60 protein-coding genes and 3 tRNA genes (2 of these 63 only partly in view) are annotated in these 55,649 nt (G+C 73.8%); 29 read left to right on the top strand and 34 right to left on the bottom strand.

Annotated features, from left to right (window positions below; translation table 11 throughout):
* From ABD994_RS02220 to ABD994_RS02200, 5 genes are all read right to left on the bottom strand, one after another.
* Positions 1-319: the 5' end (the start) of a hypothetical protein gene (locus ABD994_RS02220; RefSeq protein WP_345410727.1), read on the bottom strand. Its footprint begins 920 nt before the window's first position; only the first 319 of its 1,239 coding nucleotides appear in the window; it begins with the start codon at positions 317-319; the stop codon falls past the left edge of the window.
* A gap of 493 nt (positions 320-812) precedes the next feature.
* Complete coding sequence (locus ABD994_RS02215; RefSeq protein WP_345410726.1) at positions 813-1,343, bottom strand: hypothetical protein; 531 nt, start codon at positions 1,341-1,343, stop codon at positions 813-815.
* Between the two features lie 99 nt (positions 1,344-1,442).
* Positions 1,443-1,874, bottom strand: a complete 432-nt coding sequence (locus ABD994_RS02210) for an NUDIX domain-containing protein (protein WP_345410725.1) — start codon at positions 1,872-1,874, stop codon at positions 1,443-1,445.
* Complete coding sequence (locus tag ABD994_RS02205) at positions 1,871-2,677, bottom strand: PP2C family serine/threonine-protein phosphatase (RefSeq protein ID WP_345410724.1); 807 nt, start codon at positions 2,675-2,677, stop codon at positions 1,871-1,873. The genes ABD994_RS02210 and ABD994_RS02205 overlap by 4 nt, the downstream gene beginning before the upstream one ends.
* On the bottom strand, positions 2,674-3,471 hold the full coding sequence (locus tag ABD994_RS02200) for a GntR family transcriptional regulator (RefSeq protein ID WP_345410723.1): 798 nt from the start codon (positions 3,469-3,471) through the stop codon (positions 2,674-2,676). The genes ABD994_RS02205 and ABD994_RS02200 overlap by 4 nt, the downstream gene beginning before the upstream one ends.
* Positions 3,472-3,641: 170 nt before the next feature.
* Between ABD994_RS02200 and ABD994_RS02195 the strand changes: the two genes are divergently transcribed.
* The 8 genes from ABD994_RS02195 to ABD994_RS02160 are packed head-to-tail and all read left to right on the top strand — an operon-like array spanning position 3,642 to position 7,953.
* The gene (locus ABD994_RS02195; RefSeq protein ID WP_345410721.1) at positions 3,642-4,055 is read left to right on the top strand and encodes a hypothetical protein; all 414 of its coding nucleotides are present in this window, start codon (positions 3,642-3,644) and stop codon (positions 4,053-4,055) included.
* 19 nt (positions 4,056-4,074) lie between these two features.
* On the top strand, positions 4,075-4,488 hold the full coding sequence (locus ABD994_RS02190) for a hypothetical protein (protein WP_345410720.1): 414 nt from the start codon (positions 4,075-4,077) through the stop codon (positions 4,486-4,488).
* Positions 4,485-4,847 (top strand): WhiB family transcriptional regulator, encoded by a 363-nt coding sequence (locus tag ABD994_RS02185; RefSeq protein WP_345410719.1) that lies wholly within the window; start codon positions 4,485-4,487, stop codon positions 4,845-4,847. Before ABD994_RS02190 ends, ABD994_RS02185 begins: the two co-directional genes overlap by 4 nt.
* The gene (locus tag ABD994_RS02180) at positions 4,844-6,100 is read left to right on the top strand and encodes a hypothetical protein (RefSeq protein ID WP_345410717.1); all 1,257 of its coding nucleotides are present in this window, start codon (positions 4,844-4,846) and stop codon (positions 6,098-6,100) included. Before ABD994_RS02185 ends, ABD994_RS02180 begins: the two co-directional genes overlap by 4 nt.
* Positions 6,097-6,327, top strand: a complete 231-nt coding sequence (locus ABD994_RS02175) for a hypothetical protein (protein ID WP_345410716.1) — start codon at positions 6,097-6,099, stop codon at positions 6,325-6,327. Before ABD994_RS02180 ends, ABD994_RS02175 begins: the two co-directional genes overlap by 4 nt.
* Positions 6,324-6,530, top strand: coding sequence for a hypothetical protein (locus tag ABD994_RS02170; protein WP_345410714.1), 207 nt, complete (start codon positions 6,324-6,326; stop codon positions 6,528-6,530). The genes ABD994_RS02175 and ABD994_RS02170 overlap by 4 nt, the downstream gene beginning before the upstream one ends.
* A 5-nt stretch (positions 6,531-6,535) precedes the next feature.
* A complete protein-coding gene (locus tag ABD994_RS02165) occupies positions 6,536-6,721 on the top strand; it encodes a helix-turn-helix domain-containing protein (protein WP_345410713.1) in 186 nt (61 codons plus the stop codon).
* Complete coding sequence (locus ABD994_RS02160) at positions 6,721-7,953, top strand: tyrosine-type recombinase/integrase (protein ID WP_345410712.1); 1,233 nt, start codon at positions 6,721-6,723, stop codon at positions 7,951-7,953. Before ABD994_RS02165 ends, ABD994_RS02160 begins: the two co-directional genes overlap by 1 nt.
* 76 nt (positions 7,954-8,029) lie before the next feature.
* On the opposite strand, the gene ABD994_RS02155 is transcribed toward ABD994_RS02160, so the two are convergent.
* From ABD994_RS02155 to ABD994_RS02115, 9 genes are all read right to left on the bottom strand, one after another.
* Positions 8,030-8,106: transfer RNA gene (locus ABD994_RS02155), tRNA-Phe, on the bottom strand.
* Positions 8,107-8,137: 31 nt separating this feature from the next.
* Positions 8,138-8,211 (bottom strand) — tRNA-Asp (locus ABD994_RS02150).
* A gap of 19 nt (positions 8,212-8,230) precedes the next feature.
* A tRNA-Glu gene (locus tag ABD994_RS02145) sits at positions 8,231-8,303 on the bottom strand.
* A gap of 74 nt (positions 8,304-8,377) precedes the next feature.
* Positions 8,378-9,118 carry a TetR family transcriptional regulator gene (locus ABD994_RS02140; RefSeq protein ID WP_345410710.1) on the bottom strand — a complete coding sequence of 247 codons (741 nt, stop codon included), beginning with the start codon at positions 9,116-9,118 and terminating at the stop codon, positions 8,378-8,380.
* An 80-nt stretch (positions 9,119-9,198) separates the two neighbouring features.
* Positions 9,199-9,444: a hypothetical protein gene (locus ABD994_RS02135; RefSeq protein ID WP_345410708.1), complete on the bottom strand. Its 246-nt coding sequence runs from the start codon at positions 9,442-9,444 to the stop codon at positions 9,199-9,201.
* Between the two features lie 324 nt (positions 9,445-9,768).
* Entirely contained in the window at positions 9,769-11,013 is a 1,245-nt protein-coding gene (locus ABD994_RS02130; protein WP_345410706.1) for a serine hydrolase domain-containing protein, read from the bottom strand.
* 8 nt (positions 11,014-11,021) lie between these two features.
* Entirely contained in the window at positions 11,022-11,891 is an 870-nt protein-coding gene (locus ABD994_RS02125) for an alpha/beta fold hydrolase (RefSeq protein ID WP_345410705.1), read from the bottom strand.
* A gap of 47 nt (positions 11,892-11,938) precedes the next feature.
* Positions 11,939-13,189: an FAD-dependent monooxygenase gene (locus ABD994_RS02120; RefSeq protein ID WP_345410703.1), complete on the bottom strand. Its 1,251-nt coding sequence runs from the start codon at positions 13,187-13,189 to the stop codon at positions 11,939-11,941.
* Between the two features lie 111 nt (positions 13,190-13,300).
* Positions 13,301-14,095 carry a phosphatase PAP2 family protein gene (locus ABD994_RS02115; protein WP_345410702.1) on the bottom strand — a complete coding sequence of 265 codons (795 nt, stop codon included), beginning with the start codon at positions 14,093-14,095 and terminating at the stop codon, positions 13,301-13,303.
* A gap of 95 nt (positions 14,096-14,190) precedes the next feature.
* Here ABD994_RS02115 and ABD994_RS02110 point away from each other — a divergent pair, with 95 nt between their 5' ends.
* Positions 14,191-15,051, top strand: a complete 861-nt coding sequence (locus ABD994_RS02110; protein WP_345410701.1) for a hypothetical protein — start codon at positions 14,191-14,193, stop codon at positions 15,049-15,051.
* 72 nt (positions 15,052-15,123) lie between these two features.
* On the opposite strand, the gene ABD994_RS02105 is transcribed toward ABD994_RS02110, so the two are convergent.
* Both ABD994_RS02105 and ABD994_RS02100 read right to left on the bottom strand, forming a co-directional pair.
* Positions 15,124-15,297, bottom strand: coding sequence for a CsbD family protein (locus tag ABD994_RS02105; protein WP_345410700.1), 174 nt, complete (start codon positions 15,295-15,297; stop codon positions 15,124-15,126).
* Between the two features lie 70 nt (positions 15,298-15,367).
* Positions 15,368-17,149, bottom strand: coding sequence for an MFS transporter (locus tag ABD994_RS02100; RefSeq protein WP_345410698.1), 1,782 nt, complete (start codon positions 17,147-17,149; stop codon positions 15,368-15,370).
* A 59-nt stretch (positions 17,150-17,208) separates the two neighbouring features.
* Between ABD994_RS02100 and ABD994_RS02095 the strand changes: the two genes are divergently transcribed.
* Positions 17,209-17,583, top strand: coding sequence for a VOC family protein (locus ABD994_RS02095; protein ID WP_345410697.1), 375 nt, complete (start codon positions 17,209-17,211; stop codon positions 17,581-17,583).
* Between the two features lie 33 nt (positions 17,584-17,616).
* Here ABD994_RS02095 and ABD994_RS02090 read toward each other — a convergent pair whose 3' ends face one another.
* Positions 17,617-18,510: an LLM class F420-dependent oxidoreductase gene (locus tag ABD994_RS02090; protein ID WP_345410695.1), complete on the bottom strand. Its 894-nt coding sequence runs from the start codon at positions 18,508-18,510 to the stop codon at positions 17,617-17,619.
* A gap of 10 nt (positions 18,511-18,520) precedes the next feature.
* On the bottom strand, positions 18,521-19,174 hold the full coding sequence (locus ABD994_RS02085; RefSeq protein WP_345410694.1) for a MerR family transcriptional regulator: 654 nt from the start codon (positions 19,172-19,174) through the stop codon (positions 18,521-18,523).
* 48 nt (positions 19,175-19,222) lie between these two features.
* On the opposite strand from ABD994_RS02085, the gene ABD994_RS02080 reads away from it, so the two are divergent.
* Positions 19,223-20,200 (top strand): hypothetical protein, encoded by a 978-nt coding sequence (locus ABD994_RS02080; RefSeq protein ID WP_345410692.1) that lies wholly within the window; start codon positions 19,223-19,225, stop codon positions 20,198-20,200.
* Entirely contained in the window at positions 20,197-20,541 is a 345-nt protein-coding gene (locus ABD994_RS02075) for a DUF2834 domain-containing protein (RefSeq protein ID WP_345410691.1), read from the top strand. The genes ABD994_RS02080 and ABD994_RS02075 overlap by 4 nt, the downstream gene beginning before the upstream one ends.
* A gap of 4 nt (positions 20,542-20,545) precedes the next feature.
* Here the strand turns inward: ABD994_RS02075 and ABD994_RS02070 are convergent, their stop codons facing one another.
* From ABD994_RS02070 to ABD994_RS02060, 3 genes are read right to left on the bottom strand one after another with little or no spacing between them, the layout of a single operon-like run.
* Positions 20,546-21,688, bottom strand: coding sequence for an acyl-CoA dehydrogenase family protein (locus tag ABD994_RS02070; protein ID WP_345410690.1), 1,143 nt, complete (start codon positions 21,686-21,688; stop codon positions 20,546-20,548).
* 2 nt (positions 21,689-21,690) lie between these two features.
* Entirely contained in the window at positions 21,691-23,694 is a 2,004-nt protein-coding gene (locus ABD994_RS02065) for an ATP-binding protein (RefSeq protein WP_345410688.1), read from the bottom strand.
* A gap of 5 nt (positions 23,695-23,699) precedes the next feature.
* Positions 23,700-25,295, bottom strand: a complete 1,596-nt coding sequence (locus tag ABD994_RS02060; RefSeq protein WP_425550001.1) for an acyl-CoA carboxylase subunit beta — start codon at positions 25,293-25,295, stop codon at positions 23,700-23,702.
* 52 nt (positions 25,296-25,347) lie between these two features.
* Here ABD994_RS02060 and ABD994_RS02055 point away from each other — a divergent pair, with 52 nt between their 5' ends.
* Both ABD994_RS02055 and ABD994_RS02050 read left to right on the top strand, forming a co-directional pair.
* Entirely contained in the window at positions 25,348-25,923 is a 576-nt protein-coding gene (locus ABD994_RS02055; protein ID WP_345410686.1) for an SACE_7040 family transcriptional regulator, read from the top strand.
* Positions 25,920-26,336: a YbjQ family protein gene (locus tag ABD994_RS02050; protein WP_345410684.1), complete on the top strand. Its 417-nt coding sequence runs from the start codon at positions 25,920-25,922 to the stop codon at positions 26,334-26,336. Before ABD994_RS02055 ends, ABD994_RS02050 begins: the two co-directional genes overlap by 4 nt.
* A gap of 17 nt (positions 26,337-26,353) precedes the next feature.
* Here the strand turns inward: ABD994_RS02050 and ABD994_RS02045 are convergent, their stop codons facing one another.
* From ABD994_RS02045 to ABD994_RS02025, 5 genes are all read right to left on the bottom strand, one after another.
* On the bottom strand, positions 26,354-26,773 hold the full coding sequence (locus tag ABD994_RS02045; RefSeq protein WP_345410683.1) for a hypothetical protein: 420 nt from the start codon (positions 26,771-26,773) through the stop codon (positions 26,354-26,356).
* Positions 26,774-26,871: 98 nt separating this feature from the next.
* Positions 26,872-28,818 carry a prolyl oligopeptidase family serine peptidase gene (locus tag ABD994_RS02040; RefSeq protein WP_345410681.1) on the bottom strand — a complete coding sequence of 649 codons (1,947 nt, stop codon included), beginning with the start codon at positions 28,816-28,818 and terminating at the stop codon, positions 26,872-26,874.
* Between the two features lie 25 nt (positions 28,819-28,843).
* The gene (locus ABD994_RS02035) at positions 28,844-30,421 is read right to left on the bottom strand and encodes an acyl--CoA ligase family protein (RefSeq protein ID WP_345410679.1); all 1,578 of its coding nucleotides are present in this window, start codon (positions 30,419-30,421) and stop codon (positions 28,844-28,846) included.
* Between the two features lie 22 nt (positions 30,422-30,443).
* Positions 30,444-31,778, bottom strand: a complete 1,335-nt coding sequence (gene gdhA, locus ABD994_RS02030) for an NADP-specific glutamate dehydrogenase (protein ID WP_425550005.1) — start codon at positions 31,776-31,778, stop codon at positions 30,444-30,446.
* 97 nt (positions 31,779-31,875) lie between these two features.
* Positions 31,876-32,715 carry an Fpg/Nei family DNA glycosylase gene (locus ABD994_RS02025; RefSeq protein WP_345410676.1) on the bottom strand — a complete coding sequence of 280 codons (840 nt, stop codon included), beginning with the start codon at positions 32,713-32,715 and terminating at the stop codon, positions 31,876-31,878.
* Between the two features lie 110 nt (positions 32,716-32,825).
* On the opposite strand from ABD994_RS02025, the gene ABD994_RS02020 reads away from it, so the two are divergent.
* From ABD994_RS02020 to ABD994_RS02010, 3 genes are read left to right on the top strand one after another with little or no spacing between them, the layout of a single operon-like run.
* Positions 32,826-33,257 carry a nucleoside deaminase gene (locus ABD994_RS02020; RefSeq protein WP_345410741.1) on the top strand — a complete coding sequence of 144 codons (432 nt, stop codon included), beginning with the start codon at positions 32,826-32,828 and terminating at the stop codon, positions 33,255-33,257.
* A complete protein-coding gene (locus ABD994_RS02015; protein WP_345410674.1) occupies positions 33,254-34,219 on the top strand; it encodes an isopenicillin N synthase family dioxygenase in 966 nt (321 codons plus the stop codon). The genes ABD994_RS02020 and ABD994_RS02015 overlap by 4 nt, the downstream gene beginning before the upstream one ends.
* A gap of 21 nt (positions 34,220-34,240) precedes the next feature.
* Positions 34,241-35,638, top strand: a complete 1,398-nt coding sequence (locus ABD994_RS02010; RefSeq protein WP_345410673.1) for a purine-cytosine permease family protein — start codon at positions 34,241-34,243, stop codon at positions 35,636-35,638.
* Here the strand turns inward: ABD994_RS02010 and ABD994_RS02005 are convergent.
* Positions 35,589-36,308: a TetR/AcrR family transcriptional regulator gene (locus ABD994_RS02005; protein WP_345410671.1), complete on the bottom strand. Its 720-nt coding sequence runs from the start codon at positions 36,306-36,308 to the stop codon at positions 35,589-35,591. The genes ABD994_RS02010 and ABD994_RS02005 overlap by 50 nt on opposite strands.
* An 80-nt stretch (positions 36,309-36,388) precedes the next feature.
* On the opposite strand from ABD994_RS02005, the gene ABD994_RS02000 reads away from it, so the two are divergent.
* From ABD994_RS02000 to ABD994_RS01945, 12 genes are all read left to right on the top strand, one after another.
* Positions 36,389-37,870 (top strand): acyl-CoA synthetase, encoded by a 1,482-nt coding sequence (locus ABD994_RS02000; protein WP_345410670.1) that lies wholly within the window; start codon positions 36,389-36,391, stop codon positions 37,868-37,870.
* Between the two features lie 74 nt (positions 37,871-37,944).
* On the top strand, positions 37,945-39,102 hold the full coding sequence (locus ABD994_RS01995) for an acyl-CoA dehydrogenase family protein (protein WP_345410669.1): 1,158 nt from the start codon (positions 37,945-37,947) through the stop codon (positions 39,100-39,102).
* Positions 39,103-39,188: 86 nt separating this feature from the next.
* Positions 39,189-40,727: an acyl-CoA carboxylase subunit beta gene (locus ABD994_RS01990; protein WP_345410740.1), complete on the top strand. Its 1,539-nt coding sequence runs from the start codon at positions 39,189-39,191 to the stop codon at positions 40,725-40,727.
* A gap of 5 nt (positions 40,728-40,732) precedes the next feature.
* Positions 40,733-42,676, top strand: coding sequence for an ATP-binding protein (locus ABD994_RS01985; RefSeq protein ID WP_345410667.1), 1,944 nt, complete (start codon positions 40,733-40,735; stop codon positions 42,674-42,676).
* Entirely contained in the window at positions 42,673-44,403 is a 1,731-nt protein-coding gene (locus ABD994_RS01980; RefSeq protein ID WP_345410666.1) for an acyclic terpene utilization AtuA family protein, read from the top strand. Before ABD994_RS01985 ends, ABD994_RS01980 begins: the two co-directional genes overlap by 4 nt.
* Complete coding sequence (locus ABD994_RS01975) at positions 44,400-45,416, top strand: TIGR03617 family F420-dependent LLM class oxidoreductase (RefSeq protein ID WP_345410665.1); 1,017 nt, start codon at positions 44,400-44,402, stop codon at positions 45,414-45,416. The genes ABD994_RS01980 and ABD994_RS01975 overlap by 4 nt, the downstream gene beginning before the upstream one ends.
* A complete protein-coding gene (locus ABD994_RS01970) occupies positions 45,416-46,558 on the top strand; it encodes an acyl-CoA dehydrogenase family protein (RefSeq protein WP_345410664.1) in 1,143 nt (380 codons plus the stop codon). The genes ABD994_RS01975 and ABD994_RS01970 overlap by 1 nt, the downstream gene beginning before the upstream one ends.
* Before the next feature lie 36 nt (positions 46,559-46,594).
* Positions 46,595-47,077, top strand: coding sequence for a GNAT family N-acetyltransferase (locus ABD994_RS01965; RefSeq protein WP_345410662.1), 483 nt, complete (start codon positions 46,595-46,597; stop codon positions 47,075-47,077).
* Positions 47,078-47,082: 5 nt separating this feature from the next.
* Positions 47,083-47,469 carry a hypothetical protein gene (locus ABD994_RS01960; protein ID WP_345410660.1) on the top strand — a complete coding sequence of 129 codons (387 nt, stop codon included), beginning with the start codon at positions 47,083-47,085 and terminating at the stop codon, positions 47,467-47,469.
* A gap of 76 nt (positions 47,470-47,545) precedes the next feature.
* Positions 47,546-48,268, top strand: coding sequence for a hypothetical protein (locus ABD994_RS01955; protein WP_345410659.1), 723 nt, complete (start codon positions 47,546-47,548; stop codon positions 48,266-48,268).
* Between the two features lie 55 nt (positions 48,269-48,323).
* The gene (locus tag ABD994_RS01950) at positions 48,324-49,670 is read left to right on the top strand and encodes an O-acetylhomoserine aminocarboxypropyltransferase/cysteine synthase family protein (RefSeq protein WP_345410657.1); all 1,347 of its coding nucleotides are present in this window, start codon (positions 48,324-48,326) and stop codon (positions 49,668-49,670) included.
* Positions 49,667-50,146, top strand: a complete 480-nt coding sequence (locus ABD994_RS01945; RefSeq protein ID WP_345410656.1) for a CoA-binding protein — start codon at positions 49,667-49,669, stop codon at positions 50,144-50,146. The genes ABD994_RS01950 and ABD994_RS01945 overlap by 4 nt, the downstream gene beginning before the upstream one ends.
* On the opposite strand, the gene ABD994_RS01940 is transcribed toward ABD994_RS01945, so the two are convergent.
* The 7 genes from ABD994_RS01940 to ABD994_RS01910 all read right to left on the bottom strand — a co-directional run.
* Positions 50,143-50,547, bottom strand: coding sequence for a hypothetical protein (locus ABD994_RS01940; protein ID WP_345410655.1), 405 nt, complete (start codon positions 50,545-50,547; stop codon positions 50,143-50,145). The genes ABD994_RS01945 and ABD994_RS01940 overlap by 4 nt on opposite strands.
* A 61-nt stretch (positions 50,548-50,608) precedes the next feature.
* Positions 50,609-52,207: an Hsp70 family protein gene (locus tag ABD994_RS01935; protein WP_345410653.1), complete on the bottom strand. Its 1,599-nt coding sequence runs from the start codon at positions 52,205-52,207 to the stop codon at positions 50,609-50,611.
* Complete coding sequence (locus ABD994_RS01930; protein ID WP_345410651.1) at positions 52,204-52,617, bottom strand: hypothetical protein; 414 nt, start codon at positions 52,615-52,617, stop codon at positions 52,204-52,206. Before ABD994_RS01930 ends, ABD994_RS01935 begins: the two co-directional genes overlap by 4 nt.
* Positions 52,614-54,500 carry a dynamin family protein gene (locus tag ABD994_RS01925; RefSeq protein ID WP_345410650.1) on the bottom strand — a complete coding sequence of 629 codons (1,887 nt, stop codon included), beginning with the start codon at positions 54,498-54,500 and terminating at the stop codon, positions 52,614-52,616. The genes ABD994_RS01930 and ABD994_RS01925 overlap by 4 nt, the downstream gene beginning before the upstream one ends.
* The gene (gene grpE / locus ABD994_RS01920) at positions 54,497-54,802 is read right to left on the bottom strand and encodes a nucleotide exchange factor GrpE (protein ID WP_345410649.1); all 306 of its coding nucleotides are present in this window, start codon (positions 54,800-54,802) and stop codon (positions 54,497-54,499) included. The genes ABD994_RS01925 and grpE overlap by 4 nt, the downstream gene beginning before the upstream one ends.
* Before the next feature lie 5 nt (positions 54,803-54,807).
* Positions 54,808-55,185, bottom strand: coding sequence for a hypothetical protein (locus tag ABD994_RS01915; RefSeq protein ID WP_345410648.1), 378 nt, complete (start codon positions 55,183-55,185; stop codon positions 54,808-54,810).
* A gap of 67 nt (positions 55,186-55,252) precedes the next feature.
* A protein-coding gene (locus tag ABD994_RS01910; RefSeq protein ID WP_345410647.1) for a serine/threonine-protein kinase crosses the window boundary here: on the bottom strand, positions 55,253-55,649 show its end. Its footprint extends 407 nt past the window's final position; 397 of the gene's 804 nt are visible here — the last part of the coding sequence; its start codon lies beyond the right edge, outside the window; the stop codon is at positions 55,253-55,255.

Below are 55,649 nucleotides of genomic sequence, written 5' to 3'. Positions count from 1 at the left end.
GAAGCGTCGCCTTGACCTGATCGAGAATGGCGCCCAAATCGACCACTTGTTTGATACGGCAGAGCGCGAAAGAATAGTGGATGATGGCGTCGGGCAGCATCGCGAGTTGCAGCGTTTGGCCGTGCCCGGACTGCCATTCCGTATAACTACGGACGGAATACCAACCGAGGTCGTCATCGGCAGCTGGAGCGTCAAAGCCGGGAAAGAGCTTCCTGAGGTCTTCGTCCTCAAGAGCTGCGCGGTAGAAGTCCCTGCTTGCCACAAACGATCCCGTATGAAACTTCATTAAATCGGGAAACTGAGTCGGCTCCCACTGCATGAGAGTCGAAGGGTACGCCTCAAGGCAAAGTTTTAGGATCGCCTCACCGACTCGGTCATCCGATTGCGCATTCGGGAAGGTCCCCCCAAGCTCTGCCCGAGCCGTCGTAGTCGGTCCGGTAGTAAGGAGTCCTGAGCTCATAGTCGGCGTGATGATCTGAGCACGAGCGAAGTTTCTGGCATCGCTAGAGGGCTGTTGTAGTACCGATGACGTCCACGGGTGGAGTGACATTAGTATCGCCTGCCGATCCTCGCTAACGTCGTCCGGAGAGTAGGGCAGCTCGTCCAGATTCAACGCCCATCGCGCAAGGGGCTCGCCAAACGCCCTCACGAAGTCGTCGAGGTACGTCGCAGATTCGGGAGTCGGAATTGACAATTGGTTGCACCCGTTCGAATTCTGGCCGCCACCGGGCTCGGCCGAATCAATACTTGCCTTGTAGTTCCTGCGCTTGAAGGTAGCGCCCAGCGGTTCGCGCCCAACGCCGACTTTTCTCCTAGTTCGATACGTCGTCAGCAGGTTGCACCACCGGCGAGGCAGCCTCGAATTGATGGATTTTCTCAATCAGGTCGGAAGATTGATGCATCCAACTACTCACGAGCGTGTCGCTTGGGTCGACGGGCCCGCCGCCGGAGATGTCGTTGTAGGCGTTGTCGACACTGTTGAAAAGAGAGTGTGCCGCTTCTCGAACCGACTTGCTCGGGTGTCTCTGAGCGATGCCCCTGAGACGGGCCAGAACTTGCGCGGGAGTTAGAGACTCTTCGGGGCGACTGCGTTGAATCGCCATGAAGTCATAGTCTAGCCCGTGCTCATCGATGAAGAGTTCCTCAAACCAGTCGTTGACAGCGATAGCGGCAGGCAAGGTCTCCTCTCGTGCGTCTGAATGCGCTTCTTCGGCCCGAAGTAGACCTTGATGCTCTCTTTCATTTGCTTGAAGTTCAAGCTTGTGACGCTCTTCGGCTTCGCGCTGCAGCGACTTGAACCTCCGCTCGCGACTGTCGCGAAGGAGAGTCAATAGCTGATTCACGACGCCGGCCGTGGCGCCAGAGCCTAGTGCGGCAAGCAGAATTTGACCCCAAGTGACCACTTGGCCCCCCAGCTATCTTGGCAGAGTTGACGTCGGCTGTCACAATAGTGTGTGGCCGTCGTGCGCTCGACTGCCTGGCGGCACTACATTCTCGTTGAGCGCATCTGTGACCCGCACCGCGAACGCCGGACTCATCCGGTTGAGAGCGTCTTCAACGGTGAGCCACGCGACTTCGACACTCTCATCGGTGGGCTGGGCCGTTCCGCCGATAGGATGACACCGATACACGAGGGCGACCACCCCCTTCGACAAGTTCTTGTAAACACCACTAAGGCGTTCCACCTCGACGCGAACGCCGGTCTCCTCAAGGACCTCGCGCACCACTCCGCCTTCGAATCTCTCCTCTAGCTCGAGGACGCCGCCCGGGGCTTGCCATTGACCGTTGTCCCGGCGACGGACGAGGAGAACACGGCCTTGGTCGTCAACTGTGACGCCGGCGACGGAAACCGAGTGAAGTGGGCTTGAATTCACCTGAAGGTCACCACGGCGGCAGTCTTGTCGTCATGAGGCTTGAAGCGCGGGAGTTCGAGCGCGGCGGGGTCTTTGTTGTCTTCCCACTCGTGCAAGTCGTGAAGCAAGTCCTGCAGTTCGTCGTGGTCGCGTCGCGCGACATCGTCAACCGGGATACCAAGGTGGCATAGCGGCTTGTCGACGCCATCGGTGAGCATCACGAGCCAGGGCAGGTTCGCAGGCACAATGTGGGTAACGGCCTCGTGGCCCGCCTCCGGCCTAGCCTCGGCAATCCAGTAGCCGCCGGGCGCGTTGAGCAGGGGCAGCTGCTCGGCGCGGACAGCGCGAACTATCTCGCGATGTTTCTCGTCGTAGCCAGCGCCCTGACGTAGCCGCTCGTAGGCCTTCGTCCTGCTCGGAAGGTCGAGCCGGGCCAACCGGTCGTCGGTGAGCAGCTCGCCATCGGGGCCGAGGTAGATGGGGCTGTCGCCCAGGACAAGAAGGTCAACCTCCTCGTCCCTCCGGCGGGCGATGCTGACGGTTGAGGACGGCGATTCCCCTGGCATCAGGCGGAGGATTGCGACGGTCGAGCGGATGGCGTCGGCGAGCGCGTGCGGTAACGGGATGTCCGGCTCGGCGTCCAGGACCTCGATGAGAGCCGCGGCCAGGTGGTCGACGTAGTCGGCGACGGTGACCCGGGTGTCGCTGCCTGACGCCCCATCGAGCACGACAACCGCGTTCTGACCAACGCGGACTCGGTCCTCGTTGGGAGCGTCGCCCGCGGGGAGCTCGGCGCTGACGACGTGGAGGGCAGCCGGGCTCATTGCTGGGCCTCCTGGTCGGCGGTGTCGTTCTCGGCGTTCCACTCGAAGTGCATGATCCATTGGTAGGTCGGCAGGACGTCCTCGCGGTACTCGACGGCTGTGCCGTCTTCGAGGTAGGCGATGTGGACGATCTCGTATACCTGCTGGGTCTCCGACAGCGCGAAGAAGCGCTCCTCGGCGGCTGAGGGGGTCCGGACCCGCACGTCCTCGGTGAACTTCACGGGGCCCTTGCCGATCTCGGCGAGGCGTGAGTAGGTCCCGCCCGGGCCGGTGTCAACGTCGGTGACGCCGGCCTGCTCGGCGAGGTCCCACGGGAAGTACGAGGTGGCGAGCAGGACCGGCTCGTCGGAGGCGAACATCTCGCGCTTGCGAATGAGCACCATCTCGCCGACCTCGAGCCCGAGGACGCCGCGCGCGGTCTCCGGGGGTGCGACCTGCGCGAGCTGGGCCAGCTTGGTCGACGGCTTGAGACCGAGGCGCCTGATCTCGAAGTCGAACGCGCCGCGGCTGCCGTCCTCCTCGCGCGAGCTGCGGGCGTATCGCCGGCTGCTGTTGCGCCGAATCGGCGGGATGGCGCGGACCACGGTGCCCCGGCCCCGGAGCACGCGGACCAGCCCCTCGCCACGGAGCAGCTGCACGGCTCGGTTGATGGTCACGCGGGAGACGCCGTACTCCGCGGCGAGCTCGGACTCGGCCGGCAGCGTCGAGCCCGGGGCGTAGTCCTGGCGCTCGATGCCTTCGCGCAGCAGGTCGGCGACCTGTCGGTACTGCGATTTCGCCGCCTCGAGCGCCACCGCCAGTCCCTCCTCGTGCTCACCAGTGCCGGTCAGTGCCTATCAGTGGCCGTCAGTCCGCCACCCTAGTGACAGGACGTCCTACGTCCTACTTGCGATGCCCTCGTCGAGTGCTACCTTCCACACACAGGACGTCGGACGTCCGACGTCGTATGTGTAAGGAGGTCGCCGTGCAGGTGAGTGAGGACCCCGGGGCCGGCCGCCGACAGGTGCCCGGCCCGGAAGCAGCAAGAAGGACCGACCTATTGCTCGCCGCCCTAAACGACGGCGCCGAGGCGGTGAGGCTGGCCAACCACGCGGCTCGGGACGGGCTCGTCGAGGTGGTCGGTCTCTACGGGGCGCTCGGCACCGTCGTGACGCTGGTCGACCGGCTCCCGCAGGTCGTGCTGTTCGCGCAGCGCTGCGCCCTGGCGAACGGCACGGCGGGACTCGTCGACGACATCGGGCGCGACCCCGGCGAGCGCCTCGTCGAGTTCATCGCCTGGCTAGGCGAAGGCCATGCCGGGCTGCTCGGCGCCGGACGAGCGCTCGGCCGCGGCCACGCCGCGCTCTCACACCTCGGCCACCGACCCGTGCACGCCTGACCCAACCCCAGGAGGAGACATGATCCAGAACTTCGCCATCGACCAGGCCGCGACCTTCGAGTCGCTGCTGTTCCTGTCCTGCGAGCCCAAGACCGCGTTCGGGGACGCCTTCCGGCAGGAGACCACCAAGGATGGCCTGCCCAAGTGGGAGGCCCAGCTCGTCGCCCGGTTCCGCCAGTTCGGGCGGGCCACCAACGAGATCATCAAGGTCGGGCTCGTGGCCGAGCGGCAGCCCGCCGAGGACCTCACCCCCGCCACGCCGGTCGAGCTGGTCGGGTTCGAGATCGGCGTGATGGACAAGAAGGACCGCGAAGGCAACGCCACCGGAGCGCAGGTCTGGTACCGCTGCCAGGAGGTCCGTCCCCTTACCTCCACCGCGCCGCGTACTCGGCGAGGCGAGGCTCCGACGCAGACCGAGGCGGTCGCGTCATGAGCTGGCAGACCCGTGCGGCGTGCCGCGATGCCGACCCGGAGCTGTTCTTCCCGGCCTCGGATGACTGGACGACCTCGGCGAACGCTCGAGCGTTGCTCGAGGCGGGGCGGGTGTGCGCCGGCTGCCCAGTGCGGCGGGAGTGCCTGACCTACGCCGTGGAGTCGGGCCAGGCGTTCGGCATCTGGGCCGGGCGCTCCCCGCTCGAGCTCCGCGCGATCCGCCGTGCCCGAGCCACCGGTGTCCCGGACCCCGACGTCGATCGCGACGCGATGTGCCCGGCCTGCTCGCTGCTGTTCGCGGTGCCCGCGGTCGACGGGTCGGTGTGCTGGCTGTGCGAGGAGAAGGGGCTCGCACCGTGACCGCCCTCGAGCGCGTCGAGCGCGCCCACACCGGCTACCGCTCGGGCGCCTCCCGTGGGCCCGGGCTGCTGTCTCGGATGCGGGAGCGTCGGGCTCAGCGCGACTACGAGGCCTCCGTGGTCGCGTTCGCGAATGCGCTGCGCGGGGAGTTCCGCGAGGCCTGCACCGGGCTGGGCATCTGCCACTACGTCCAGGTCGCCGCAGGCATCACCGTCCGCACCCCCCGCGTCGGCGAAGTCCGCCCCGGCCCGCCGCTGCGGTTCACCGTCGAGCTGTTGCCCGGCCAGGAACCCTCCGACTTCACCCGCAAGGAGAACGGGCCGCGGCTCGCCCACACCCTCGGCGGCCACGGACTGCGCGTTGAGCCCCTCACCGGGCGCTGGGTCAGGCTCGTGGTGCTCGGGCACGACCCGCTGACCGACGGGTTCGGGCTGCCCTCCCTCGCCGTCGCCTCGGGGACCGACGCGGTGGTCCTCGGGCGGACCGAGGACGGCATCACCCTCGGCCACGCGGTCACCGACCCTGCGCATCTCGGGCTGCAGGGCCAGAACGGGTCCGGGAAGTCCGCGTTCTGCTACGGCCTCCTCTCCCAGCTCGCCGCCGCACCCGACGTCCTCGTGACCGGCTCCGACATCACCGGGCTCCTGCTCGGCCGTCCCTGGGACGACACCGCTCACCGGCCACACCAAGTCGTCGGTACCGCCGACATCGCCGCCCACGCCGTGCTGCTCGAGGACCTCGTGGCCGAGATGGACCGCCGGCTGACGACGATCCCGCCACGCCGGGACAAGGTCGACGCGTCGCCAGAGTGCCCGACAGTCCTGGTGGTGCTCGAGGAGTTCCCCGGGCTACTGCGCGCCGCAGACGGGCTGGCGAAGCCCAAGCGCGGCGAGGGCGTCCCGGTCGGCGACCGCATCCGCTCCGCGGTGCTCCGGCTGCTCTCCGAGGGCCGTAAGGCCGCGTTCCGAGTGCTGATGCTCGCCCAGCGCTTCGAGGCCACCGCGGTCGGCGGCGGTTACGCCCGCGACCAGTTCGCCCTGAGGCTGAGCTTCAGGGTTCCGGCGGACTCGCTGGAGATGCTCCACGGCACCGACGCCCGCCGCTTTGGGCAGGAGCACGCCAACGCCGCCCCCGGCGTCGCCTACCTCTCCGGGCTCGGACGGGACTGCGAACGCATCCGCGTCCCGTACCTCGGCGACTACGGCGAGTACTGCGACCGCCTCGCCACGCACGGAAGGCCGGCGCACCGATGAACCTGACAGCAATGGTCATCATCGCCGCCCTCGTCACGGCGCTGCTGGTCAAGAGCCACAAGGCCGCACCCGCGCTGGTCTCCGGCGTCGTCGCCCTCGTCCTGCTCTTCGCTGCCTTCCCGACCCTCGGGCCCGCGGTGAGCAGCTCAGCGGGCGAGTTCGCCGCCCAGCTCGGCGGCGCCGCCGACCGCGCCGCCGACGTTCCGGACGACGGGCAGCAGCCATGAGCGGCCACGAGGACGTCCGGGCGTTCCAGTGCCGCATCAGGGTCCTCCTCCGGCCTCTCGCCGGCCTCGACCTCACCGACGCCGACCACCGCGCCCTGGTGGCCATCGCCGAGCTGGACCACGCCACCGCCACCGCTGTTGCCGGACTCCTGCGCCGAGCCCGGCAGGCCTGCCCACTCCGCACCACCGACCCGAGGAGCTGACATCGATGGACGCGCTGCTCTACACCGCCGAGGAAGCCGCCGAGATTCTCAAGATCAGCCGCTGCAAGGTCTACGACCTGCTCCGCAACCGTGACCTCCGCTCGGTCAAGATCGGTGGCTCCCGGCGCATCCCACGCACGTCGCTCGAGGAGTACGTCGCCGCGCTGCTCGAGGCGGAGGCCGTCGCCTGATGCCCGGCAGGGAGCGCAAGCGGGGCAAGAAGGTCAACGGCGAGGGGAGCATCTACCAGCGCGCGAGCGACGGCCTGTGGCTTGGCTCCGCGTACGTCTACACGGCGTCCGGCCGCATCGAGCGCAAGTACGTCTCCGCCAAGTCGTTCGACGACGTGAAGGACAAGCTGCTGCGGCTGCAGTCGAACAACGAGCAGGGCATCCCGGTGCCGGACCGCTCGATGACGGTCGCCGAGTACATGGAGCACTGGCTCTCGATCGTCAAGGTCGAGCGCCGGCTCACGACGTACCACGGCTACGAGTCGGTGGTCCGGCTGCACATCGTCCCGATCCTCGGCAAGAAGCGCCTCGACCGGCTCATGGGCGCCGACGTCCGGCAGTTCATCAACACGGTCCGAGGCAAGTGCCTGTGCTGCACCAACGGCCGTCACGCGCGCCGGAAGCCGAAGCAGCCGGCGTGCTGCCGCCCCGGTCTGCCGTGCTGCGAGCGCCGACCGACGCCGCGGCAGGTCCAGTACGTCCACGCCGTGCTGCGGAACGCGCTGGGCAACGCCGAGCGCGAGGAGCTGGTGATGCGCAACGTCGCCAAGCTCGTGAAGGTCCCGACACCGAAGTACAAGGTCGGCAAGGGCCTCACGGTCAGGCAGGCCAAGACGCTGCTCGAGGCGGCCAAGGGGACGCGCTGGTACGCGCTCTACGTCACCGCCGCCACGCTCGGGCTGCGTCACGGCGAGCTGCTGGGGCTGCGCTGGCAGGACATCGACTTCGAGCGCGCCACGCTGACGGTGGCCCAGACGGTCGCCCGTGCCGCCGGCGAGCTGTACATCGGACCGGCCAAGTCGGATGCCTCGGAGAGCACCATCCCGCTGCCCAAGGTGACCCGTCGCGTCCTCGAGGAGCACCGCCGGCATCAGGACGACGAACGGACGTCAGCCAGCCGCTGGGAGGACCACGACCTCGTGTTCCCCTCGACCATCGGCACGCCGAGGGAGCCGCGGAATCTCAACCGGCACTTCGCCGAGCTCCGGGAGCGCGTCGGGATGCCCGACGTCCGGCTCCACGATCTGCGCCACACCGTCGTGAGCCTGCTGCTCGACCTCGGGACGCCGCCGCACGTGGTGCAGGCCATCGCCCGGCATGCGCACATCGACGTGACGATGGCGATCTACGCCCACACCAACCTCGACGCCATGCGCCAGGCCCTCGACGCCATTGAGTGGGAGGACCTGTGAGGGCGGTTGCTGAAGTCGTTGCTGAAGTAGCCCCGACAACGACGAACGCCCACCGGTCGTTTCCGCTGGTGGGCGCTGGTGGCCAGGGGCGGGGTCGAACCGCCGACCTATCGCTTTTCAGGCGATCGCTCGTACCAACTGAGCTACCTGGCCGGACGGCCGAGGAACCCCTCGACCGGAAGAGCGACCCAGACGGGACTCGAACCCGCGACCTTCGCCGTGACAGGGCGACGCGCTAACCAACTGCGCCACTGGGCCTTGATCGTGCAAACCAGCGTACCCCCAACGGGATTCGAACCCGCGTTGCCGCCTTGAAAGGGCGGAGTCCTAGGCCGCTGAACGATGGGGGCGCGACCCTCTGGCTGAGGACCTTACCCGCCAACGGCGTACCCGTTGGGAGCGACGCAAGCATAGGAGACGGGCCTCAGGGCTCCGGCACCCACCCCCTGGAGCCATCCGACGCGCGGCCGACGTGCGGGCCCAGCACGGCGGTCATGCCGCCCTCGCGGCGCCAGCCGTCGAGCCAGGCGGGGTCGGCCACGCAGCCGAGCACCAGCTCCCAGTTCTCGCAGACGCGGCGGGCCAGGTCGTCCAGGCCGGTGATGGCGAGCGAGGCGACGAAGGCGCCGCCGGACACGTCGGTGAAGGTCCGGGCCAGCGACGCGGGGTCCACCGTCGGCACCAGCAGGCCGTCGGCCGCGGCCCGGGCGAACAGGTCCTCGAACACGTCCTGCCAGAAGCGGTAGGGCCAGCCCGGACGGTGCGGGCCGGAGAAGCCCTCCGAGCACAGCCGCTGGCCGGCGCGCAGCACCGGCCCGTCGAGCTCGTCCTGCACGGCGCGGGCGACCTGCGCCGCCGTGCGGAGCGGGTCGAGCCCGAGCGCCCCGCAGCGCTCCACCATGGCGCGGCAGATGCCCTCCATCTCGTCGACGACGGCGAGCGCGATGCTCTCCTTCGAGACGAAGTGGAAGTACAGGGCACCCTTGGTGACCCCGCTGCGCTCGAGGATCCGCGACAGCGAGGCCTCGTGGTACGACGCGGCGGCGAACTCCTCCGCCGCCGCCCCGAGGATCGTCCCCCGGGTCGCCACCGCCCGCGCCTGGCGCGGCGCCTCGCCGCGCGCCCCGGGGGACGCGCGTGGCGGGTCATCGGCGAGCTCGACCATCGGTCGTCACGGTAGCGGCACGGCGCCGGAACGGTCGGCGCCCACGCGCAGAGATCGTCCAGGGTCGGACGGTCCGGGCGTCAGCGCCGCACGGGAGGCGGGTCGCCGCCCTCACCGATCAGCCCGAGCATGTCGAGCAGCTCGCGGCAGTCGTGCGAGTCCAGCGAGTTGCGGGCGACCGCGATGCGCGCGCGGTGGACCTGGTCATCGCTGACCCCGTACACGTCCGCCGCCGTGCGCTGCGCGGGGACCGACGGCTCCTCGGGCGCCGAGCGCTCGGGGTGGGGCCCCGTCGGTCGTCGACGAGGTCCTGACGTGGCGTTCATGCTGGCTCCCGGTGGCCGCCTGGTCCCGACCCACAGCAACACCTGACACGGCGGGACACCCGGACGATGTCGACGCCGGTCACTCCGCGTGCCCGTCGCCGTCCCTCGTCCGAGTCGCGACGACGCTACCCAGCCGCCCGTCGGGATGCAGCCCCCTTCCCGAGTGACGGCACGAGCGATTTCCGAGCGCCCGCTTCGCCCCGGTTCGGTGACGCAGAGCGACCGCGCAGGGCCGGGACGGTCACACCGCGGCGCGACGACTCCCGACCGCGCACGCGGCCGTACGGGCGGTGGCTGAGAGGCTCTCAGCGATCACGCGGCGACTCAGTCGATCAGCGCCTGGTAGACGAGCCCGCGCAGCTGGCTGCGGATCGGGTGGGCGCTCGAGGGCAGCAGCTGGGTGAAGAACATCGCAGTGACGCGCTCGACGGGGTCGACCCAGAACGCGGTGCTGGCCGCGCCGCCCCACGCCATCTCGCCCGCGCTGACGGGGACCTTGTAGGCGACGGGGTCGAGCACCACCGAGAAGCCGAGCCCGAACCCCACGCCGTGGAACGGCATCTCGGCGAACAGCGGCCGGCCGACCTGCTCGAGGTCGAGCCCACCCGGCAGGTGGTTGCGGCCCATGTAGTCCACCGTCCGGCTGCCGAGCACGCGGACGCCGTCGACCTCACCGCGACCGAGCAGCATGCGGGTGAAGCGGTGGTAGTCGGCCGCGGTCGACACCAGGCCCCCGCCGCCACCGAGCCAGGTGGGCTCGATCGCCTCGCGGGCCATGGCGCCCATGCCCGCCGCCTCGGCCGACAGGTAGCGGCCCGTCGCGGGGTTCGCGAGGTAGAGCGTCGCCAGCCGGTCGGGGTCGTCGACGGCGAACCCGGTGGCGGTCATCCCCAGCGGGCCGAGCACGTTCTCGTCGAGGAACGCGTCGAGCGTCTGCCCCGACACGACCTCGATGAGCCGCCCGAGGACGTCGGTGGCCTGGCTGTAGTTCCACTCGGTGCCCGGCTGGAACACCAGCGGCATCCGCGCCCAGGCCCGGACGCAGCCGGCGAGGTCGAGGTCGGCCGGCGCGGACCACTCGAAGCCCGCGGCCCGGTAGAGCTCGTCGACGGGGTGGGCGTGGTGGAAGCCGTAGGTCAGGCCGGCGGTGTGGGTGAGCAGGTGCCAGACACGGATCGGCTCGGTGGCGGCCTCGAGCAGCGGCTTGCTCGACGACCCCTTGACGTAGACCTGCGGCTCGGCGAACTCGGGGAGCCACCGGCTGATCGGGTCGGTGAGCTCGAAGGCGCCGCGCTCCCACAGGACCATCGCCGCCACCGACGTGATCGGCTTGGACATCGAGTAGATGCGCCAGCGGGTGTCGTCGGTGACCGGGAGCCCCGCGTCCACGTCGCGGTGGCCCGCGCTCGCGGAGTGCACGATCCGCCCGTCGCGGGCGACCACGGCGTGGTAGCCCGCCAGGCGGCCGTCGTCGACGTAGCGGGCGAAGTGGTCGTCGATGCGGGCGAGTCGCGCCGGGTCGAAGCCCAGCTCCTCGGGATCGGCCTCGATCTTCAAGCTGCTCGTCACTTTCGCCACTATGCCTCCGCGAGGAACCTCCGCAACTCGTCGAGCACCTCGTCGGGCCGCTCCTCGGGCACGAAGTGGGCGCAGCGCTCGATCGCCCGCCCGCGGACGTCGTCGGCGTACTCGCGCCACAGGTCGAGCAGCGGCAGCGTCTGGCCCATGACGCCCTCGGCGCCCCACAGCGCGAGCAGCGGCTGCGTGACGCGGCGGCCGGCGCCGACGTCCTCCTCGTCGTGTCGGGAGTCGACGGAGGCGGCGCGGTAGTCGTCGAAGCCGGAGCGCAGGGCCCCGGGCTGGGAGAACGCGCGGACGTACTCGGCGATCGCGGAGGGCTCGAGGCCCTCGCGGGCGTAGGTCCACTTCTCCAGGAAGTAGCGCAGGTAGCCCTCGACGTCGGCGCCGGCGAGACGCTCGGGCAGGTCGGGCTGGAGGTGGAAGAGCCAGTGCCAGTACTTCGCGCCGAGCTCGGCGTCCATGAGCGCCCACGTGGCGCGGGTGGGCGCGATGTCGAGTACGGCGAGGCGGGTGACCTCGTCGGGTCGGTCCAGCGCCCAGCGGTGGGCGACGCGCCCGCCGCGGTCGTGGCCGACCACCGCGACGCGGTCGAGGCCGAGGTGGCGCACCAGCGCCGAGACGTCGGCGGCCATCGTGCGCTTGTCGAAGCCGCTCGTCGGCTTGTCGCTGGCGCCGTAGCCGCGCAGGTCGGGGACGACGACGGTGTGGTCGGCGGCCAGGCGCGGCGCGACGTGGCGCCAGCAGTGCCCGGTCTGCGGCCAGCCGTGCAGCAGGACGACCGGCGGGCCGGTGCCGCCGGCGCGGTAGTGCAGCCGCACGCCGTTGACGAGCGCGGTGTCGGGCGTGAGGGACGCGGGGGAGGTCACGCGGCCGCATCCTGCCCGCGATCCGGGGCGTGCGGCCATCGCGGCGCTCAGCCCACCATCGGTCCCCCCGGACCGCCGGGGCCGGGCTCGGGGGTGGCGCCGGGCAGCGGCGCGAGCGCGGTGGGCCGGTACCGATCGCCGTCGCGGCGTCCCGGCCACGACCCCGCCCCCGGGCCGTCGACGACGGCCGCCGTCGCGTCCACCGCCCCGGTGCGCCAGAGCCGGTCGCGCATCCGCCGCACCAGGCCCTCGGCGTGGCACAGCGACGCGAAGTCCTGGGCGCGCGCCGCCGTCACCGCGCGCGGGGTCGTGCGGACGTGCGCGAACTCCTCCAACGCCGGCACGATCCGGCCGTCGGCGTGGTCGAAGGCGCGCCCGAGCGCCGCGGCGTCGACGATGTCGACCGCCAGGCCCTGCGCCGTGTGGGGCAGCATCGGCTGGGCGGCCCCGCCGACGACGGTCATCCGGTGCCGGGCGCCGCGCTCGAGCGGGGCGTGGTGGCGGTGCACCCGCGGCGACGCGTGGGCGACGGCGTCGCCGGCGGCGGCCCGCACCTCGGGCGCCGTGCTGGCGAGCAGCCGGGTGACGACGGCCGCGACGCCCTCGCGGCGCATGTCGTCGAGGGCGTCGACCCGCACCGTCACCGACACCTCCCCGCCGCCGGGGACCGCGCACTGCGTGACGTGCAGCGACGGCGACGACCACAGCCGCAGCACGTCGTCCGGCGGCGCCGGGCCCGGCGCGCGGTGGACGAGGAAGGGGCTGGAGAGCGCGTGCCCGCCCCCCAGGTGCGGACGGACGCGGCTGCCGGGCCCGTCGGCGCCGACGACGGCCTCGGCGCGGTAGCTCACGCCGGCGTCGTCGGTGACGAGCGCGGCGTCGCCCAGGTCCTCGATCGCCGCGGCGCTGCGCCCGTAGGACACGGTGACCATCTCGTCGGCGGCGCAGGCAGCCACGAGCTGGGCGCGCAGCGCGGCCTGCGGGGCCAGGAGGTACGGGCGCCCGAACCGTGCGCGCACGACCGGCCCGAGCTCGGCGACCCGCAGCAGCGCCCCGCTCTCCGCGTCGGCGTGCGCGAGCCGCCGCGGCTCCCACGCCCGGGCGGCCACGGCCTCGGCGAGGCCCAGCACCGCCAGCTCGCGCAGCGCCGCCGGGGTGAGGACGGCCGGTCCGCCGTCGCCGTCGTCGGGCTGGTCGCGCTCGAGGACGTGCACCGGGAAGCCCTGGTGGGCCAGGAACAGGGCCGTCGCGAGCCCGGCGAGACGGGAGCCGAGCACGAGCAGCGGTACGGCAACCACGGCTCACCTCGTTCACCCGCGCGGACGACACCAGCGTAGGCACGTCGTCTCAGACGGAGCAATCGGGCGGCGTTCCGTAGGTGTATGTGCAGCGAGCACCCCGGACGGGTGTCACTCGGCGGGTGGCGGTCCCCCGACCGGGGTGGCGTCGGGGGCGTCGCCGATCCGGGCGCGGGCGTCGAGGACGCGCGCGAGCGTCACGCAGGTCGTCGCGAGGGCGGCCCCGAGCAGCCAGCCGGCGACGACGTCGGTGGTCCAGTGCACTCCGAGGTAGACGCGGCTGGCCCCGATCACCCCGGCGAGCACGACCGCGACCACGACCGCGACCAGGCGCACCGCACGCTCGTGCCGGGAGCCGACGGCGAGCGCCCCGACCGCGGCCGCGGTGAGCCCGAGCCCCAGGGCCGCCATCAGCGAGTGGCCCGACGGCAGCGAGGCCGACGTCTCGACCGCCAGGCGGGTGCCCACCGGCGGGCGGGGGCGTTCGACCGCGAGCTTCACCAGCCGGATCGTCAGCGACCCGGCCGCGACCCCCGCCACCCAGATGACCGCCGTGCGGCGGTGGCCGCGGGCGAACAGCACGACGGCCGCGACCACGGCGAGCCCGCCCGTGCCGACCGTGCCGCCGATCAGCGAGACCAGCTCGGCCGTGGTGGTCAGGCCCGGCGTGCGGTGCGCGACGGCCCAGGCCAGCACCGGGGAGTCGGCCGCGGCCAGGGCCTCGTCGGCGGCGACCAGGGCGAACACCACCCCGGCGGCGAGCACGAGGACACCGACGACGGTCGTGTCGCGCAATGCCCCGGGCACGGCGGCGAGGGCGCCCCCGGCGAGGCGGTCGGCCAGCGCCGCCAGCGCGATGAGCACGCCGAGGACCATCAGGGCGACGGCGGTGGCGTCGAGGGCCACGGGACCTCCTCGTGCTCGGGGTCTGCCCCTGGAACGGGGGCCGACACGCTGCGTGCGCGCGGGCCGCCACCGATCATCCTTGGCAGACTGGCCGCGTGCTCCTCCTGGGGCTCCTGTTCGCCCTCGCGGCCACGGGGGCCAACTCCGGCGCCGCGCTGCTCCAGGCGATGGGCGCCCGGCGGGCGAGCCGCCCGGCGACCGCGGTGCTGCACCCGGTCTACCTCCTGGGCCTGACGCTCGACATCGGCGGCTGGGTACTGACGGTGCTGGCCCTGCGCTTCATGCCGATCGTGGCCGTGCAGGCGATCGTCGCCGCCCAGGTGGTGATCACGGTGGTGGCCTCGCACTGGGTGTTCGACACCCCGCTGCGCCGTCTCGACGTCGCCGCGGCGGCCGTCAACGTCGTGGGTCTCGCGCTGCTGGTGGCCAGCGCCAGCACCGACGACTCCGAGGTGGTCGCCTCCACGGCGGGCGTCGTCGCCCTCGTCATCGTGCTCGTGGTCCTCGGGGTGGTGGGGGTGGTCGTCGCGGTCCGCAGCCGCCGCGCGCTGCCGATGGCGTTCCTCGCCGGCCTGGCGTTCGGCGGCACGGCGGTGGCGGTGCGGCTGGTCCGGCTCGACGGGCCGTTCGACGTCGTGGCCCGCCAGGTCGTCACCGACCCGGTGGTCTACTGCCTGCTCGGCTACGCCGCGCTCGGGCTCGGCTTCTACACGGTGGCGCTGGCGCGGGGGGCGGTCGGACCGGTGGTGGGGGTGCTCGCCGTGACCGAGACGCTCGCGCCGGGCCTGCTCGGCCTGCTGTTCCTCGGCGACGGGGTGCGTCCGGGGTGGATCCCGGCGTTCGTGCTGGGGCTGGTGCTCGCGATGGGCGGCGTCGTGGTGCTCGCCCGCTCGCCCGCCCAGGCCTCGCTGTCCGGGGACGACGGCGTCGCGCCACCGCCGCTCAAGCGGCTCTGACCGCTCCGGGGTCCTGACGCGGGCGGGCAGGGCCGGCGCGGTGCCGCGGCCGGCCCCGCCGCCACGCGGCGGTCAGTCCTTGAAGGCGTCCTTGACCTTCTCGCCGGCGTTCTTGAGGCTGCCGACGGTCTGGTCCTTCTTGCCCTCGGCCTCGAGCTTCTCGTTGCCGACGGCCTTGCCGACCGTCTCCTTGACCTTGCCCTTGAGCTCCTGGGCCTTGTTGTCGGCCTTGTCCTCGCTCGCCATTGGGGACCTCCTCCCGGGCGCGCCGCTGCTGGGCGCCTCGCGCCCTGCAGATACCCCTGCTCCGGACGGCTCAACCCGCCGGCGACCGCTCCGCGGCGTGGAGTACGACGTCGCGCGCCGCCCCGCCCGCGGCGGGCACCTCGACCCAGGTGACCTCCGGGCGGTGCCGCCCGGCGTGGGCGACCAGCTGGAACGTGCCGCCGTCGCCGGGGTGCAGCCGGAAGCTGCCGTCGCCGGACGACGTGGCGATCGCCGCCTCCCGCCCGTCGCGGCCGACGAGGGTCAGCGTCGCCCCGCACACGGCCGTGCCCGCGCCGTCGGTGACCCGGCCGTGCAGGCCCGCGCCGTCGTGGTCCGCGCCGTGCCCGTCCGCCGGCTCGGGGGCGTGCGCGGCGGGCGCCTCGGCGATCGCGGGCGGCGGCTCGGTGCCGGCCGCCCGCTTCGCCCGCCGCCGTCCCAACAGCAGGTCGACGACGCCGAGCACGAGCGCGAGCGCCACGAACGCCACGGCGCCGACGAGCCCGCGGCTGATCGCGAGGGCCCAGTCGCCGCCGGTGGCGGTGAGCTGGCCGAAGAAGACCGCGCCGACCGCGGAGATGCCGATCGCGGACCCCACGCGCTGCCCGGTCTGCAGGACGCCTGCGGCCGTCCCGCCCTCGCGGGGCGGCACCTCCTCGAGCGCCAGGGTCTGGTTGGGGGCGATGACGAGCCCGCTGCCGATGCCGGCGACCAGCAGCGGGCCGGCGATCGCCCAGCCGACCTGGGCGGGGTCGAGGCGCAGCACCAGGTCGACCGCGACCAGCCCGATCCCGACGGCGAGCAGCCCACCGACGACCATCGGCTTGCCCAGCCGCGACACCAGCCGGCCCCCGATCGCCGACGACACCGCCGACCCGAGCGCGAACGGCGTCAGCGCGAGCCCGGCCTCCAGCGGCGTGTAGCCGCGACCGTTCTGCAGGAAGAGCGTGACGACGAAGAAGATCGCCGTGAAGCCGGCGAAGTAGAGCAGGCCCAGCGAGGTGCCGAGGGCGTAGCTGCGGGTGCGCAGCAGCCCGAAGTTCACCAGCGGGTGCCCGTGGCTGCGCCGGGCGCGGCGCTCCCAGAGCACGAAGGCGACGAGCAGCACCACGGCGACGGCGACGAGCCACCAGGGCGCGCCCGAGCGCTCCTGCTCGGAGAGCACGAGCGGGATCATCAGCGACACGACCGCGCCGCCGAGCAGGACCGCCCCGACGATGTCGAGCGGGCGCCGCTCCCCGGCGGCGACGTCGTCCGCGGGCAGCAGCCGCGTTCCGAGCACGAGTGCGACGACACCGATCGGCACGTTGACGTAGAAGACCCAGCGCCATCCGTCGGTCTCGCCGCCCCACTGCAGGAGCAGGCCGCCGAGCAGCGGGCCGATGGCGGTCGAGATGCCGATGGCGGCACCGAACAGACCGAACGCCCGGCCGCGCTCGCGGCCCTGGAACAGCTGCTGGATGAAGCCGATGACCTGCGGGTTCAGCATCCCGCCGGCGGCGCCCTGCAGCAGCCGGAACACGACGAGCCAGCCCGCGTCCGGCGAGAGCCCGGCGGCCGCGCTGGTCAGCGTGAACAGCGCCAGCGCGATGAGGAACATCTTCTTGCGGCCGCGGTCGTCACCGAGGCGCCCGGACGCGACGAGCACGAGACCGAAGGTCAGCGCGTAGCCGGAGACCACCCAGGACAGCTCGGCGGCCGTCGCGCCGATGCCCCGCTGCATCGACGGGAGGGCGACGTTGACGATGCTGACGTCGAGCAGCGTCATGAAGCCCGCGATGAGGCAGACCGCGAGCGCGCGCCAGCGCCGGGGGTCGGGTTCGGGGGACGTCACGCCGATGAGTTTCCCTGGTGGCCGTACGGCAATCGTGACGCGAGACGGAGGGACGACCCGTGGAGATCCTCTCGAGCCGCATCCTCGTGCGTCCGCGCGACTGGGAGGTCTCGCGCGTGTTCTACGCCGAGGCCCTCGGGCTCGCGGTGGCGCGCGAGTTCCCCGGCGGCGTCGTGTTCTTCCTCGGCACCGGGCTGCTCGAGTTGTCGAAGGCCGGCGCGGTCGCCATCGGTGACGACGCCCTGTGGCTGCAGGTGCGGTCGCTGCCGTCCGCGGTCGAGGAGCTGCGCGCCCGCGGCGTCACGATCACCCGGGAGCCGCAGCGGGAGTTCTGGGGCCTCGACGAGTGCTGGATCGCCGACCCCGACGGCCGCGCGATCGTCCTCGTCGAGATCCCCCCGGGCCACCCGATCCGCACCGACACCCGTACGTGAGCAGTTTGCGGCCCCTATAGGGGCCGCAACTGCTCACATGCCGAGGGCCTTCGCGAGCTCGCGGAGGGACGGGCGGGGGTCGGCCATCGGGTTGTCGCCGAGGGCCTGGACCAGCACGTGGTCGGCCCCCGCGTCGAGGTGGGCGGTCACCGAGGCGGCGACCGTGTCGAGGTCACCCATCCCCACCAGCGCCTTCTTCAGCCGGTCGGAGCCGCCGCGCGGCATGTCGGACTCGTCGAAGCCCTGGCGCAGCCAGGAGTTCCGGTAGTTGGGCAGGCCCGAGTAGACCTCGAGGTGGTTGTGGGCCCGCCGCATGGCGTCGTCCTCGTCGCCGCCGACCGCCACCGCCTGCTCGGACACGACCCACTTGTCGGGCCCGAGGGCCTCCCGCGTGGCGCGCGTCTGGTCCGGCGTCACGAGGTAGGGGTGCACGCCGTCGGTCTCGGCGCCCGCCAGCTCGATCATCTTCGGACCCAGGGCGGCGATCAGGCGGGCGGGGCGGCCGACGCCCGGCTCGATCTGCTCGGGCACCGCGGCCATCCGCGCCAGGTAGTCGCGCATCGTCGCGAGCGGCTTCTGGTAGGTCCCCCCGCGCCCGCGCTCGACGAGCGGGGCGTGGCTGACGCCCAGGCCCAGCACGAAGCGCCCCGGGTGCAGCGCGGTGAGCGTGCGCCCGCCGCTCTCCGCGGCGATCGGATCGCGGGCGTGGATGTTGGCGATGCCGGTGCCGACGACGAGGCGGTCGGTCGCCGCCAGGAACGCGCCCGCCTGCGTCAGCGTCTCCTTGCCGTAGGCCTCGCCGTAGAACAGCGAGCCGTAGCCCATCGCCTCGATGTCGCGGGCGGCCTGCTGGGCGTCGCCGATCGACCAGGTGTCGCTGGTCCACCAGACACCGATGCGGGACGGGAACTCGATCCGGGCAGCCATGGCGCGGACGCTAGCCCGATCCGGTACCCGGCGCGGGCCCGGACCCGTACCGCCGCGCCGACACCGACTGCTCGGCCATCCCGCGCAGCGCCGTGATCAGTGCGGCGCCGAGCACGATGCCGGTGACCATGCGCTCGACCGACCGCTCGCGGTCCCCGCTGTCGACGACCGCCGTGACCTCGTGCGGCGCGACGGCCTCCATCGCCTCGGCGTAGACGTCCAGCAGGCCGGCGACGCGCTCGCCGCCGAGCCGCTCGAGGGCCGCGAGCACGTCGACGGCGGTCCGCCAGCCCGGGTTGCGCTCGGAGGTGATCCAGCCCCGCCGCTCGACCATCTCGGCCAGGGCCTCCCCGGCCCGCTCGGTGGCGTCGTCGTCGACGGGCTCGGTCCGCGTCATCACCGCGGCCTGGGCCCGGCCCAGCGCGTCGTAGAGCGACACCCCCTCGTCGTCGACGGCGGCCAGCACGTCGCGGGCACCCGCGATCGACAGGCCACCCACGTCGACGAGCGCGCGGATCAGGCGCAGGCGCCGGACGTGCGCGTCGCCGTAGCGCGCCTGGTTCGGGCTGGTCAGCTCGCCGGCCGGCAGCAGTCCCTCCCGCAGGTAGTACTTGATCGACGCGACGCTCACGCCGGTCTCCCGGCTCAGCTCCCCGATCCGCATCCCGCTCCCCTCTGGACGAACCCTGACGGATAGTTCTACTCTCCATACATGGACAGCGTCACTATCCGCTCGGTGGCCCGGGGTTCGCGGGCCCTCACCGTCTTCACCGTCGCGATGGCCGCCCTCGCGGTCGTCTGCGTCGCGGGGCTCGTGCTCGACCCCCGCCTGCTGGGTGGCCAGCCCATCTGGGCCAAGCCGTTCAAGTTCTCGGTCAGCTTCGTCCTCTACGCCGCCACCCTGGCGTGGATGATCTCGCTGGTGTCGGTGCCGCGGACGCGCCGGTGGGCGGGCCGGGCGGGGGTGGTCGTGGCGGCGGCCGGGACGATCGAGATGGTGGCGATCGTCGGGCAGGTCGTCCGGGGCCGCGCGAGCCACTTCAACGTCGCGACACCGCTGGACACGGTGGTCTGGTCGGTCATGGGCAGCACCATCGTCGTGCTCTGGCTCGCCACGGCCGCGATCGCCGTCCTGCTCCTGCGCGAGCGCACCCTCGCGGCCGACACGGCCTGGTCCGTCCGGCTCGGCCTCGCGATCACGCTGCTCGGCATGGCCGCCGCCTTCCTCATGACGAGCCCCACGGGCGCGCAGATCGAGTCCGCGCGGGCCACCGGCACCATGACCACCGCCGGGGCGCACGCCGTCGGCGTCCCGGACGGGGGCGCGGGGCTGCCCCTGCTCGGCTGGAGCACCACGGGCGGCGACCTGCGCATCGGTCACTTCGTCGGCCTGCACGCCCTGCAGGGCCTCCCGCTGCTGGCGCTCGCCCTCCTCACCCTCGCCGGCCGGGTCCCGGGCCTGCGCGACGTGCGCGTCCGGGCGCGTCTCGTCGGGATCTCCGGGGCCGCCTGGGCCGGCCTGACCGTCCTGCTCGTCTGGCAGGCCCTGCGCGGCCAGCCTCTCGTCGCGCCCGACGCGGCGACCCTCGCCGTCGCCGGGGCGCTCCTCGTGGCGACCGCCCTCGCCGTCCTCGCCGCCCTGCGCGGGGGCCGCCGCGCCACCCCCGACCCCGTCCTGGAGACCCGATGACCGCCATCCACCGCACCCGCGGCTCCGCGCTCGCCGCCGTCTACCTCGTGCTCGCGCTCGCCGGGCTGGTGGGCACCTGGTGGTTCAACATCGCGTTCGTCGCCGCCGGCGGCACCGACTACCTGGGCGGCTGGTTCGCCAACGCGGCGAGCAGCTCCGCGGCCGTCGACATCATCGTCATGGCGGTCGCGGCGTGCCTCGTCATCGTCGTCGAGGGCCGCCGGCTGGGGTTCCGCCCGGTCGTCCTGGTGCTGCTCGTGGTGCTGAGCTTCGCCGTGGCCGTGTCGTTCACGTTCCCGCTGTTCCTGGCGCTGCGGGAGAGGCGCCTCCGGCGTCCGTGAGCCATCACAGCCCGAGGTGCCGCGCGATGAGGATCTTCTGGACCTCGCTGGTGCCCTCGCCGATCTCGAGGATCTTGGAGTCGCGGTAGTGCCGGGCCACCGGGTACTCGTTCATGAAGCCGTAGCCACCGAAGATCTGGGTGGCGTCGCGGGCGTTGTCCATCGCCGCGTTGGAGCCCACGAGCTTCGCGACCGCGGCCTCCTTCTTGAACGGCTGCCCGGCGGCCATCTTCGCCGCGGCGTCGCGCCAGGCCAGGCGGGCGCAGACGGTGCGGGCCTCCATCTCGGCGATCTTGAACTGGATGCCCTGGTACGCCCCGATCGGCGACCCGAACGCCTCCCGCTCGCGGGCGTAGCGCAGCGACTCGTCGACGCAGCCCTGCGCGGCCCCGGTCGAGAGCGCGGCGATCGCGACGCGGCCCTCGTCGAGGATCGAGAGGAACTGCGCGTAGCCCCGGCCCCGCTGCCCGACGAGGTTCTCGGCGGGCACGCGGCAGTCGTCGAAGGCGAGCTCGTGGGTGTCCGAGGCGTTCCAGCCGACCTTCGAGTAGCTCGGCGCGACGGTGAAGCCGTCGGTGCCGGCGGGCACGAGGATCGCCGAGATCTCCTTCTTGCCGTCCTCGCCGCGGTCGGTGACGGCCGTGACGGTGACGAGCGAGGTGATGTCGGTGCCGGAGTTGGTGATGAACGACTTCGACCCGTTGATCACCCAACCGTCGTCGTCGAGCTTGCCGGTGGTGCGGGTGGCGCCCGCGTCCGAGCCGCCGCCGGCCTCGGTGAGCCCGAACGCGCCGAGCGTGCGACCCGCGGCGAGGTCGGGCAGCCAGCGGTCCTTCTGCTCCTCGGACCCGAACCGCAGGATCGGCATGATCCCCAGCGACACCCCGGCCTCGAGGGTGATCGCCACCGACTGGTCGACCCGCCCGAGCTCCTCGAGCGCGACGCACAGCGCGACGTAGTCGCCGCCCATGCCGCCGTGGGACTCCGGGACGGGCAGGCCGAACAGGCCCATCTCGCCCATCGACGCGACGATGTCGTACGGGAACTGCTCCTTGATGTACAGCTCGCCGATGACCGGCGCGATCTCCTTCTGTGCGAACTCCTCGACGGTCGCGCGGAGGGCCTCGTGCTCCTCGGACAGCTGCATGGTCACTCTCCCGGGTCCGGCACGACGGTGACGAGCGGCGCGTCGAGGGCGACGGCGGCCCCGGCCTTCGCGGCCAGGTCCTTCACGACGCCGTCGGCCGGCGCGGACACGACGTGCTCCATCTTCATGGCCTCGACGACGACGAGGCGCTGTCCTGCGGTGACGTGGTCGCCCTCGGCGACCTCGACGGACGTGACCGTGCCGGGCATCGGCGCGGTGAGCGGGCCGTCGCCGGGGCCGCCGGCGGTGCGGGCAGCGCGCAGCCGCTCCTGCTCGCGCAGCGCCCAGGCGGCGCCGTCGCGCGCGAGCCAGCGCACGCCGTCGCCCGAGGCGGTGCGGTAGGTGCGGGACGCGCCGTCGAGGACGACGGCGAGCTCGGGGCCCGCACGGTGCGCCGATGCCGACGCCGTGGTCTCCCCGACGGTGACGGTCGCACCCGCGGGCGGTCCCGCGACGGCGACGTCGACCGGGTCGCCGGTCGCGCCGGCCGCGGGCACGAGGCGCCAGCGGGCCGGGGCCGGGTCGGCGCCGAGACGCCAGCCACCGACGCGGTCGAAGGGGGCGTCCCCGGACGGCAGGTCGAGCAGCCCAGCGAGGGCCGCGGCGGCGAGGACGTCGTCGGGCACGGTGTCCGCCGGCACCGGGAGCCGCCCGATCAGCCCGGTGTCGAGGCGGCCGGCGCGGACGTCGGGCTGGGTGACGAGCGTGCGCAGCCACGCGAGGTTGGTGCGCACGCCGAGCACGGTCGTCGCGGCCAGCGCGGCGTCGAGACGGTCGAGCGCGGCGGTGCGGGTCGGTCCGGAGGCGATGATCTTGGCGAGCATCGGGTCGTAGCGGGACCCGACCTCGGTGCCGACGGCCACCCCCGCGTCGACCCGCGCGCCCCCGTCGATGGTCGAGCTCCGCTGCGCTTCGTCTCCCCCGGGCCACTCCAGGTCCAGCACGGTGCCGCCCGTCGGCAGGAAACCCCGCGCCGGGTCCTCGGCGTAGAGCCGGACCTCGACGGCGTGGCCCTCCATCCGCACGTCGCCCTGGTCGTAGCCCAGGGGCTCGCCGGCGGCGACGCGCAGCTGCTCGGCGACGAGGTCGAGCCGCGCCCCGCGGATGCGCACGACCTCCTCGGTGACCGGGTGCTCCACCTGCAGGCGGGTGTTCATCTCGAGGAAGAAGAACTCGCTCGCGTCGGCGTTCGTGACGAACTCGACGGTCCCGGCGCCGACATACCCGCAGGCCCGCGCGGCCTCGACCGCGGCCTCGCCCATGGCGTGGCGCTGCGTCGCATCGAGCACCGCCGACGGCGCCTCCTCGACGACCTTCTGGTGCCGGCGCTGCAGCGAGCACTCGCGTTCGCCGAGGTGCACGACACCGCCGTGGGCGTCCGCGAGCACCTGGATCTCGACGTGACGCGGGTCGGTGACGTAGCGCTCGACGAGCAGGGTGTCGTCGCCGAAGCTGCTGCGGGCCTCGCGCCGGGCGGCGGCGATGGCGTCGTCGAGGTCGGCGTCGCGTTCGACGACGTGCATGCCCTTGCCGCCCCCGCCCGCGCTGGGCTTGAGCAGCACCGGGAAGCCGATCTCGCGGGCGGCCGCGGCCACCTCGGCGTCGTCCAGGCCGGAGCCGTCGGACCCGGGCACCAGCGGCACCCCGGCCGGCCCGACCGTCGCCTTCGCGCGGATCTTGTCGCCCATCGCTTCGATGGCCTCGGCGGGCGGGCCGATCCACGTCAGCCCCGCGGCCTCGACCTGCCGCGCGAACGCCGCGTTCTCGGCGAGGAAGCCGTAGCCGGGGTGGACCGCTCGCGCACCGACCGAGAGCCCGGCCTCGACGATGGCGACGCCGTCGAGGTAGTCCGGCACGCGGACGGCGACGTCGGCGGCGCGCACGTGCGGGGCGCCCGCGTCGGGGTCGGTGTAGACGGCCACCGCCCGCAGGCCCCGCGCGTGCAGGGTGCGGGTGACGCGCACGGCGATCTCGCCCCGGTTGGCGATGAGGACGCTGCTGAACATGCCTCTCACATCCGGAAGACGCCGAAGTGCGGCGCGTCGAGGGGGGCGTTGGCGCAGGCCGAGAGGGCCAGGCCGAGCACGGTGCGCGTCTCGGCGGGGTCGATGACGCCGTCGTCCCAGAGCCGCGCGGTCGAGTAGTACGGGTGGCCCTGGTGCTCGTACTGCTCGCGCACCCCGTCCGCCTCGGACGACCCGACCGTCCCCAGCACCGTCGCGGCCTGCTCGGCGCCCATGACGCTGATGCGCGCGTTGGGCCACATCCACAGGAACCGCGGCGAGTAGGCCCGCCCGCTCATCGCGTAGTTGCCGGCGCCGTAGGAGCCGCCGATGACGACGGTCAGCTTGGGCACGCGCGTGGTGGCGACCGCCGTCACCATCTTCGCGCCGTCCTTCGCGATGCCGCCCGCCTCGTACTCGCGGCCGACCATGAAGCCGGTGATGTTCTGCAGGAACACGAGCGGGATGCCGCGCTGGTCGCAGAGCTCGACGAAGTGCGCGCCCTTGAGCGCCGACTCGCGGAAGAGCACCCCGTTGTTGGCGACGATGCCGACGGGGTGGCCCTCGAGCCGCGCGAAGCCGGTGACGAGGGTGGTGCCGTAGTCGGGCTTGAACGGCGTGAACGTGGCGCCGTCGACGAGCCGGGTGATCACCTCGTGCACGTCGTAGGCCGTGCGGCCGTCGACGGGGACGACGTCGTACAGCTCGGTGGGGTCGTGCTCGGGGGCCACGGTCGGCCGCCGCTCCCAGGGCGGCGGCACGCGCGGGCCGAGGGTGTCGACGATGTCGCGCACCATCGACAGCGCGTGCGCGTCGTCCTCGGCGAGGTGGTCGACGACGCCGGAGGTGCGGGCGTGCAGCACGCCGCCGCCGAGCTCCTCGGCGGTGACCTCCTCGCCCGTCGCCGCCTTCACCAGCGGCGGACCGCCCAGGAAGATCGTGCCCTGGTCGCGCACGATGATCGCTTCGTCGCTCATCGCCGGGACGTAGGCGCCGCCGGCCGTGCACGAGCCCATGACGGCCGCGATCTGCGGGATGCCGAGCCCGGACATCGTCGCCTGGTTGTAGAAGATGCGTCCGAAGTGCTCGCGGTCGGGGAACACCTGGTCCTGCTGCGGCAGGAACGCGCCGCCGGAGTCGACGAGGTAGACGCAGGGCAGGCGGTTGTGCAGCGCGACCTCCTGGGCGCGCAGGTGCTTCTTCACCGTCATCGGGTAGTACGTGCCGCCCTTGACGGTGGCGTCGTTGGCGACGACTACGCACTCGCGCCCGGCGATGCGCCCGACGCCGGTGATGATCCCGGCGCCCGGCGCGTCGTCGCCGTACATGCCGGTGGCGGCCAGCGGCGAGAGCTCCAGGAACGGGCTCGACGGGTCGAGCAGGGCGTCGACGCGGTCGCGCGGCAGCATCTTGCCGCGCTCGACGTGCCGGGCGCGCGAGCGCTCGGGCCCGCCGAGCCGCGCGGTCGCCAGCCGCTCGCGCAGGTCGGCGACCAGCTCGCGGTGTCCGGTCGCGGGCGCCGTCGCGGTGTCCGTCGCCGGCTCGTCGGTGGGCGCAGTGGTGGGCGCAGCCACGCTCGACCTCCTCGTCACGTTAACGCTCATTCACGTTAGCGAGCGTTCACACACCCTGGCAAGGGGCGTTAGTGTGCCGAGGGTGCCCGTCACCACGTCGCGCCGCGAGCAGATCCTCAGCGAGGCCGCGCGGCTGTTCGCCCGCCACGGGTTCCACGGCGTCTCCATCGACGGCATCGGCGCGGCGGTCGGGGTCAGCGGGCCGGCGCTCTACCGGCACTTCCCGTCCAAGGAGGGCCTGCTCGCCGAGATGCTCGTGGGCATCAGCGAGCACCTGCTCGCGGGCGGGCAGGAGCGCGCCGCCGAGCACGCCGATCCCGCCGCGCTGCTCGAGGCGCTGATCGCCTTCCACACCGACTTCGCGCTGCGCCAGCCCGAGCTCATCACCGTGCAGGACCGCGACCTCGCCAACCTCCCCGACGTGGCCCGCCGCCGCGTGCGCGGGCTGCAGCGGGCCTACGTCGAGATCTGGGTCGACGCGCTGGTCCGGGCCGGTCTGGCGCCGGGCGAGGAGACGGCGCGGGTCGGCGCCCACGCGGCGTTCGGGCTGATGAACTCCACCCCGCGCAGCGCCGGGCACACCCGCGCGGACGTCGCCGCCCCGGTGCTCGTCGCGATGACCCGCGACGCCCTGCACGCCCTACGCTCCGCCACGTGAACCAACCACAGCAGGGCCAGCAGTACCCGCCCCAGCAGCAACTGCCGCAGCAGCCGGGCCAGCAGCCCGGGCAGCAGTACCCGATCCTGCTCTCGACGATGAACGACCTGCCCGGCTACCAGGTGGTCCGCGTGTTCGGCGAGGTCTTCGGCCTGACCGTCCGGAGCCGGAACATGTTCTCCAACCTCGGCGCGGGCTTCAAGGCGATGGCCGGCGGCGAGCTGAAGGGCCTGTCGAAGCTGCTGTCGGACTCCCGCCACGAGGCGCTCGGGCGCCTGTCGCAGGAGGCCATGGCGCACGGCGCGAACGCGGTGCTCGCGCTGCGCTTCGACTGCAACGAGATCGCGCAGTCGGCCAGCGAGATCGCGGCGTACGGGACCGCGGTCTACGTCGTGCCCGCCGCCCAGCGCTGAGGGCCGGCGCCGAGGATCTACCGCGGCGGGCGGGGCAGGCTCGCCCCGGCCTCGTCCTCGGCGGCGACCAGCCGGTTGCGCCGCAGCTCGGCCTCCTCGAGCCGCGAGCGCACGGAGCGCTGGCGGGAGAGCAGCTCGCGCACGTACTCGTGGCGCTCCGCCTGCTGCGCCGCGTGGATCTGCGCGGTGAGCTTGGCGTCGAAGCGCTCGAACTCGGCCACCTGGTGGTCGGCCGCCTTCCGCTGGCGCACCGCCTCCTCGTACGGCGTGCGCATCGGCGTCACGCCGTAACCGGCGGTGCCGTGCCCGGGCGCGCCGGTGGGCGCCTCGTAGGCGCGGGGCGCCCCGATGCCGGTGTAGGCCGGCGGCGCGGTGTCGGCCGTCCGGTCGTCGTCGCGGCCGCGTCCGAAGAACCGGCCCCATCGTGAGGTCGCCATGGCACTCCTCCTCACCGTGGGTGACGCCGACCACTCTGCACCCGGATCGTCCCCGACGGAAGCGGACATGCGCCGCGTCGTCCGGACGGACCCGACGTCTACGCCGTGGAGAGCGGAACCGGGGCGATGTCCTCGTCCGCGGGCAGCGCGAACCCGAAGATCCGGGCGTAGAACGCGAGCTCCGCGTCGAGGGCACGGCGGATGTTCTCGGCCTTCCGGAAGCCGTGCTGCTCGCCCGGGAACAGCAGGTAGGCGACCGGCACGCCGCGCGAGCGCAGCGCCTCGACGATCATCTCCGACTGGTTCGGCGGGACGATCGCGTCCTCCTCGCCCTGCAGCACGATCAGCGGCGTCGCGAAGCGCTCGACGTGCGTGATCGGCGAGCGCTCGACGTAGACCTCACGGGCCTCCGGGTAGGGCCCGACCAGCCCGTCGAGGTAGCGCGACTCGAACTTGTGGGTGTCCGCGGCCAGGGCCTCCAGGTCGGCCACCCCGAAGTGGTCGGCGCCGGCGCTGAACGGGGTGTCGTCGCGGGCCAAGGCGGCGAGCGTCGTGAAGCCCCCGGCCGAACCGCCCCGGATCGCGAGCCGCTGCCGGTCGACCCGCCCGGCGTCGGCGAGGGCGCGGGCCGCGGCGAGGCAGTCGGCGACGTCGACGACGCCCCACGCACCCTCGAGCTGCTCGCGGTAGGCGCGCCCGTAGCCCGCGGAGCCGCCGTAGTCCACGTCGACCACGCCGAAGCCCCGGCTGGTCCAGTACTGCAGGCCGAGGTTCAGCACGGGCGTCGCGGCGCCGGTCGGCCCGCCGTGGATGACGACGAGCAGCGGCGGGAGCTCGCCCGTCGGGCCGTCGCCGACGGGCGCGTAGAAGAGCGCATGGGCGTCGCGGGGTGTGCCGGCCCCGTCGGTCGAGGAGAACGTCATCGGCTCGGGCACCGCGATGGTCGCCGGGTCGAGGCCCAGGTCGCGGGGGGAGCGCAGCGTCGTGACGGTGCCGTCGACGCCGACGCCGACGCGGTGGACGCCCGGCTCGGCGGTGGGCGAGCCGGCGACGCAGAGCACGCCGTCGCCGTCCGCGCGCACCGCGCGGATGGCCGTGAACCCGGTGTCGAGGTCGGTCACCGTCCCGTCTGGCGCCCGCACGGCCAGCACGTCGAACCCCTGCGAGGACCGCGCGAACACCACCCGCCCGTCCGGCAGCGTCGCGTGGCGCGAACCGCCGAGCTGCCACGCCGGCAGGCCGATCTCGGCGTCGAGCACGACCACCGGGCTGACCTCCGCCCCGTCCCAGCGGTACAGGTTCCACCAGCCGGTGCGGTCGGAGAGGAAGTGCAGCCCGCCGTCGGGCTGCCAGGCCGGCTCGCCGACCGACTCGCCCGGCCCGCCGGCGACGACCGTCTCGGCCCCGCTGGCGAGGTCGCGGACGGTCAGCACCGTGTCGTCCCACGGCATCGACGGGTGGTCCCACGAGACCCAGGCGAGGCGGGTCCCGTCGGGCGACAGGCGCGGGGCGGCGACGAAGTCCGGCCCGCTGACCAGCACCTCCGGCTCCCCCGGCGTCCGCGCGTCGAGGCGCACGACCTCGTTGACCACCTCGGTGGCGGGCGCCCCCGCGCGCGGGTGGCGCTCGCGCACGCAGACCAGCCACGAGCCGTCCGGGGCCACGTCGCCGTCCGCGTAGCGGTCGCCGCGCGGGACGGCGGGCTCCGGGGTCAGCACCGTGGTCACGCCGTCCTCGAGGCGGCGCAGGCGCTGGTCGGCCCAGTCGACGTGGAACACCACGCCGTCGTGCAGCCACCAGGCGCCACCGCCGTACTCGTGCACGGCCGTGCGGGCGTTGGCGCCGTCGCCCAGCAGGTCGGTGACCGTGCCGTCGGCGTCGCGGCGCACGAGCTGGATCCGGCCGCCCTCGGCCGCGCGACCCTCGCCCCACACCACGCCGCCCCGCCCGTCGGGCCGCACGTCGTCGAGGCGCACCGCTGCGGCCACGACGAGCTCGGACGTGATCGGGGTGGGCCAGGAGCCGTAGGGCAGCGCGCTCGTCACGGCGACACCGTAGGCCGAAGCGCGCTCACTCCCGGTCGCGGAGCACGTTCTTCTGGATCTTCCCGGTGGAGGTCTTGGGCAGCTCGCCGAAGACGATCCGCTTCGGCGCCTTGAACCGGGCCAGGTGGGTACGGACGTGCTCGATCAGCTCGTCGGGGTCGACCTCGCGCGCCACCGTCACGTACGCCACCGGGACCTCGCCCCAGCGCTCGTCGGGCGCGCCGACCACCGCCGACTCGACGACGGCCGGGTGGCTGTCGAGCACGCGCTCGACCTCGACCGACGCGATGTTCTCGCCGCCGGAGATGATCACGTCCTTGCTGCGGTCACGGATCTCGACGTAGCCGTCGGGGTGCACGACGCCGAGGTCGCCGGTGCGGAACCAGCCCCTATCGGCGTGCTGTCCTGAATGCGTCGTGACCTCGGCGGTCGCCTCGGGGTCGCGGTAGTAGCCGAGCATGACGTCGTTGCCGCGCAGCACAAGCTCGCCGAGCGACTCGCCGTCGGCGGGCACGTCGGCGCCGGTCTGCTCGTCGAGCACCCGCAGCCGCTGGGCCACGACGTTGCCGACGCCCTGGCGCGCCTTGAGCCGGGCCTGCTCGTCGGCGTCGAGGTCGTCCCACTCGGGGTGCCAGTCGTTGACCGCCGCCGGGCCGTACGTCTCGGTCAGGCCGTACAGGTGCGTGACGTCCATGCCGAGCTCGTCCATCCGCGCGAGCAGCGTCGGCGACGGCGGGGCGCCGCCGGTCGCGACGGTGACCCGCTCGGGCGCGGGCCCCTCCTTCGCCGCCTCGGCGTGGGCGATCATCGTCAGCACCGTGGGCGCGGCACAGTAGTGCGTCACGCCCTCGGTGCGGATCAGCCGCCAGATCTCCTCGGCGTCGATCGCACGCAGGCACACGTGCAGCCCGCCGGCCGCGGTCACCGCCCAGGGGAAGCACCACCCGTCGCAGTGGAACATCGGCAGGGTCCACAGGTAGCGCGACGCCGGCTGCAGGCGCAGGTGGAACGCCATGGCCAGGGCCTGCAGGTTCGCGCCGCGGTGGTGGTACATCACGCCCTTGGGCCGCCCGGTGGTGCCCGACGTGTAGTTGATCGCCAGCAGGCCCCGCTCGTCGGCGACCGGGACGACGCGCTCGGGGGACCCGTCGACGAGGGACTCGTAGCGCTCGCCCTCCTCGACCAGCGCGACCCCGGTGCGCTCGGCCACCGCGCGGGCGTTCTCCACGAGCTCCCGGGTGGCGATCAGCAGGCGCGCGCCCGAGTGCTCGACGATGTGGACGATCTCGTCGACCGAGAGCCGGGTGTTGAGCGGGACGAGCACCGCGCCGGCGTAGGGCACGCCGTGGTGGCACTCGAGCATCACGTGGCTGTTGCTGGCGAGCGCAGCCACGCGGTCGCCGGGCTCGATCCCCAGCTCGTGCAGCGCGCCCGCCAGGCGGCGCGACCGCGCGGCGAACTCGGCGTAGGTGAACCGCCGCCCCTCGTCGACGATCGCGTCGCGGGTGCCGAACGCGTGGGCCGCCCGGTCGAGGAACGCCGTCGGGGTCAGCTCCGCGAAGCTGAACGCGGCCGGGGTGATCGCGGCGACACCGGTGTCCATGCCGCTTCTCTACCCGATGCGGCTACACCACGCCCAGGGCCGTCATGGCCTCCGCGACGCGCAGGAAGGCCGCGGCGTTGGCGCCGTTCTCGAGGTCGGTCGGGTCGCCGTGGTAGCGCTCGGCGGCGTCGCGCACCCGGTCGAAGGCCTCGGACATGATCGTGGAGAGACGCTCGTCGACCTCGTCGGCGCTCCACCGCTCGCGGCCCGCGGCCTGCTGCATCTCGAGCGCGGACACCGCGACGCCCCCGGCGTTGGCGGCCTTGCCCGGTCCGAACCCGACGCCGGCCTCCCGCAGGATTGCGCGCGCCTCCGGGGTCACCGGGCCGTTGGCGCCCTCGGCGACGACCCGGCACCCGTGGTCGGCCAGCGCCCGGGCCTCGTCCGGGCCGATCTCGCCCTGTGTCGCGCACGGCAGCGCCACGTCGCACTCGACGGTGAACGGCGAGCCCTCGCCGGGCGTGGCGCCGGAGCGCTTCTCGGCGTAGTCGGCCACCGAGCCGCCCTGCTCCTTGACCTCGCGCAGGGCCGCGACGTCGACGCCGTCGGGCTCGGCCACCGCGCCCCGGGAATCCGAGCAGCCGACCACCGTGCCGCCGGACGCGACCACCTTGTCCATCGCGTGCAGCGCGACGTTGCCGCTGCCGGACACGACGACGCGGGCGCCGTCGAGGTCGTGGCCCTGCTCGGCGAGCATCCGCTGCGTGAAGTACACGGTGCCGTAGCCGGTGGCCTCCGGGCGCAGCGCCGAGCCCCCGAGCGCGGCCGGCTTGCCCGTGAGCACGCCGGGCTCGTGGTGGCCGGCCAGGCGCTGGTGCTGCCCGTAGATCCAGCCGATCTCGCGCGGTCCGACGCCCATGTCCCCGGCCGGCACGTCCAGCGCGGCGCCGACGTGCTGGACCATCTCCGTGGCGAACGACTGGCAGAACCGCATGAGCTCGCCCGCCGAGAGCGTCTTCGGGTCGACGTCCGCGCCGCCCTTGCCGCCGCCGATGTCCTGGCCGGTGAGGGCGTTCTTGAAGACCTGCTCGAAGCCCAGGAACTTGACGACGTCGAGGTCCACCGACGGCGCGAAGCGCAGCCCACCCTTGTACGGGCCGAGCGCGGAGTTGAACTGCACGCGGAACCCGCGGTGGACGCGCACGCGCCCGGCGTCGTCGACCCACGGCACGCGGAAGACGATCACCCGCTCGGGCTCGCAGAGCCGCCCGACGACGTCGGTGTACCCCGGGTGCTCGAGCAGCACCGGCCCGATGCTGCGCAGCACGGCGCGGACGTCGGCGTGGAAGAGCTCCTGGTGGGGGTCGCGCCGCAGGACGTCGCGCCAGACCTCCCGCAGGGTCGCGTCCCCTGGCAGATCGTCCGTGTCGTCCGTGCGGTCGCGCGCCATCGCCGGTCCTCCGAAACGTCGCTGTTCCGTGGTGCGCCGGACCGTTACCCGCCGGTCGGACGACTCATTCCGCCTGCTCGGCCGAGCACCACCACGTCGTCCGGCCACCGACGGTCCCGCGCTCCATCGGCGCACCGCAGCGCGGGCACGTCTCGTCCTTCGCGCGGTGGGGGATCACCTCGCCGGTGTGCACACCGCCTTTCTTGATCGCGCTGCGGGTGGCCTTGCGCAGGGTGGTGCGCAGCGCGTCGAGCTCGGCGACGGTGAGCTCCCCCGCGGGCCGGGACGGCGACATCCGCGCTTCCCACAGCGTCTCGTCGGCCAGGAGGTTGCCGACGCCCGAGAGCACCGACTGGTCGAGCAGCCGCGCCTTGAGCGGCGCGGTGCCCTTGCCGACGCGGGCGCGGAACTCGTCGCGGGTGATCTCGGCGGCGTCGGGGCCGAGGGCGTCGAGGTCGGGCTCCAGGCGCACGCGCCCGAGGCGGCGCTTGTCGAACAGCCGCAGCTCGCCGCCATCGGCGAACGTCATCCGGAAGCGGTCCCACTCCGGCTTGTCCGGGCGCTCCCCGGCCTTCTTCGGCATGCCCCCGACGTGCGGGTCGCCGCCGGCGTAGAGGCTCTCGGCGTCACCGGACGGCCCGGTGACGAAGATCCGCCCACCCATGCCGAGGTGGATGCCCAGGTGCGGGCCCTCGTCGCCGTCGGCGGTGACGGTGTCGCACCACATCGTCTTGCCCCGCCGGTGCGCGACGGTGAGGCGACCGCCCTTGAGGGCGTGGTCGATCTCGCCGGGGCCGTGGGGGCGGCACACGAACTCGTCGGTGTCGTCGATGCTCGCGATCTCCCGGTCCAGGGCCCGCTCGACGACCTGGCGCGCGTTCTCGACCTCGGGCAGCTCCGGCACGACCCCAGCATGCCCCGTCGTGCGCGACCGACACGTAACAGCGGCGACACCTCCGGTGCCGGGGGCGCGCGCAGGCTGGCAGCGTGACCGCCGTGCTCACCGGAACCGCGATGCTCGCCGTCGCGCTCGAGGAGGCCCGCACCGGGGCGGCGGCGGGGGGCGTGCCGGTCGGCGCGGCCCTGTTCGGCCCCGACGGCGAGCTCCTCGGCCGCGGCCACAACCGCCGCGTCCAGGACGGCGACCCCGCCACCCACGGCGAGACGGCCGCCTTCCGTGCCGCCGGTCGCCGCCCGCACTACCGCGGCACGACCATGGTCACGACGCTCTCGCCCTGCTGGTTCTGCGCCGGGCTCATCCGCCAGTTCCGCATCCCGCGCCTCGTCGTGGGCGAGGCCGAGAACTTCGGCGGCCAGCACGCCTGGCTCGCGGAGAACGGCGTCGAGGTGACGGTGCTCGACGACCCGGACTGCGCGGCGCTCATGCAGCGCTTCGCGGCCGAGCACCCCGAGGCGTGGCTCGAGGACATCGGGGGGCCGGAATGAGCTCCGCACCGGTGCCTTTGGTCGACCTGCAGCCCTGGTTCCACGGCACCGCGGACGACCGGGGCGCGGTGGCGCGCAAGGTCGACGAGGCGCTGCGCACGTCGAGGTTCCTGCTGGTCACCGGGCACGAGGTGCCGGGCACCGTGCGGGCGGCCGCCCGGGCGGCCGCCCGCCAGTTCTTCGCGCTGCCCACCGAGGTCAAACAGCCCTACGCGGTCGGGGTGGGCGGCCGCGGCTGGCTGCAACCCGGGGCGGAGGCCAACGCCGGCGCCGAGGGTGTCAGCACGCCGCCGGACCTCAAGGAGAGCTGGACCTGTGGGTCGGATTCGCCGACCGGTGACCCGGCGATCGACGCGGTCTGGTTCGCCCCCAACGTCTGGCCGCACGAGGTGCCGGCACTGCGGCTCGCGCTGGAGGACCACCTCGCGCACGTGCGCGCCCTCGCCGACGAGCTGCTGGTGATCGGGGCCTGCGCCCTCGGCCTGCCCGAGGACTTCTTCACCCGCGCCACGGGCCACCCGTCGTACACGCTCAACGTCAACCGCTACCCGCCGCTGACCGAGACCGGTGAGCCCGCCGAGGGCCAGTTCCGCATCGGCGCGCACACGGACTTCGGGACGGTGACCGTGCTCGACCGGGAGGTCGGGGCCGGCGGGCTCCAGGTGGACGTCCCGGGCGTCGGGTGGGTCGACGCGCCGCACCACCCGGGCGCGTTCACGATCAACATCGGCGACCTGCTGGCCCGCTGGACCGGGGAGCGCTGGCGCTCCACCCGGCACCGCGTGCTGCCCCCGCAGGACGTCGCGCCCGACGAGGACCTGGTCTCGCTCGTCTACTTCTACGAGCTCGACCCGGACACGACGGTCGAGGCCCTCGGCCCGCCCGTCGGCCACGTGGCCGCCGCACCGGTGCGCGCCCGCGACTACCTCGCCGCGAAGTTGGCGGCGATCACCGTGCCGTAGGGCAGCAGAGGAGGTCGGACGATGTCCGTCACCCAGGATCCGTCGGACGTCGTCGTCCGCGAGGGCGTCTACGGCGACCGGGTCGTCGCCGTCGAGCCCGGCGGCGCCGAGTTCATCCCGCTCGCCGACCGCCACGGGCGCCCGCGCCAGCTGTTCTGGACGTGGTGCTCACCGAACCTCGAGTTCGCCACGATCTTCGTCGGCGTCCTCGCCGTCAGCGCCTTCAGCCTGTCGTTCTGGGGGGCGGTCCTGGGCATCGTCGCCGGGACGGCGCTGGGCTCGCTGACCCACGGCCTACTCTCGTCCCGCGGGCCGCGCACCGGCGTGCCGATGATGGTGCTCTCACGGCTCGGCTTCGGCTTCCGCGCCAACGCCCTGCCCGCCGGCCTCAACGCGGTCGTCGGCGGCATCGGCTGGTTCGCGGTCAACAGCGTGTCCGGCGCGCTCGCGCTCGCGACGCTGACCGGGATGCCGGCCTGGCTCGGCCTGCTCGTGGTGGCGGCGGTCCAGATCGGGGTGGCGCTGCTCGGCCACAACCTCATCCACGGCTTCGAGAAGGTCGTGCTGCCGGTGCTGGCCGTCGTCTTCGCGGTCACGTCGGTGGTGATCCTGACCCAGGTCGACCCGTCGTACGTGCCGACCGACGGCCAGCCCGCCGGGCCGGTCGCCGGGTTCCTCCTGACGGTCGGCGCGACCTTCGGCTACGCCGCGGGCTGGAACCCCTACGCCACCGACTACACGCGCTACCTGCCGCCGACGACCAGCCCGCGTGCCACCGCGTGGGCCGCCGGGCTCGGGGTGTTCGTGCCGTGCGTGGTGCTCGAGACGGTCGGGGCGGCGTCGGCGACGCTCGCGAGCGACCCGCACGCCACACCGACCGGTGCCTTCACCGCGCACCTGCCCGGCTGGCTCGCGGCGCTGACGCTGCTGTGCATCGCGCTCGGTGCCGTCGCCGCCAACGCGATCAACATCTACTCGGGCGCGCTGTCGTTCGTGGCCCTGGGCATCCGCCTGCCGCTGACGCTGCGCCGGGCGCTGGCGGTCGGGGTGTTCGGCGTGCTCGGGTTCGTCGTCGCCCTGTTCGGGCTGGCCGACGCCGGGCACGCGTACGAGGGCTTCCTGCTGATCATCGCCTACTGGATCGGGCCGTGGCTGGCGGTGGTGTTCGCCGACTGGTGGCTGCGGCGGGGCAGCGACAGCGAAGGGCTGCTGTTCGACGTCACCCACCGCAACGCCGCGGGGCCGATCGCGATGCTCACCGGGATCGTCGTCGCGATCGTGCTGTTCGCGAACCAGGTGGCGTTCACCGGCCTCGTCGCGGCGGCCGTGCCGGGCATCGGCGACATCGGGTTCGAGGCCGGCTTCCTGGTCAGCGGCGCGGTCTACCTCCTGCTGCGCCGCCGGAGCCGGGCGCGCTGACGCACACGTCGGCCACGCAGCGGGCGACCGGACCGTCCGGGTCCGCGGCGCGGGCCAGCGCCTCCTCGCCGACGCCGAGCCCGCGCAGCAGCGTGCGGCAGAACTCGGCGGCCACGATCCCCGGGGCCAGCCGGCCCCGGGGGTCGAACCACGTCCACATCCAGTGCAGCGAGCCGAACATCTGCAGGCTGCGCAGCCGGGCGTCGCCGGGGAGGAACGCCCCGGACTCCTCGCCCTCCGCGAGCACGGCGACGACCAGGTCGCGGTAGGCGTCGCGCTGGGCGCGGGCGGTCTCCATGCCCGGCTCGTCGGTGAGGCGGACGACCTCGCGCTGGAACGCCACCGTGGTCTCGGGCTCGTCGGTGGAGTACCGGACGCCGGCGTGCACGAACGCCGCGATCCGGTCCTCGGGCGCGGGCAGCCGGGCGAGGAACGCGTGGGCCTCGTCGAGGCGCCGGCGCATGTAGCGCTCCTGCACCTCGGCGAGCATCCGGTCCTTCGTGCCGAAGTGGTGGACGATCGTCCCCTTGCTCATCCCCAGCTCGGCGGCGACGTCACCGAAGTTCGCGCGGTCGTAGCCGCGGCCGGCGACGTGCCGGGTGAACGTCGTCAGGATCTCGTCGCGCCGCCCGCCCCGGGCGCGCCCGGGAGCCACCACCGGCTCGGTCATGGCGCCCCCTTGTGAACTGACCGCACGTACGGGCAGAGTAGCCCAGGTCACGCCGGGGTGGGAGGAGCGGGAGGACAGCCGTGGACGGTGGGATCGCCGACTGGGTGGCGCGCCGGGCCGTGCGCCGGCCCGACGCGACGGCGCTCGTCGACGTGGCCACGGGCGCCCGCCACACCTACGCCGCGCTCGACCGCCGCGTCGGCGCGCGGGCGGCGGCGCTCGCCGGGCTCGGTGTCGGGCCGGGCGACCGGGTCGCATTGCTGGGGGAGAACTCCGCGGCCTACCTGGAGTGGCTCTTCGACGCCGCCCGCCTCGGCGCCGTCTCGGTCCCGGTGAACCACCGGCTCGCCCCCGCCGAGGTCGCGCACGTGCTGACCGACTCCGGGGCGAGCGTGCTCGTGCACTCGGCGGCCTTCGCGTCGCTGGCCGACGGCACCGACCGGCCCCTCGTCGACCTCGGCGCGGAGCCGGGCGACGGCACCGTCACGCCGCAGCCCGTCGGCGGCGACGACCCCTGCGTGATCATGTACACGTCGGGGACCACGGGCGTGCCCAAGGGCGCCGTGCTCACGCACGACAACATGCTGTGGAACGCGATCAACATGGTCACCGCCGGCCCCGGCATCGGCGGCACCGACGTGACGATCGCGGCGGCGCCGCTGTTCCACATCGGCGCGCTCGGGCTCTCCACGCTGCCCCTGCTCTACGCCGGCGGCACGGTGGTCGTCGTCCCGTCGTTCGACCCGGCGGCGTTCGTCGACCTGATGGCCCGCGAGGGCGTCACCACCCAGTTCCTCGTGCCCGCGATGTGGGCGGCGTTGACCCGTCTGCCCGCGCTGCCGCCGCTGCCTGCCCTGCGCTGGGCGATCTCGGGCGGGGCGCCCTGCCCGGTCACCGTCATCGAGCACTTCACCCGCCTGGGCTGGACGTTCACCGAGGGCTTCGGGATGACCGAGCTCTCCCCGGCCGCGCTCTTCCTCGACGCCGCCGACGTCCTGACCCATGCCGGGTCGGTCGGGCGGCCCTTCCTGCACGTCGACGCGCGGCTCGTCTCCGAGGCCGGCGAGGACGTCGGCGTCGGCGAGGTGGGCGAGCTGGTGCTGCGCGGCCCGACCGTGTTCGCCGGTTACTGGAACCGGCCGGAGGCGACGGCCGAGGCGATCCGCGGGGGCTGGTTCCACTCCGGCGACCTCGGCGTGCGCGACGCCGAGGGCTTCGTGACGCTCGTCGACCGCAAGAAGGACATGATCATCACGGGCGGCGAGAACGTCTACCCCGTCGAGGTCGAGCAGGTGCTGCACCGGCACCCCGCGGTCGCGGACGTCGCGGTCGTCGGCGTCGGGGACCCGCAGTGGGGCGAGACGGTGCTGGCGGTCGTCGTGCCCGACGGCGCGCTCGACCCGGCCGAGGTCATCGCCTTCGCCCGCGAGCGGATCGCGCACTTCAAGGCCCCGCGCCGCGTCGAGGTCGTCGACGAGCTGCCCCGCAACGCCACCGGCAAGCTCCTCAAGCGCGTGCTGCGCGAGCGCTACGCCGGCCAGGCGGAAGCGGTCGCCCGGTGACGGGCACGCCCGTGTCGAGCGAGGGGCACCTTCGCTCGGGTAGATCGAGCGCGGGTGCCCCTCGCTCCGAACCGGTGAGCGCCCACGACGCGTGGGCGACGCCCGAGCGGCGTGCCCTGCGGGAGCTGGTCGCCGACTTCACCGTCCGCGAGGTGGTCCCGCACCTCGCGCGCTGGGAGGACGAGGGCGCGCTGCCGCGGGCGCTGCACGAGCGCGCCGGCGAGCTGGGCCTGCTCGAGCTGGGCTTCCCGGCCGCGGCGGGCGGGGCCGGCGAGCACCTCGACGCCGCGCTGGTCACCGAGCAGCTGATCCTCTCCGGTGGGTCGAGCGGGGTCTGCGCGGGTCTGTTCACCCACGGCATCGGCGTCCCGCACATCGCCGCCGCGGGCGACCCCGCCCAGATCGACCGGTTCGTGCGCCCGGTGCTCGCCGGGCGCGCCATCGCGAGCCTCGGCGTCACCGAGCCCGGCGCCGGGTCCGACGTCGCGGCGATCACCACCCGCGCGGTGCGCGACGGCGACGACTACGTCGTCGACGGCGCCAAGACCTTCATCACCTCGGGCACCCGGGCCGACCTCGTCACCACCGCCGTGCGGACGGGCGGACCGGGGCACCGCGGCCTGTCCCTGCTGGTGATCGAGACCGACCGGGCCGGGGTCTCGCGCTCGCGGCTGCGCAAGATGGGCTGGCACTGCTCCGACACCGCCGAGCTGCACTTCGACGGCGTCCGCGTGCCGGCGGCGAACCTCGTCGGTGCCGAGGGCACCGGATTCCGCCAGATCATGGTCAACTTCGCGGCGGAGCGGCTGTCGCTCGCCGTGCAGGCGTACGCGACGGCCCAGCGCTGCGTCGACCTCACCGTCGACTGGGTCCGACGACGCACGACGTTCGGCGAGCCGCTGGCGCGCCGGCAGCTGGTGCGCCACCAGATCGCCGAGATGGCCCGCGAGGCGACGGTCGCGCGCACCTACGTCCGGGACGTCTTCGCGCGCTGGCAGGCCGGGTCGCCCGACACCGACGTCGTGACCGAGCTGGCCATGGCCAAGAACACCGCCGTCGCGGCGTGCGACGCCGTCGTCGACCGAGCGGTCCAGCTGCACGGAGGGATGGGCTACATGCACGGCGTGGAGGTCGAGCGCCACTACCGCGACGCGCGCATCCTCGGCATCGGCGGCGGCGCCACCGAGATCATGGACGAGGTCGTGGCGGGCCGGCTGGGGCTGGACGGGTGAGCGCCGTCCCCGACGTCTCGCCCGCCGCGGTGCTGGGCTCGCGGCTGGACCCGTCGTCGCCGGAGTACGCCGCCGACCGTGACACCATGCTCGACGCCCTGCGCGGCGTCGACGAGGTCGCCGCGACGGTGCTCGAGGCCGGCGGCCCCACGTACGTCGACCGCCACCACGACCGCGGCAAGCTCACCGCCCGCGAGCGCGTCGACCTGCTCCTCGACCCCGACGCCGCGTTCCTCGAGATCGGCGCGCTGGCCGGCGCCCACGAGCCCGACCTCACCACGCCGGGTGCCGGCCTGGTCGTCGGCATCGGGGCGGTGAGCGGGGTGGAGTGCCTGGTCGTCGCCAACGAGCCGACGGTCAAGGGCGGCTCGATCACGCCGATCGGCGTCACCAAGCAGCTGCGGGCGCTGGAGATCGCCGAGCGCAACCGCCTGCCCGTCGTCGCCCTCGTCGAGTCCGGCGGGGCCGACCTACCCCGCCAGGCCGACCTGTTCGTCCCCGGCGGGCGCACCTTCCGCGAGATGACGCGGCTCTCGGCCCAGGGCATCCCGACGATCGCGCTGGTCTTCGGCTCGTCCACCGCGGGCGGGGCCTACATGCCGGGGATGAGCGAGTACACGGTGTTCGTCCGCGGTCAGGCCACCGTCTACCTGGGCGGGCCGCCGCTGGTGAAGATGGCGATCAACGAGGACGTCGACGACGAGACCCTCGGCGGCGCGGAGATGCACGCCCGCGAGTCCGGGCTCGCCGACCACCTCGCCGCCGACGAGCGCGACGCCCTGCGGATCGGGCGCCGGATCGTCGCCGACCTGGGCTGGCGCAAGGCCGGGCCGGGCCCGACGCTGCCGCCCGACCCGCCGCGCTTCCCCGCCGAGGAGCTGCTCGGCTGCGCGGCGAGCGACCCGAAGCGCTCGGTCGAGGTGCGCGACGTGCTCGCGCGCGTGCTCGACGGCTCGCGCTTCGACGAGCACAAGCCGCTCTACGGCACGACGCTCGTCTGCGGCTGGGGCTCGATCGGCGGCTTCCCGGTCGGCGTGCTCGCCAACAACGGGATCCTGTTCTCCGAGGAGTCGCAGAAGGGCGCGCAGTTCGTGCAGCTCGCGAACGCACGGTCGATCCCGCTGCTGTTCGTCCAGAACATCACCGGGTTCATGGTCGGGTCGGCCTACGAGCGCGGCGGGATCATCAAGGACGGCGCCAAGCTGATCAACGCGGTGTCGAACTCCGAGGTCCCGCACCTGACGCTCATGGTCGGCGCCTCGTACGGGGCCGGGAACTACGGCATGTCCGGGCGGGCCTACGACCCGCGATTCGTGTTCACGTGGCCCAACCACCGCATCGCGGTCATGGGCGGCACCCAGCTCGCCGGCGTCATGTCGATGGTGCAGCGCCGCTCGGCCGAGCGCGCGGGCCGGGCGTACGACGAGGACACCGACCGCGCCACCCGGAAGGCCGTCGAGGACGCGGTCGAGGCGCAGTCCAACGCCGTCTACGCGTCGGGGCGGATGTGGGACGACGGCGTCATCGACCCCCGCGACACCCGCACCGTCCTGGGCCTGGCCCTCTCGGCCGTCCACTCCGCCCCCGTCACCGGCGCGACCCGCTTCGCGCCGTTCCGGATGTGAGGACCGTGATCAGCACGCTGCTCGTGGCCAACCGGGGGGAGATCGCGCGGCGGGTGATCCGAGCGGCGCGGGCGCTCGGGATCCGGACCGTCGCGGTCCACTCCGAGCCCGACGCCGACGCCCCGCACGTGGCCGAGGCGGACCGGGCGGTCGCGCTGCGCGGGTCGACGAGCAGCGAGACCTACCTCGACGTCGAGCAGGTCCTCGCCGCCGCGCGGGCCACCGGCGCCGACGCCGTCCACCCCGGCTACGGCTTCCTCTCGGAGAACGCCGCCTTCGCGCGCCGCTGCGCCGCGGCCGGGCTGACGTGGGTCGGCCCGGACCCGGCGGCGATCGCGGCGATGGGCGTCAAGCACACGGCCAAGGCGCTGGCCCGCGAGGCCGGTGTCCCGACGCTGCCGGACGCGCTCCTGGAGTCCGACGACCCGGCCGACTGGGCCGCCGCGGGCGAGCGGGTCGGGTTCCCCCTGCTGGTCAAGGCCAGCGCGGGCGGCGGGGGCAGCGGGATGCGGGAGGTCCGCGACGCCGCCGGCCTCGCCGACGCCGTCCGCTCCGCCCGCGCCGAGGCCGCCCGCAGCTTCGGCGACGACACCGTCTTCCTCGAGCGCCTGCTCGACGCGCCACGGCACGTCGAGATCCAGGTCGTCGGCGACGCCCACGGCCACGTCGTGCACCTCGGCGAGCGCGAGTGCTCGATCCAGCGCCGCCACCAGAAGGTCGTCGAGGAGGCGCCGTCGCCGGTCGTGTCGGCGGAGCTCCGCGCGCGGATGGGCGCCACGGCCGTGGCCCTCGCGCAGCAGCTGGGCTACGTCGGCGTCGGGACCGTCGAGTTCCTGCTCGACGACGCCGGGCGGTTCGCCTTCCTCGAGATGAACACCCGGCTGCAGGTGGAGCACCCGGTCACCGAGGAGGTCTACGGCGTCGACCTCGTCGCGCTGCAGCTCGCGATCGCCGACGGCGAGCGGCTCCCCTTCGGCCAGGACGACGTCGTCCCGCGCGGGCACGCCGTCGAGGTACGCCTCTACGCCGAGGACCCCGCCCGCGACGACCGCCCCAGCCCCGGCACGCTGCACCGCTACTCCCACACCTCTCCCGGCAACGACAGCGATCTCCGCTGGGAGGACGCGCTCGGGGAGTCCGGCGAGGTCAGCGCCTTCTACGACCCGATGATCGCCAAGGTGATCGCCCACGCGCCGACACGCACGGCCGCCGCGCTCCGGCTCGCCGCCGGGCTCGCGCGCGCGGAGATCCACGGCCCGGCCACCAACCGCGACCTGCTCGTCGCCGTCCTGCGCGACCCCGACTTCCTCGCCGGCGAGACCCGCACCGACTTCCTCGACCGCCACCCGCAGCTGCGCACCCCGCCCCCGGCGACCCCGCGGGTCGTGCACCTCGCGGCGGCGGTCGCCGCCACGAGTGCCGCACGCCGGGCGCGCGATCCCCTCAAGGACCTCGCCCCGCCCGGCTGGCGCCTCCTGCGCGGGGCACCCCGGCCGGTGGTCCCGTGGGAGGGCCCGGACGGCGAGGTCGTCCCCGATCTCGACGGCGTCGGCCTGCGCGACGTCACACCCGACGGCGCCCGCGTCACCCTCGACGGCGTCGAGTACGGCTGCCGCGTCACCCACCACGACGCGCCCGGCGGTGTCACCGCCTACGTCGACGACGGCGAGGGCCACAGCGCCTGGCGCGAGGTGCCGCGCCTGCCCGCGCCGCACGCCGCGGCGGGCGGGGCCGGGCCGGTCAGCGAGGTCCCGGGGACCGTCGTCGAGGTGCTGGTGCGCGAGGGCGAGCACGTCGTCGCCGGGCAGAAGCTCGTGGTGCTCGAGGCCATGAAGATGGAGCACCCCGCGCTCGCCGCCGCCGACGGCGTCGTGGAGACCGTGCACGTCGCGGTCGGCCAGTACGTCGAGGCACACGCCACGCTCGTCACCCTGGGGACGCCCGAGTGATCGCCGTCGCGAACGTCTCGGGCTTCTACGGCGACCGGCTCGCGGCGGCCCGCGAGATCGTCGACGCGCACCTCGAGGGCCGCGCCCACGTCGACGTCCTCACCGGCGACTGGCTCGCCGAGCTGACGATGGGCCTGCTCGCCAAGCAGCGCGACCGCGGCCGTGGCGGCTGGGCGACGACGTTCGTGACGCAGATGCGCGACGTGCTCGCCGACTGCCGCGACGCCGGCATCCTCGTCGTCGCCAACGCCGGCGGGCTCGATCCGGCGGGCTGCGCGGCCGAGGTCGCGGCGATCGACGACCGCGCGCACGTGGCCTGGGTGGGCGGCGACGACGTCACCGAACAGGTCCGCGCCCTGGGTGAGCGGGCGACGCACGCCGAGACCGGCGAGCCCATCCCCGACGAACCCATCGTCGCCAACGCCTACCTCGGCTGCCGCGGGATCGTGTCCGCGCTCGAGGCCGGGGCGAACGTCGTCGTCACCGGGCGGGTCACCGACGCCGCGGTCGTCGTGGGGCCGGCGGCGTGGCGCCACGGCTGGGGTCCCGACGACCTCGACGCGCTCGCCGGCGCCGTCGCCGCGGGCCACGTCATCGAGTGCGGGCCGCAGGCCACGGGCGGCAACTTCTCGTTCGCCGGCGAGCTCGCGGGCACCGAGCGCATCGGCTTCCCGATCGCCGAGATCGACGCCGACGGCTCCGCGGTGATCACCAAGGCGGCGGGCACCGGCGGCGCGGTGACCGTCGAGACCGTCACCGCCCAGCTGCTCTACGAGGTCGACGGCCCGCGCTACCCGACCCCCGACGTCGTCGCCCGCCTCGACACGATCACCCTCACCGAAGAGGGGCCGGACCGCGTCCGCATCGCCGGGACGCGGGGCGAGCCGCCGCCCCCGACGGTCAAGGTCGGCGCGGTGCTGCCCGCCGGGTGGCACAACGAGATGACGTTCGTGCTCACCGGCCTGGACGTCGACGCGAAGGCCGAGCAGGCCCTCGCCGCGCTGTGGGCGGGCGTGCCGGGTGGGCGCGACGCCTTCGAGCGCGTCGAGACCCGGCTGCTGCGCGCCGACCGCGAGGACCCGGCGCGGATGACCGAGGCGGTCTCGCTGCTCACCGTCGCCGTCGCGGGCAGCAAGGACGTGTGCGCCCGGCTGTCCCGGGCCGCGGTGGAGACCGCGCTCGCCGGCTACCCCGGCTTCTTCGCCACCACCCCACCCGGCCCGGGCAGCCCGGCGAGCGTGTTCTGGCCGGTGCTCCTGCCCGCCGCGGACCTGCCCCAGCTCGTCGGCCTCGGCGAGCGCACCTGGACCGTGCCCCCGCCGGCCGTCGCGGCGAGCGAACGGGGAGTTCCGACGCCTAGAAGCAGCGAGATACCCGTTCGCTGCGACACCACGGTGCGCGCTCCGCTGGGCCGCATCCTCGGGGCGCGGTCGGGCGACAAGGGCGGCAACGCGACGCTCGGGCTCTGGGCCCGGGACGACGCCGCGCACGCGTGGTTGAGCGGCTGGTGGGACGACGCGCACGTCGCGTGGCTGCTCGGCGAGGACGCCGCCGGCTGCTCGTTGCGGATCTGGGCGCTGCCGCGGCTGCGCGCGGTGGGCGTGACCGTGGTGGGGTTCCTCGGGCGGGGCGTCGCCGACAACCTCGCGCTCGACCCCCAGGCCAAGGGTCTCGGCGAGTTCGTCCGGGCCCGCCACGTCGACATCCCCGAGGAGCTGCTGCGATGAAGGTCGACGCCACCGTCGTCACCGGCGGGCTGACCGCGTTCGCCGACGACGCCGTCGTCGCCGAGGAGGCCGGCTACGACGCCGTCTGGGCCTCGGAGACCCAGCACGACCCGGCGGTCATGATCACGCTCGCGGCCACCCGCACCGAGCGGATCACGCTCGGCACGGCGATCACCGTCGCGTTCGCCCGCACGCCGATGACCACGGCGATGACGGCCAACGACCTCCAGGAGATGACGGGCGGGCGCTACGTCCTGGGCCTCGGCACGCAGATCAAGCCGCACGTCACCAAGCGGTTCTCGATGCCGTGGTCCGAGCCGGCACGCCGGATGCACGAGTACATCCGCGCCGTCCACGCGATCTGGGACGCGTGGTCGACCGGGGAGCGCCTCGACTTCCGCGGCGACTTCTACACGCACACGCTGATGACGCCGTTCTTCTCGCCGGGCCCGAACCCGCACGGCAACCCGCCGATCCACCTCGCCGGCGTCGGACCGCGGATGACGACGGTGGCGGGCGAGGTCGCCGACGGGTTCATGGCCCACGCCTTCTCCACCGAGCGCTACCTGCACGAGGTGACGCTGCCGGCGCTGCACGAGGGCTTCGAGAAGGCCGGCACCGACGGCTCCGGCTTCGAGTTCTCCGCCACCGCGCTCATCGCCACCGGCAACACCGAGGAGGAGTTCGCCGAGTCGGTGCGCGACGTCCGCCGCCAGGTCGCGTTCTACGGCTCGACGCCCGCCTACCACCCGGTGCTCGAGCTGCACGGCTGGGGCGACCTCGCCCGCGAGCTCAACACCCTGTCGAAGAGGGGCGAGTGGGAGGCCATGGGCGAGGCCGTGGACGACGAGGTCCTGCACACCATCGCGATCGTCGCCGAGCCCGACGAGGTCGGGCCGGCCCTGGAGCGGCGCTTCGGCGGTGTCGCCCAGCGCGTCCCGCTCTACGCGCCGACCGGGTCGCAGACCGACCGCTGGGGGCCCGCCCTCGCGCACCTGCAGGGAGTGAAGTAGTGGTCGCGTTCACCGAGGAGCACCAGGCGTTCCGCAAGACCGTGCGGACGTTCGTCGAGCGGGAGATCGACCCGTACGTCGACGCCTGGGAGCGCGACGGGCGGATGCCCACCCACGAGCTGTTCGGCAAGCTCGGCGAGCTGGGCTTCCTGGGTCTCGAGTACGACCCCGCCTACGGGGGCGGCGGCGCCGACCACCTGTTCGCGGTGGTGCTCGCCGAGGAGATCGGGCGCGCCGACGCCGCCGGGGTCGGCATGGCGATCGCCGTGCAGACCGACATGGCCACGCCGTCGCTGCACCGCTTCGGCTCCGAGGAGCTCAAGCAGACCTACCTCGCGCCGGCGATCCGGGGCGAGCACGTCACCGCGATCGCGGTCACCGAGCCCGACGCCGGGTCGGACGTCGCGGGCCTGAAGACCCGCGCGGTCCGCGACGGCGACCACTGGGTGATCCACGGCTCGAAGCTCTACATCACCAACGGCGTCGAGGCCGACTGGCTGTGCCTGCTCGCGCGGACCTCCGACGAGGGTGGCGCGCGCGGCATGTCGCAGATCGTCGTGCCCACCGACACGCCCGGCGTGAGCGTCTCGCGCAAGCTGGACAAGCTCGGCAACCGCTGCTCGGACACCGCCGAGCTGGCCTTCGACGGCGCCCGGGTACCGATCAGCAACACCATCGGCCGCGAGGGCCGCGGGTTCCAGCAGCAGATGGCGCAGTTCCAGAACGAGCGGATGGTGGCCTGCTACGGCCGCGTCGGTGCCTGCGAGCGCGCCCTGGACCGCACGGCGGCCTACCTGCGCGGCCGCGAGGCCTTCGGCGGCCCGCTGATCGGCAACCAGTACCTGACCTACCAGCTCGCCGAGCTCTACGCCCGCCTCGACATGTGCCGCCACTACAACTACGCCTGCGCCGAGGCCTTCATGCGCGGCGAGGACACGTCGAAGTTCGCGACGATCGCCAAGCTCGCGGTCGGGCGGCTCTGCGAGGACGTGGCCCGCACCTGCCTGCAGTACCACGGCGGGCTGGGCTACATGGAGGAGACGTGGACCGCGCGGTTCCTGCGCGACATGCGGATCACGTCGATCGGCGGCGGCGCCGACGAGGTCATGCTCCAGGTCATCGCCAAGATGCACGGCATGTGAGTGGTTGGGGCCCCGACAGGGCCCCACACTGCTCCCGTGGGGATCGAGGTGCTGCCGCTGCCGGCCGAGCAGGCGGTGACGCTGCTGACCGAGCCGGAGGCGTTCGCCGACCGGTTCGGGCTCACGCTCGTCGACGGCTACCTCGCGTTCCCGGAGGCCCTCGAGCCCACGGTGACGGCGCTCGAGGGCGGGGTGGACCCGGCGTGGTTCGCCCACCTCATCGTCGAGGGGACCGAGGTCGTCGGGCTCGGCGGGTTCACCGGGCCGCCCGAGGACGGTGAGGTCGAGATCGGCTACTCGGTCGCCCCGTCCCGGCGTGGGCGGGGCGTCGCGTCGGCCGCGGTCGGGCTCTGGCTCCGGCACGCCCGTACCGGTGGGGTGCGGCGGGTCACGGCCCACACGAGCCCGCAGGAGAACGCGTCGGTGCACGTGCTGCGCCGCCACGGCTTCACCCACGACGGCGAGGTGATCGACCCCGACGAGGGGACCGTGTGGCGGTGGGTCCTGGATCTACGGTGATCGTCGTGACCCCGCCCGCCCCCGTCCGGCGCTCGTTCGTGCTGTGGATCGCGGCGGTCGTCGTCGGCCTCGTCGCGAGCGTCGTCGGCCTGGCGGAGGCGCCCGCGACCGCCGCGCCGACCGGGCTGGTCGTCGGCCTGGTGGTGCTCGTGCTCGTCGTCGGGTGCGCGGTCGCCCTGCGCCGGGGACGGCCCTGGGCGCGTCTGGTGCTGACGCTCGTCGGCGGGCTGTCGGTGCTGGTCACCGTGCTGGGCCTGCTGCTCTCCGCCGGGCAGGGCGTGACGTTCGGGGCGGTCTCGACGGTCGCCGGCCTCGCGCAGGCGGCGCTGATCGTCGCCGCGATCCTCTCCGCCCACCAGGCGGGGGCGAACGCGTGGTTCCGGCATGAGTAACCGGCCCACCACGGGGCGCAGATGTGAGTAGGTCGTTCGCCTGTTCGCCCGGTCCGGGCCGCCCTACCGTCCGGCCATGAGCGCACCCACCCCGCCCGACGGACGATCCGACCCCCGGTACGGAGCCCCCCACCACGGAGGCCAGCAGTACGGCCCGCAGTACGGCCCGCCGTCCGGCCAGCAGCAGCCCCCGCCCGGCTACGGCCCGCCCCCGGGGTACGGCCCGCCCCCCGGCTACGGCCCACCGACCGGTCCCGGGCAGCAGCGGCCCTACGGCCCGCCCTACGGCGCCCAACCACCGCCGTTCAGCCAGCAGATCTACGGCCAGCAGTACGGCCAGCAGCAGGCCGGTCCCAACCCGCTGATCCCGCCGGGCTTCGGCGGGGTGCCGCTGCCGGCGGGCATCCCCGCGCCGGTGGAGCGCGCGTTCCGGCTCTGGCTCGGGATCATCGCCGTCAACGTCCTCGGCGTGGTCGTCACGACGATCGGGGTCGGCGACTACGTCTCGGGCGTCGGCATCGTGTTCGCGCTGATCGGCGCGGCGATCGGGGTGTTCCTCGCCCTGCACTTCCGCGGGCAGCGGCAGTGGGCGCGCCTCGTGCTGACGGTGCTCACCGGGCTCGCGATGCTCTCGAGCCTGATCGCGCTCTTCGGCGCCCTCGTGCTGCTGGCGTTCGCGCCGGTGTACGGCGTCGTCCAGCTCGCGGTCAGCGTCGTCTTCCTCGCCGGCGGCACCCTCGCGCTGATCAACGCGTGGAACGCGCAGTCGAACGCGTGGTTCGGGAAACTCGGCCTCTGACCCGTTCGCCGTCCCACCCCTGCGTGCCCGGCGATCCCCGGTGTAGAACGACGGGGTGGCAGGCAACGACCGTCCCTGGGGTTTCCGCACCCGCGCGGTGCACGCGGGCGCCGTGCCGGACGCGGCCACCGGCGCGCGGGCGGTGCCGATCTACCAGTCCACGAGCTTCGTCTTCGAGGACACCGCCGACGCCGCCAACCTCTTCGCCCTGCAGAAGTACGGCAACATCTACAGCCGCATCGCCAATCCCACGGTCGCCGCGTTCGAGGAGCGGCTGGCCAGCCTCGAGGGTGCGCTCGGAGCCGTCGCCACCAGCTCCGGGCAGGCCGCGGAGTTCCTGACCTTCGCCACGCTCGCCGGCGCCGGCGACCACATCGTCGCGTCGTCGGCGCTCTACGGCGGCACCGTCACCCAGCTCGACGTCACCCTGCGCCGCTTCGGCGTCGACACCACGTTCGTGCCCGGCGACGACCCCGACGCCTACCGCGCCGCGATCACCGACCGCACCCGCTTCGTCTTCGCCGAGATCGTCGCCAACCCCTCCGGCGACGTCACCGACGTCGCGGCGCTTGCCGAGGTCGCCCACGGGCGCGGCCTGCCGCTGGTCATCGACTCGACCATGGCCACGCCCTACCTGTGCCGCCCGATGGAGCACGGCGCGGACATCGTCATCCACTCCGCCACGAAGTTCCTCGGCGGCCACGGCACGACGATCGGCGGCGTGATCCTCGAGTCCGGCCGCTTCGACTGGGGCAACGGCAACTTCCCGCAGATGACCGAGCCCAACCCGTCCTACGGCGGGCTCACGTGGTGGGGGAACTTCCAGGAGTTCGGCTTCCTCACCAAGATTCGTTCGGAGCAGCTGCGCGACATCGGCGCGACGCTCTCCGCGCACTCGGCGTTCCTGCTGCTGCAGGGCATCGAGACGCTCCCCCAGCGCATGGACTGCCACGTCGCGAACGCCCGGCGCGTGGCGGAGTGGCTCGAGGCCGACGAGCGCGTCGCGTGGGTCAGCTACGCCGGCCTGCCGAGCCACCCGCACCACGAGCGCGCGCGGCGCTACCTGCCGCAGGGGCCGGGCGCGGTGTTCAGCTTCGGGGTCCGTGGCGACACCGAGGACGCCGCCCGCGACGCCGGTCGCCGGTTCATCGAGGCGGTGCAGCTGTGCAGCCACCTCGCCAACATCGGCGACGCCCGCACGCTCGTGCTGCACCCGGCGTCGACCACCCACCAGCAGCTGACCGCCGACCAGCTGCGCGAGGGCGGTGTCCGGCCGGACCTGATCCGCATCAGCGTCGGCATCGAGGACCCCGAGGACATCCTGTGGGACCTCGACCAGGCACTGACGGAGGCCACGATGGAGACGAAGCGGAGCGGAGCTCGACGGGTGGAGGCCACGTGAGCTGGACCCCGCCCACCGCGCAGGAGCGCCAGGCGATCCTGCGGCGCACGAGGACGGTCGCGATGGTCGGCGCCTCGCCGAACCCGGCGCGGGCGTCGAACTTCGTCGCGACCTACCTGCTCGGCTCCACCGACTTCGACGTGTACTTCGTCAACCCGAACGCCACGGAGATACTCGGCCGGCCGGTGTACCCGTCGCTGGACGCGCTGCCGGTGCCCCCCGACCTCGTCGACGTGTTCCGGCGCCTCGAGGACCTCCCCGAGGTCCTCGACGCGACGATCGCGGTCGGGGCGTCGACGTTCTGGACCCAGTTCGGGCTGCGCGACGACGCGGTGGCGCAGCGCGGGGTCGAGGCCGGGCTGACGGTCGTCATGGACCAGTGCCTGAAGGTCGAGCACGCCCGCTTCCACGGGGGTCTGCACCTCGCCGGCTTCGACACCGGCGTCATCAGCTCGCGACGTGCCGGCTCGCGCTAGCGCCCACCCGCGGCGCCGCGGCTGAACGACCACGCGGCGACGAGCACGGCACCCACCGTCAGGACCAGGGCGCCCGGGACGTGGATCCACAGCGTCGCGCCCCCGCCGAAGTACGCCTGCACGAAGCTCAGCACGAACACCAGCGCCGCCACGACGACCGGCCACAGGGCCGCCCCGCCGCGCCAGACCAGTGCCGCCGCGATCATCGCGAGGCCGGAGACGACGTGCAGGACGATCGCGCCGGTGGCGTGCAGGTCCTCGGCGTCCTCGGACCCGGCCGGCCCCACGAGCGAGCCCGCCGTGACGAACTGCCAGGCGAGCACGACGACGGTGAGCACCGCCAGCACGCGCAGGGCGGTGAGGGCGGGCGCGGCCGTGCGCGTGGTCGCGGTGTGGCTCATGCGTCCTCCGTACCCCGCGCTGCCCGGACCCACCCCGGACGTCCGGATTCCCGGACCGGCCTCACAGGGTCGCGAGCCGCTCGCGGACCTCGTCGAGCCGGGTCAGGCAGCGCCCGAGGGCACCGAGCTCGCCGCGACCCTCCCGCAGCACCTGCAGCGCGATCTCCGGCGGCAGCCCGGGGAACGGCGTGTGCCGGGTGCCGATCGCCGTGCCCACGCCCTCGGCGGCCGAGACCAGCGGCCGGCGCGTGGCCTCGCCCGTCGAGCCCCCGCGCACGGTGGGCGCGACCGTCCCGACGAGGTCGGCGACCCCGGCCGCCTCGGCGATCGCCGCGATCTCGCGCGCGATCTCGTCGACGACCGACGGGGACGGCGGCGGGGGCGGCGGGGCCGGACGGGACGCCGGCCCGCTGTCCGGGCGACGGACCTTCTCGGTCCCGTCGGCCGGCACCGGCGGCACCTTCAACCCCGACGGCGTCAGCGGCGGGGTGGGCTCGGCGGGCGGCTGGGTCCGCGGGGGCGTGCGCGGCGGGAGCCGGACGTGCTGGGTGGCGCTGACCGATCCGGGCACGGTGGCCAGCGCGCCGAGCGCGACCACGGCCTTGGGGTCCTCGCGCATCCCCGGGGGGTGACCGAGCAGGTCGGCGAGCAGGGCGCTGATGCGCGGGGTCCGGCTGGTGCTGCCGGTGAGGTAGACGTCGACCAGCGCGTCGGGCGTCGTCCCGGCGCGGGCGATCGTGTCGCGCAGCTCGGCGACGCTGCGGGCCAGCAGCGGCTCCACCGCCCGCTCGTACTCCCGGCGGGTCACGCGGAGCTCGTCGTCGTAGCCCGGGACCCACAGGTCCACCGCCGGCAGACGCGAGAGCGCCTCCTTGGCCTGGGTGACGTCGCGGCGCAGGAGCGTGCGGTCCCGCTCGCGGATGCGGCCCTCGGCCTCCCACAGCGCGGTCCACGCGTCGGCGTCGAGCGCCTCGGCGTGCTCGGCGAGGATCTCCATGAAGGCGGCGTCGAGGTCCTCGCCACCGAGGGCGGCGTCGCCACCGGGCGAACCGGCCAGCGCGAACCCGTCGCCGCGGCGGCGCAGCACGGCGGTGTCGAAGGTGCCGCCGCCGAAGTCGTAGACGCCGATGACGCCGCCGTCGGGCACGGTCTGGTCCCCGGAGCCGCTGCGCACGTAGTGCTGCGCGGCCGCCACGGGCTCGGCGACGAGGTCGGGCTCGCCCAGCCCGGCGCGCTCGGCCGCCTCGGTGAGCCGGCGCAGCTCGAGCCCCCCGGGCTGCCAGCGGGCCGGGTGCGTCAGCACCACCCGCGACGGGGAGCGGCCGGAGAACCGGCGGCTCGCCTCGTCCCCGACGCGGGCGAGCACGGCGGCGACGAGGTCGACCGTCGCCACCGTGCTGCTGCCCAGCAGCACCTGCTCGTGGGCGACGAGGGCCCGCTTGGGCACCCGCTCGGTGCGGTCCGGGGCCATCGCGGCCCCGTTGACCGCGTCCCGGCCGACGAGGACGTTGCCGTCCTCGTCCAGGCACACCAGCGACGGCACGTACTTCGAGCCGTCGATCTCCAGCACCTCGGCGCGGCCGCCGGCCAGCGTCGCCGTCGTCGTGAACGAGGTGCCGAAGTCGATCGCGAGGTCGAAGCCGGCCCGGGGAGCGCTCACACCCAGCCGCCGTGCCCGTCGTGGCCGGCGCCGGGGTCGGCGCCCGGATCGGTGGCCGGGTCGGGGTCGTGGGTCGGGTCGCCGATGGGGTCGCCGTCGAGGCCCAGCGCGTGCGCCAGGTCGTCCGTCCAGCCCTGCCCGTCGTCGGCGGCGAGGAGGTCGTCGTCCGCGCCCGGGTCGGCGTCGGGGTCGTCGGCGGTGTCGGCGGTGTCGGCGCCGTCCTCCCCCGCGTCGCCGGTGACGACGGCGAGCATGTGCTCGAACACCGCGTCGGGCAGTGCCGCGTCGTCGACCGCGAGCGCGTCGGTGAGCAGGGCGTGCTCGCCGGGGCTCAGCACCTCGTCGGGGTCGCCGTCCGGGTAGCGGGACATGTCCAGCCAGGGTCCCCCGGCCTCCTGCGACGCGGTCACGACGCCTCCCCTCCTCGGTCGGCCGGCCGCTGGTCCGGCAGGCGGCCGGCCAGCTGCTCGGCGGTCTCGCGCAGCTCGTTGCGGCGGCGCAGCCGCGCCTCGACCTCGGCCTTCCGCCGGGCCAGTGCGCTCTTCTCGCCGGCCAGGGCCTTCTCCCGCTCGGCGAGGCTCGTGGTCAGGCGGTCCTTCTCTGCGGTCAGTGCGGCCGTGATCCGCTGCGAGAGCACCTCGCGCGCGCCGGCCACGGCCTGGCTCACGACGGGCGGGACCTCGTTGTTCAGCCGCGCCGTGACGTCCTGCAGGTAGCGGCGGGCGTCCTCGCGGCTGCGGGCACCGCGCTCCTTGGACCAGCGCCGCCAGGTGAAGAAGCCGACGACGCCGACGCCGGCGGCCACGGCGCCCACCACCGCGAACGGCCCGAGCACGGCGGCCCCCACCAGGTAGGCCATGTGCCCCATGCCCATCCCCAGGCTCGCGGACATGACGCCCTGCTCGGCGAAGCTGGTGCTGCCCTGGCCGCGGGCCGCTTCGGGCAGGCGGGCGAGCCGCTCGGGGGTCTCCGGGATGACGCCGCCGAGGTCGGCCTCGACGCCCTGCAGGTCGGCCAGCAGGGCCGCGGCGAGCGCGTCGAGCTCGCGGCGCAGCATCGTGTCCAGGTCGATCCAGATGGCCTGCGCGCGCGGCGGCAGGTCGGTCGCGACCTCGTCGAACACCTTGTGGTCGCCGCCCGCGATGCGGTCGCCGACCTCCTTGCGGACGTCCTCGATGCGGCGGGCGAGCTCGGCGCGCATCCGCTGCTCGAGACGCGCCGACCGCTCCCCCAGCGTCTGGCGCCACGTGGCGTTCTGGGCCTGCAGGGCGGTCAGCGCCTCCTTCTCGCGCTTCACCGACGCGGCGTACTCCGGGCCCACCGACAGCGACAGGGCCCGCCGGACCTGCAGCGCCGACAGGCGCTGGGCGAGCAACCGCGCCTGGGCCAGCAGGTTCGCCAGCCGGACCCCGTCGGCGCCCTCGGCGAGCCCGCCGAGGTGCTCGGCGAGGGGCGTGATCCCGCTCGACGCCCACTCCTCGGCGGCCTCCTCGGGCTCGCCGTCGGCCTCGGCCGCCAGCGCGTCGGCGACGGCGCGGCTCGACACCCCGAACCACGGCGCGTCGGCGTAGCGCGGGGCGTGCGCGGCGATGAGCTCGACGTTGCGGGCCCGCACCGCCTCCCACGCCGGGAACTGGTCGATCTTCGTCAGGGCGAAGGCGACGGTCGCGATCCGCTCGGTGGCCCGCTCCAGGAACGCGAGCTCGGACGCGGTGATCTCGCTGGAACCGTCCAGCACGAACACCAGCGCGTCGGCCCGGTCGAGCGTCGCGAGCGTCAGGGCGGCGTGGCCGGCGACGAGCCCGCCGACGCCGGGGGTGTCGATGAGCTCGAGGCCGCCCTCGAGCAGCGGCGCGGGGACCCGCACCTGCACCTGCGTGACGTCCTCGTGCGCCGGGGCGCGGGCGCCGGGGTCGAGGGCGGCGTACTCGGCGATGCCCGCCAGCGGCACCTCGACGTCGTCGCCGTCGGTGCGCACCACCGTCGCGCCGTCCGGGCCGTGGGCGACGACGACGTGCACGCAGGTGGCGACGTCGGCGTCGACGGGCAGCAGTCCGGTGCGCCCGACGAGCGCGTTGATCAGCGAGCTCTTGCCGCGCTTCTTCTCGCCGACCACCACGACCGCGGCGCTGCCGTGCGCCACGCGGGCGACGTCGGCGTCGAGCGCGTCGACCGTGCCGGTCTCCTCGTCCTCCACCGCGGCGGCGCGCACGTCGGCCACCAGCGCGAGGACCTCGTCGGTCAGCGGGTGGGTGCGGCGCGCGCCCACCGGCGTCGCGGGTGCCGTGCTCATCGTGTCTCCAGGGCGTACACCACGACCTCGGGGCGGCGCAGGACGTGGCCGCGGTCGAGGTAGCCGGTGCGTTCGGTGCTCGCGACCGTGCGGTCGCGGGCGGGGTCGGTGGTGGGCTCGCGGTCGACGGCGTCGTGGTGCGTGCCGTCGAAGGGCTCGCCGTCCGGTGCGACCGGGACCACGCCGACGGCGGCGAGGCCGCGGTGCACGCGGGCGCGCAGGCCCGCGACGTCGAGCCGGTCGGCGAGGTCGATGCACACGGCGACGAGGGTCGCGCGGTCCTCGGCGGGGGTGGTGGTCACGGGACTCAGAACCCGGCGGGGTCGTGGGCGGTGGTGTCGGCCTGGCCGTCGCGGTCGGCGTCGATCGCGGCCGTGTCGAAGTCCCCGTCGCCGTTCGTGTCCATGATCATCGTGTCGTAGTAGCCGTCGCCGTCGGTGTCCACGACGCCCGTCTCGAACGTCCCGTCGTGGTCGGTGTCGGAGATCGACGTGTCGAGTACGCCGTCGCCGTCGGTGTCGGTGGTGACCAGGTCGACGTGGCCGGCGTCGTCGGTCTCGTACGTCCCGATCATGGTGCCGGTGGCGTCGTAGACCCCGCCGTCGGCGCCGAAGTACATGTCGCCGCTGCCCGCCATCGTGTCCTGCCCTCGCCGGTCGGTGTGGTCCGTGGTCGGACCGTTCACGACTCCGACGTCCCGGCGGGGCCGGAATGTTCCGGGACCGCGGAAGAAAACTTTCGGCCCGAGACTCTCAACCCAGGGCGGCGCGGGCCGCGGCGGCGAGGGTGCCGACGGTCGGGGTGCGTTCCTGCGGGGTCTTCGCGAGCGCTCCGGCGATCACCGCGTCGAAGGCGGCGGGCACTCCGGGACGCTGCTCCGAGGGCTTCGGGACCGGGCTCTCGAGGTGCCCGCGCATGCGCTCGGGCAGGCTCCGGCCCGGGTAGGGACGCGACCCGGTGAGGCAGCTGTAGAGCACGCACCCCAGCGCGTAGACGTCCTCGCGGTGGTCGGTGGGGCCGCCGCGGAAGCGTTCGGGCGCGGTGTGGTCCAGCGAGAGCCCGTTGCGCGAGACGAGCCCGAAGTCGGCGACGCGCACCTCGGTGGCCTGCGGGTCGGCGAAGAGCAGGTTCGACGGCTTGACGTTGCGG

It is taken from the genome of Actinomycetospora chlora, from assembly GCF_039542135.1.
Classification (GTDB): Bacteria; Actinomycetota; Actinomycetes; order Mycobacteriales; family Pseudonocardiaceae; genus Actinomycetospora; species Actinomycetospora chlora.
This window is presented reverse-complemented; position numbering and strand designations above follow the sequence as displayed.

Bases quoted from the DNA above. Each gene is read 5' to 3' on its own strand.
- ABD994_RS02090 (WP_345410695.1), bottom strand. From the start codon at position 18,510: ATGGCTGCCCGGATCGAGTTCCCGTCCCGCATCGGTGTCTGGTGGACC.
- ABD994_RS02015 (WP_345410674.1), top strand. From the start codon at position 33,254: ATGAGCTCCGCACCGGTGCCTTTGGTCGACCTGCAGCCCTGGTTCCAC.
- ABD994_RS02065 (WP_345410688.1), bottom strand. From the start codon at position 23,694: ATGTTCAGCAGCGTCCTCATCGCCAACCGGGGCGAGATCGCCGTGCGC.
- ABD994_RS02165 (WP_345410713.1), top strand. From the start codon at position 6,536: ATGGACGCGCTGCTCTACACCGCCGAGGAAGCCGCCGAGATTCTCAAG.
- ABD994_RS02005 (WP_345410671.1), bottom strand. From the start codon at position 36,308: ATGACCGAGCCGGTGGTGGCTCCCGGGCGCGCCCGGGGCGGGCGGCGC.
- ABD994_RS01990 (WP_345410740.1), top strand. From the start codon at position 39,189: ATGCTCGACGCCCTGCGCGGCGTCGACGAGGTCGCCGCGACGGTGCTC.
- ABD994_RS02205 (WP_345410724.1), bottom strand. From the start codon at position 2,677: ATGAGCCCGGCTGCCCTCCACGTCGTCAGCGCCGAGCTCCCCGCGGGC.
- ABD994_RS02135 (WP_345410708.1), bottom strand. From the start codon at position 9,444: ATGAACGCCACGTCAGGACCTCGTCGACGACCGACGGGGCCCCACCCC.
- ABD994_RS02190 (WP_345410720.1), top strand. From the start codon at position 4,075: ATGATCCAGAACTTCGCCATCGACCAGGCCGCGACCTTCGAGTCGCTG.
- ABD994_RS02140 (WP_345410710.1), bottom strand. From the start codon at position 9,118: ATGGTCGAGCTCGCCGATGACCCGCCACGCGCGTCCCCCGGGGCGCGC.
- ABD994_RS02035 (WP_345410679.1), bottom strand. From the start codon at position 30,421: ATGGACACCGGTGTCGCCGCGATCACCCCGGCCGCGTTCAGCTTCGCG.
- ABD994_RS02080 (WP_345410692.1), top strand. From the start codon at position 19,223: ATGGACAGCGTCACTATCCGCTCGGTGGCCCGGGGTTCGCGGGCCCTC.
- ABD994_RS02105 (WP_345410700.1), bottom strand. From the start codon at position 15,297: ATGGCGAGCGAGGACAAGGCCGACAACAAGGCCCAGGAGCTCAAGGGC.
- ABD994_RS01955 (WP_345410659.1), top strand. From the start codon at position 47,546: ATGAGCGCACCCACCCCGCCCGACGGACGATCCGACCCCCGGTACGGA.
- ABD994_RS02020 (WP_345410741.1), top strand. From the start codon at position 32,826: ATGCTCGCCGTCGCGCTCGAGGAGGCCCGCACCGGGGCGGCGGCGGGG.
- ABD994_RS02185 (WP_345410719.1), top strand. From the start codon at position 4,485: ATGAGCTGGCAGACCCGTGCGGCGTGCCGCGATGCCGACCCGGAGCTG.
- ABD994_RS02160 (WP_345410712.1), top strand. From the start codon at position 6,721: ATGCCCGGCAGGGAGCGCAAGCGGGGCAAGAAGGTCAACGGCGAGGGG.
- ABD994_RS02070 (WP_345410690.1), bottom strand. From the start codon at position 21,688: ATGCAGCTGTCCGAGGAGCACGAGGCCCTCCGCGCGACCGTCGAGGAG.
- ABD994_RS01940 (WP_345410655.1), bottom strand. From the start codon at position 50,547: ATGAGCCACACCGCGACCACGCGCACGGCCGCGCCCGCCCTCACCGCC.
- ABD994_RS02075 (WP_345410691.1), top strand. From the start codon at position 20,197: ATGACCGCCATCCACCGCACCCGCGGCTCCGCGCTCGCCGCCGTCTAC.
- ABD994_RS02060 (WP_425550001.1), bottom strand. From the start codon at position 25,295: ATGAGCGTTAACGTGACGAGGAGGTCGAGCGTGGCTGCGCCCACCACT.
- ABD994_RS02085 (WP_345410694.1), bottom strand. From the start codon at position 19,174: ATGCGGATCGGGGAGCTGAGCCGGGAGACCGGCGTGAGCGTCGCGTCG.
- ABD994_RS02045 (WP_345410683.1), bottom strand. From the start codon at position 26,773: ATGGCGACCTCACGATGGGGCCGGTTCTTCGGACGCGGCCGCGACGAC.
- ABD994_RS02175 (WP_345410716.1), top strand. From the start codon at position 6,097: ATGAACCTGACAGCAATGGTCATCATCGCCGCCCTCGTCACGGCGCTG.
- ABD994_RS02170 (WP_345410714.1), top strand. From the start codon at position 6,324: ATGAGCGGCCACGAGGACGTCCGGGCGTTCCAGTGCCGCATCAGGGTC.
- ABD994_RS01925 (WP_345410650.1), bottom strand. From the start codon at position 54,500: ATGAGCACGGCACCCGCGACGCCGGTGGGCGCGCGCCGCACCCACCCG.
- ABD994_RS01975 (WP_345410665.1), top strand. From the start codon at position 44,400: ATGAAGGTCGACGCCACCGTCGTCACCGGCGGGCTGACCGCGTTCGCC.
- ABD994_RS02010 (WP_345410673.1), top strand. From the start codon at position 34,241: ATGTCCGTCACCCAGGATCCGTCGGACGTCGTCGTCCGCGAGGGCGTC.